At 72.1% G+C, this 55829-nt stretch carries 51 protein-coding genes and 1 pseudogene (1 of these 52 running past the window's edge); 20 read left to right on the forward strand and 32 right to left on the reverse strand.

Features of this window, described 5'->3' with window-relative positions; genetic code table 11:
• Window positions 1-556: 556 nt before the first annotated feature.
• Window positions 557-1558 (forward strand): tryptophan--tRNA ligase, encoded by a 1002-nt coding sequence (trpS, locus tag ACIQFZ_RS31480; RefSeq protein WP_365426102.1) that lies wholly within the window; start codon window positions 557-559, stop codon window positions 1556-1558.
• 47 nt (window positions 1559-1605) lie between these two features.
• Here the strand turns inward: trpS and proC are convergent, their stop codons facing one another.
• The 7 genes from proC to ACIQFZ_RS31515 all read right to left on the reverse strand — a co-directional run bounded on the left by proC (window position 1606) and on the right by ACIQFZ_RS31515 (window position 6220).
• Complete coding sequence (proC, locus tag ACIQFZ_RS31485) at window positions 1606-2415, reverse strand: pyrroline-5-carboxylate reductase (RefSeq protein WP_402692806.1); 810 nt, start codon at window positions 2413-2415, stop codon at window positions 1606-1608.
• 77 nt (window positions 2416-2492) lie between these two features.
• Window positions 2493-3266, reverse strand: a complete 774-nt coding sequence (locus tag ACIQFZ_RS31490; protein ID WP_361425211.1) for an ABC transporter permease — start codon at window positions 3264-3266, stop codon at window positions 2493-2495.
• Entirely contained in the window at window positions 3263-4060 is a 798-nt protein-coding gene (locus tag ACIQFZ_RS31495) for an ABC transporter ATP-binding protein (protein WP_383055912.1), read from the reverse strand. Before ACIQFZ_RS31495 ends, ACIQFZ_RS31490 begins: the two co-directional genes overlap by 4 nt.
• A 59-nt stretch (window positions 4061-4119) precedes the next feature.
• Window positions 4120-4896, reverse strand: coding sequence for a class I SAM-dependent methyltransferase (locus ACIQFZ_RS31500; protein ID WP_402692807.1), 777 nt, complete (start codon window positions 4894-4896; stop codon window positions 4120-4122).
• Window positions 4897-4981: 85 nt separating this feature from the next.
• On the reverse strand, window positions 4982-5485 hold the full coding sequence (locus ACIQFZ_RS31505; protein WP_402692808.1) for an EamA/RhaT family transporter: 504 nt from the start codon (window positions 5483-5485) through the stop codon (window positions 4982-4984).
• A gap of 43 nt (window positions 5486-5528) precedes the next feature.
• Window positions 5529-5813: an SH3 domain-containing protein gene (locus tag ACIQFZ_RS31510; RefSeq protein WP_365426105.1), complete on the reverse strand. Its 285-nt coding sequence runs from the start codon at window positions 5811-5813 to the stop codon at window positions 5529-5531.
• An 80-nt stretch (window positions 5814-5893) separates the two neighbouring features.
• The gene (locus ACIQFZ_RS31515; RefSeq protein WP_365426088.1) at window positions 5894-6220 is read right to left on the reverse strand and encodes an SH3 domain-containing protein; all 327 of its coding nucleotides are present in this window, start codon (window positions 6218-6220) and stop codon (window positions 5894-5896) included.
• A 180-nt stretch (window positions 6221-6400) separates the two neighbouring features.
• Between ACIQFZ_RS31515 and ACIQFZ_RS31520 the strand changes: the two genes are divergently transcribed.
• A complete protein-coding gene (locus ACIQFZ_RS31520; protein WP_402692809.1) occupies window positions 6401-8503 on the forward strand; it encodes a serine/threonine-protein kinase in 2103 nt (700 codons plus the stop codon).
• Window positions 8504-8552: 49 nt separating this feature from the next.
• On the opposite strand, the gene ilvD is transcribed toward ACIQFZ_RS31520, so the two are convergent.
• The 4 genes from ilvD to ACIQFZ_RS31540 form a co-directional block, all read right to left on the reverse strand.
• Window positions 8553-10406: a dihydroxy-acid dehydratase gene (gene ilvD / locus ACIQFZ_RS31525; protein WP_365426083.1), complete on the reverse strand. Its 1854-nt coding sequence runs from the start codon at window positions 10404-10406 to the stop codon at window positions 8553-8555.
• A 297-nt stretch (window positions 10407-10703) separates the two neighbouring features.
• A complete protein-coding gene (locus ACIQFZ_RS31530; protein WP_365426080.1) occupies window positions 10704-11309 on the reverse strand; it encodes a TetR family transcriptional regulator in 606 nt (201 codons plus the stop codon).
• Window positions 11306-12133: a sugar phosphate isomerase/epimerase family protein gene (locus ACIQFZ_RS31535; RefSeq protein ID WP_402692810.1), complete on the reverse strand. Its 828-nt coding sequence runs from the start codon at window positions 12131-12133 to the stop codon at window positions 11306-11308. Before ACIQFZ_RS31535 ends, ACIQFZ_RS31530 begins: the two co-directional genes overlap by 4 nt.
• Before the next feature lie 63 nt (window positions 12134-12196).
• On the reverse strand, window positions 12197-13123 hold the full coding sequence (locus ACIQFZ_RS31540; protein ID WP_402692811.1) for a Ppx/GppA family phosphatase: 927 nt from the start codon (window positions 13121-13123) through the stop codon (window positions 12197-12199).
• A 107-nt stretch (window positions 13124-13230) separates the two neighbouring features.
• On the opposite strand from ACIQFZ_RS31540, the gene ACIQFZ_RS31545 reads away from it, so the two are divergent.
• The gene (locus tag ACIQFZ_RS31545) at window positions 13231-14061 is read left to right on the forward strand and encodes a hypothetical protein (RefSeq protein WP_365426071.1); all 831 of its coding nucleotides are present in this window, start codon (window positions 13231-13233) and stop codon (window positions 14059-14061) included.
• 95 nt (window positions 14062-14156) lie between these two features.
• Here the strand turns inward: ACIQFZ_RS31545 and ACIQFZ_RS31550 are convergent, their stop codons facing one another.
• Window positions 14157-15980, reverse strand: coding sequence for a hypothetical protein (locus ACIQFZ_RS31550; RefSeq protein WP_402692812.1), 1824 nt, complete (start codon window positions 15978-15980; stop codon window positions 14157-14159).
• Between the two features lie 245 nt (window positions 15981-16225).
• Here ACIQFZ_RS31550 and radA point away from each other — a divergent pair, with 245 nt between their 5' ends.
• Both radA and disA read left to right on the forward strand, forming a co-directional pair.
• Window positions 16226-17635, forward strand: coding sequence for a DNA repair protein RadA (radA, locus tag ACIQFZ_RS31555; RefSeq protein WP_402692813.1), 1410 nt, complete (start codon window positions 16226-16228; stop codon window positions 17633-17635).
• Between the two features lie 82 nt (window positions 17636-17717).
• Window positions 17718-18842, forward strand: a complete 1125-nt coding sequence (disA, locus tag ACIQFZ_RS31560) for a DNA integrity scanning diadenylate cyclase DisA (RefSeq protein WP_141359566.1) — start codon at window positions 17718-17720, stop codon at window positions 18840-18842.
• A 114-nt stretch (window positions 18843-18956) separates the two neighbouring features.
• Here disA and ACIQFZ_RS31565 read toward each other — a convergent pair whose 3' ends face one another.
• Complete coding sequence (locus tag ACIQFZ_RS31565) at window positions 18957-19841, reverse strand: hypothetical protein (protein ID WP_383055901.1); 885 nt, start codon at window positions 19839-19841, stop codon at window positions 18957-18959.
• A 203-nt stretch (window positions 19842-20044) separates the two neighbouring features.
• Between ACIQFZ_RS31565 and ACIQFZ_RS31570 the strand changes: the two genes are divergently transcribed.
• The 6 genes and pseudogenes from ACIQFZ_RS31570 to ACIQFZ_RS31595 all read left to right on the forward strand — a co-directional run.
• Window positions 20045-21031, forward strand: coding sequence for an A/G-specific adenine glycosylase (locus ACIQFZ_RS31570; RefSeq protein WP_365430898.1), 987 nt, complete (start codon window positions 20045-20047; stop codon window positions 21029-21031).
• 398 nt (window positions 21032-21429) lie between these two features.
• On the forward strand, window positions 21430-21969 hold the full coding sequence (locus ACIQFZ_RS31575) for a SigE family RNA polymerase sigma factor (protein WP_365430896.1): 540 nt from the start codon (window positions 21430-21432) through the stop codon (window positions 21967-21969).
• Complete coding sequence (locus tag ACIQFZ_RS31580; RefSeq protein WP_365430894.1) at window positions 21957-22622, forward strand: hypothetical protein; 666 nt, start codon at window positions 21957-21959, stop codon at window positions 22620-22622. Before ACIQFZ_RS31575 ends, ACIQFZ_RS31580 begins: the two co-directional genes overlap by 13 nt.
• A gap of 190 nt (window positions 22623-22812) precedes the next feature.
• Window positions 22813-23514, forward strand: coding sequence for a two-component system response regulator CseB (gene cseB / locus ACIQFZ_RS31585; protein ID WP_365430904.1), 702 nt, complete (start codon window positions 22813-22815; stop codon window positions 23512-23514).
• A gap of 11 nt (window positions 23515-23525) precedes the next feature.
• Window positions 23526-24875 (forward strand): two-component system sensor histidine kinase CseC, encoded by a 1350-nt coding sequence (gene cseC, locus ACIQFZ_RS31590; RefSeq protein WP_383055897.1) that lies wholly within the window; start codon window positions 23526-23528, stop codon window positions 24873-24875.
• 118 nt (window positions 24876-24993) lie between these two features.
• Window positions 24994-25141: pseudogene (locus ACIQFZ_RS31595) on the forward strand (Bcr/CflA family drug resistance efflux transporter); the annotation flags it as partial.
• Window positions 25142-25298: 157 nt separating this feature from the next.
• Here ACIQFZ_RS31595 and ACIQFZ_RS31600 read toward each other — a convergent pair.
• A complete protein-coding gene (locus ACIQFZ_RS31600; protein WP_402692814.1) occupies window positions 25299-26891 on the reverse strand; it encodes an MDR family MFS transporter in 1593 nt (530 codons plus the stop codon).
• Window positions 26892-27041: 150 nt separating this feature from the next.
• Between ACIQFZ_RS31600 and ACIQFZ_RS31605 the strand changes: the two genes are divergently transcribed.
• On the forward strand, window positions 27042-27638 hold the full coding sequence (locus ACIQFZ_RS31605) for a TetR/AcrR family transcriptional regulator (protein WP_383055894.1): 597 nt from the start codon (window positions 27042-27044) through the stop codon (window positions 27636-27638).
• 58 nt (window positions 27639-27696) lie between these two features.
• On the opposite strand, the gene ACIQFZ_RS31610 is transcribed toward ACIQFZ_RS31605, so the two are convergent.
• Window positions 27697-28275: a M23 family metallopeptidase gene (locus tag ACIQFZ_RS31610; RefSeq protein ID WP_402692815.1), complete on the reverse strand. Its 579-nt coding sequence runs from the start codon at window positions 28273-28275 to the stop codon at window positions 27697-27699.
• 436 nt (window positions 28276-28711) lie between these two features.
• Window positions 28712-31237 (reverse strand): ATP-dependent Clp protease ATP-binding subunit, encoded by a 2526-nt coding sequence (locus ACIQFZ_RS31615; protein WP_365423660.1) that lies wholly within the window; start codon window positions 31235-31237, stop codon window positions 28712-28714.
• 452 nt (window positions 31238-31689) lie between these two features.
• On the opposite strand from ACIQFZ_RS31615, the gene ACIQFZ_RS31620 reads away from it, so the two are divergent.
• Window positions 31690-32376, forward strand: a complete 687-nt coding sequence (locus tag ACIQFZ_RS31620) for an SCO3374 family protein (protein ID WP_383055892.1) — start codon at window positions 31690-31692, stop codon at window positions 32374-32376.
• Here the strand turns inward: ACIQFZ_RS31620 and ACIQFZ_RS31625 are convergent.
• The 10 genes from ACIQFZ_RS31625 to ACIQFZ_RS31670 all read right to left on the reverse strand — a co-directional run bounded on the left by ACIQFZ_RS31625 (window position 32355) and on the right by ACIQFZ_RS31670 (window position 40643).
• The gene (locus tag ACIQFZ_RS31625) at window positions 32355-32690 is read right to left on the reverse strand and encodes an Lsr2 family protein (RefSeq protein ID WP_365423666.1); all 336 of its coding nucleotides are present in this window, start codon (window positions 32688-32690) and stop codon (window positions 32355-32357) included. The genes ACIQFZ_RS31620 and ACIQFZ_RS31625 overlap by 22 nt on opposite strands.
• Window positions 32691-32907: 217 nt before the next feature.
• A complete protein-coding gene (locus ACIQFZ_RS31630; RefSeq protein ID WP_365423669.1) occupies window positions 32908-33441 on the reverse strand; it encodes an amino-acid N-acetyltransferase in 534 nt (177 codons plus the stop codon).
• A gap of 9 nt (window positions 33442-33450) precedes the next feature.
• The gene (locus tag ACIQFZ_RS31635) at window positions 33451-33915 is read right to left on the reverse strand and encodes a BlaI/MecI/CopY family transcriptional regulator (protein ID WP_376652370.1); all 465 of its coding nucleotides are present in this window, start codon (window positions 33913-33915) and stop codon (window positions 33451-33453) included.
• A 162-nt stretch (window positions 33916-34077) separates the two neighbouring features.
• Entirely contained in the window at window positions 34078-34266 is a 189-nt protein-coding gene (locus tag ACIQFZ_RS31640; protein ID WP_376652371.1) for a hypothetical protein, read from the reverse strand.
• 53 nt (window positions 34267-34319) lie between these two features.
• The gene (locus ACIQFZ_RS31645; RefSeq protein WP_365423678.1) at window positions 34320-35102 is read right to left on the reverse strand and encodes a hypothetical protein; all 783 of its coding nucleotides are present in this window, start codon (window positions 35100-35102) and stop codon (window positions 34320-34322) included.
• A 76-nt stretch (window positions 35103-35178) separates the two neighbouring features.
• The gene (locus tag ACIQFZ_RS31650; RefSeq protein ID WP_361414308.1) at window positions 35179-35976 is read right to left on the reverse strand and encodes a type III pantothenate kinase; all 798 of its coding nucleotides are present in this window, start codon (window positions 35974-35976) and stop codon (window positions 35179-35181) included.
• 5 nt (window positions 35977-35981) lie between these two features.
• Window positions 35982-36959 carry a carboxylating nicotinate-nucleotide diphosphorylase gene (nadC, locus tag ACIQFZ_RS31655; RefSeq protein ID WP_402692816.1) on the reverse strand — a complete coding sequence of 326 codons (978 nt, stop codon included), beginning with the start codon at window positions 36957-36959 and terminating at the stop codon, window positions 35982-35984.
• A gap of 5 nt (window positions 36960-36964) precedes the next feature.
• Window positions 36965-38695 (reverse strand): L-aspartate oxidase, encoded by a 1731-nt coding sequence (locus ACIQFZ_RS31660; RefSeq protein WP_402692817.1) that lies wholly within the window; start codon window positions 38693-38695, stop codon window positions 36965-36967.
• Window positions 38692-39702: a pantoate--beta-alanine ligase gene (gene panC, locus ACIQFZ_RS31665; RefSeq protein WP_383055927.1), complete on the reverse strand. Its 1011-nt coding sequence runs from the start codon at window positions 39700-39702 to the stop codon at window positions 38692-38694. Before panC ends, ACIQFZ_RS31660 begins: the two co-directional genes overlap by 4 nt.
• An 8-nt stretch (window positions 39703-39710) precedes the next feature.
• A complete protein-coding gene (locus tag ACIQFZ_RS31670) occupies window positions 39711-40643 on the reverse strand; it encodes a DUF2520 domain-containing protein (protein ID WP_365423686.1) in 933 nt (310 codons plus the stop codon).
• A gap of 195 nt (window positions 40644-40838) precedes the next feature.
• On the opposite strand from ACIQFZ_RS31670, the gene ACIQFZ_RS31675 reads away from it, so the two are divergent.
• A complete protein-coding gene (locus ACIQFZ_RS31675; RefSeq protein ID WP_383055887.1) occupies window positions 40839-42044 on the forward strand; it encodes a threonine aldolase family protein in 1206 nt (401 codons plus the stop codon).
• Window positions 42045-42332: 288 nt separating this feature from the next.
• Window positions 42333-43439: a DUF5937 family protein gene (locus ACIQFZ_RS31680; RefSeq protein ID WP_383055886.1), complete on the forward strand. Its 1107-nt coding sequence runs from the start codon at window positions 42333-42335 to the stop codon at window positions 43437-43439.
• Window positions 43440-43502: 63 nt separating this feature from the next.
• Here ACIQFZ_RS31680 and ACIQFZ_RS31685 read toward each other — a convergent pair whose 3' ends face one another.
• The 3 genes from ACIQFZ_RS31685 to ACIQFZ_RS31695 form a co-directional block, all read right to left on the reverse strand.
• A complete protein-coding gene (locus ACIQFZ_RS31685) occupies window positions 43503-44135 on the reverse strand; it encodes an AAA family ATPase (RefSeq protein WP_383055884.1) in 633 nt (210 codons plus the stop codon).
• A gap of 32 nt (window positions 44136-44167) precedes the next feature.
• Window positions 44168-44839, reverse strand: coding sequence for a response regulator transcription factor (locus tag ACIQFZ_RS31690; RefSeq protein ID WP_365436305.1), 672 nt, complete (start codon window positions 44837-44839; stop codon window positions 44168-44170).
• Between the two features lie 73 nt (window positions 44840-44912).
• On the reverse strand, window positions 44913-46118 hold the full coding sequence (locus ACIQFZ_RS31695) for a sensor histidine kinase (RefSeq protein ID WP_402692818.1): 1206 nt from the start codon (window positions 46116-46118) through the stop codon (window positions 44913-44915).
• Window positions 46119-46385: 267 nt separating this feature from the next.
• On the opposite strand from ACIQFZ_RS31695, the gene ACIQFZ_RS31700 reads away from it, so the two are divergent.
• On the forward strand, window positions 46386-47366 hold the full coding sequence (locus tag ACIQFZ_RS31700) for an SAM-dependent methyltransferase (RefSeq protein WP_402692828.1): 981 nt from the start codon (window positions 46386-46388) through the stop codon (window positions 47364-47366).
• On the opposite strand, the gene ACIQFZ_RS31705 is transcribed toward ACIQFZ_RS31700, so the two are convergent.
• Complete coding sequence (locus ACIQFZ_RS31705; RefSeq protein WP_402692819.1) at window positions 47331-48482, reverse strand: NADH-quinone oxidoreductase subunit D; 1152 nt, start codon at window positions 48480-48482, stop codon at window positions 47331-47333. The genes ACIQFZ_RS31700 and ACIQFZ_RS31705 overlap by 36 nt on opposite strands.
• Window positions 48483-48513: 31 nt before the next feature.
• Between ACIQFZ_RS31705 and ACIQFZ_RS31710 the strand changes: the two genes are divergently transcribed.
• Window positions 48514-49020 carry a PH domain-containing protein gene (locus ACIQFZ_RS31710; protein WP_402692820.1) on the forward strand — a complete coding sequence of 169 codons (507 nt, stop codon included), beginning with the start codon at window positions 48514-48516 and terminating at the stop codon, window positions 49018-49020.
• Between the two features lie 98 nt (window positions 49021-49118).
• Window positions 49119-50456: a PH domain-containing protein gene (locus tag ACIQFZ_RS31715; RefSeq protein WP_365432712.1), complete on the forward strand. Its 1338-nt coding sequence runs from the start codon at window positions 49119-49121 to the stop codon at window positions 50454-50456.
• Between the two features lie 99 nt (window positions 50457-50555).
• On the opposite strand, the gene ACIQFZ_RS31720 is transcribed toward ACIQFZ_RS31715, so the two are convergent.
• Together ACIQFZ_RS31720 and ACIQFZ_RS31725 are read right to left on the reverse strand one after the other, a co-directional pair.
• Entirely contained in the window at window positions 50556-51905 is a 1350-nt protein-coding gene (locus tag ACIQFZ_RS31720; protein WP_402692821.1) for a hypothetical protein, read from the reverse strand.
• Window positions 51906-52089: 184 nt separating this feature from the next.
• Window positions 52090-53217, reverse strand: a complete 1128-nt coding sequence (locus tag ACIQFZ_RS31725; protein WP_365432703.1) for an alpha/beta hydrolase-fold protein — start codon at window positions 53215-53217, stop codon at window positions 52090-52092.
• A 227-nt stretch (window positions 53218-53444) separates the two neighbouring features.
• Between ACIQFZ_RS31725 and ACIQFZ_RS31730 the strand changes: the two genes are divergently transcribed.
• Together ACIQFZ_RS31730 and folP are read left to right on the forward strand one after the other, a co-directional pair.
• Window positions 53445-55256 (forward strand): phosphatidylglycerol lysyltransferase domain-containing protein, encoded by a 1812-nt coding sequence (locus ACIQFZ_RS31730; protein WP_383055881.1) that lies wholly within the window; start codon window positions 53445-53447, stop codon window positions 55254-55256.
• Window positions 55257-55357: 101 nt separating this feature from the next.
• Window positions 55358-55829: the start of a dihydropteroate synthase gene (gene folP, locus ACIQFZ_RS31735; RefSeq protein WP_402692822.1), read on the forward strand. It continues 485 nt past the right edge of the window; 472 of the gene's 957 nt are visible here — the first part of the coding sequence; the start codon lies at window positions 55358-55360; its stop codon lies beyond the right edge, outside the window.

Below are 55829 nucleotides of genomic sequence, written 5' to 3' on the forward strand. Positions count from 1 at the left end.
GTGCTTTCCAGGTTTCCGCTCTCGCGTTTCCCTTTCCGGCGGTTCCGACTCTATCAGATCCTTTTCTCGACCTGACCCCCAGTCAGCGGGGTTTGCCTTCCCGGCTGTTGGGCCGTTCCGACGAGTGAGACTTTAGCGGATTCCCTGCTCCCGTGCGAATCGGGGGCTGCGTCCTTTCGGGCGCGGATTCCTCATTCCATGAATACGCACGCCCATGACACGACAACAGACAGACTGCACGACTGCCGTCGAGTAAAGGGTGGTACTCAGGAAAGGTTGTCCGGGGACCGACCGGAGTCGGCTCTCACGTCGGGCAACTCGGAGAACACTACGTATCCCTACGAGGTGTGTCAACTCACGGGCGGGCAGCGCCCCGGAGTCCTATCCTGGGGCCATGACTACGCGTACGTGCACCCATCTGTGGTGGGCCGCCTGACGGCGGCCGTACTCACGTATGCATCCAACGGCCGCCGCCTCGGCGGCCGTTCTCGTATCTCCCTCCAGGACTCCGGGGGCCGGCCGACCGGGGACGGCGGCCTCGACCAGGAGGTGGAGTGTGGAGAGGACTCGGGTCTTCAGCGGGGTCAAGCCGACCGGACACCTGACGCTGGGGAACTACCTGGGCGCCATGCGGCGGTGGGCCGAGGTGGACCAGCACCGGTCGGAGGCGCTGTTCTGCGTCGTCGACCTGCATGCGCTGACCGTGGACCACGACCCGGCGCGGGTGCGCAGACTCAGCCGGCAGGCGGCGACGCTGCTGCTGGCGGCGGGGCTCGATCCGGAGCTGTGCACCCTGTTCGTACAGAGCCATGTGGACGAACACGCCCGGCTGTCGTATCTGCTGGAGTGCGTGGCCACGGACGGCGAGATGCGGCGGATGATCCAGTACAAGGAGAAGGCCGCGCGCGAGCAGCGGCGGGGCGGGAGCGTACGGCTGTCGCTGCTGACGTATCCGGTGCTGATGGCGGCGGACATCCTGGCGTACGGAACGGACGAGGTGCCGGTCGGTGACGACCAGACGCAGCACGTGGAGCTGACCCGTGATCTGGCGGTGCGGTTCAACCAGCGGTACGGGCACACGTTCGTGGTGCCGAAGGCGACGCCTCCGAAGGTGGCGGCGCGGGTGATGAACCTCCAGGACCCGGTGTCGAAGATGGGGAAGTCGGACGACTCCGGGCCGGGCATCGTCTATCTGCTCGACGAGCCGGAGGTCGTGGAGAAGAAGGTCATGCGGGCGGTGACCGACAGCGGGCGGGACGTCGTCTACGACCCGCAGGAGCGGCCCGGCCTGGCGAACCTGCTGGAGATCCTGGCCGCTTGTCAGGGCGGGAACCCGGAAGCCCTGGGCGGTGTATATGAGTCGTACGGCGCTTTGAAGAAGGACACCGCGGAGGCCGTGGTCGAGCTCCTCAGGCCGGTACAGGCAAGGCACAGGGAGCTGTGCGGGGATCCCGCGTATGTGGAAGGGGTGTTGCGCAGGGGCGCGGAGAAGGCCAGGGAGATGGCGCGGCCGAGAGTGGACGCGGCGTACCGGGCGATCGGGTTGCTGCCCGCCTGAGGGAAGGGCGGCGGGGCGGGCGGCCTGCGTGGGCCGCCCGGTGCCGGTCAGTTGTTGCCGGAGGCCAGCTCGCGGCTGCGGTCGCGGGCGGCTTCCAGCGCGGCGATGAGCGCGGCGCGCACACCGTGGTTCTCCAGTTCGCGGATGGCGTTGATCGTCGTGCCGGCCGGCGAGGTGACGTTCTCGCGGAGTTTCACGGGGGGCTCCCCGCTGTCGCGGAGCATCACCGCGGCGCCGATCGCGGACTGGACGATCAGGTCGTGGGCCTTGTCCCGGGGCAGGCCGAGGAGGATGCCGGCGTCGGTCATGGCCTCGACCAGGTAGAAGAAGTAGGCCGGGCCCGAGCCGGAGAGGGCGGTGCAGGCGTCCTGCTGGGACTCGGGGACGCGGAGCGTCTTGCCCACGGCGCCGAAGATCTCCTCGGCGTGGGCGAGGTGTTCGGCGGAGGCGTGGGTGCCGGCGGAGATGACGGACATGGCCTCGTCGACGAGGGCGGGTGTGTTCGTCATGACGCGGACGACCGGGGTGCCGGAGGCCAGGCGCTCCTCGAAGAAGGCGGTGGGGATGCCCGCGGCGCCACTGATGACCAGGCGGTCGGCGGGGACGTGCGGGGCGAGTTCGTCGAGGAGGGTGCCCATGTCCTGGGGCTTGACGGTGAGGATCAGGGTGTCGGCGGTCTTCGCCGCTTCCGCGTTGGTGACCGGGGTGACTCCGTGGCGGGCGCGGAGTTCTTCGGCCCGTTCCGGGCGGCGGGCGGTGACCAGCAGGTCGGCGGGGGTCCAGCCGGCTCGGATCATTCCGCTGAGCAGGGCTTCGCCGATCTTTCCGGTGCCGAGAACTGCGACTTTCTGGCTCATGGTGCTCATCCTCGCACCGGTGGTCCGGGGCGCGGGTGGACTGTCCGGCTGGCGGGACACCCTCCGGTGCCGTGGGGCTATGCGGTTCGCCGCCTGAGGGTGGCCGCTCCCAGACCGAGGACGAGCAGGGCGCAGCCCGCCACGATCAGCGCGTCGCGTACGAACGTCGTCGTCACGTCGGTGTGGCGCAGGACCTCGTTCATGGCGTCGACCGCGTAGGACATCGGGAGGACGTCGGAGACGGCCTCCAGGGCGGGGTGCATGTCGGACCGCGGGGTGAACAGGCCGCAGAGGAGGAGCTGGGGGAAGATCACCGCCGGCATGAACTGGACCGCCTGGAACTCGGAGGCGGCGAAGGCGGAGACGAAGAGGCCGAGGGCGGTGCCGAGCAGGGCGTCGAGCAGGGCGACCAGCAGGAGCAGCCAGGGCGAGCCGGTGACGTCCAGGCCGAGGAACCAGACGGCCAGTCCCGTGGCCAGCGCGGACTGGATGATCGCGAGGGCGCCGAAGGCGAGCGCGTAGCCGGCAATGAGGTCGCCCTTGCCGAGCGGCATGGCGAGGAGGCGTTCGAGGGTGCCGGAGGTGCGTTCGCGCAGGGTGGCGATCGAGGTCACCAGGAACATGGTGATCAGCGGGAAGATGCCGAGCAACGAGGCGCCGATGTTGTCGAAGGTGCGCGGGCTGCCGTCGAAGACGTAGCGCAGCAGGAGCAGCATCAGGCAGGGGACCAGCAGCATCAGCGCGATGGTCCGCGGGTCGTGGCGGAGCTGGCGCAGTACCCGGGCCGCGGTGGCGGTGGTGCGAGCGACGCTCAGGGCGCGGGGCGCGCGGGGTGCGGTGGTCGTGCTCATCGTGCTGTCTCCTTGGCGCGGCCTGCTGCGACCGCCTCGTCGACCAGGTGCAGGAAGGCCGCCTCGACGGTCTCGGTGCCGGTTCGGGCCCGGAGTGCTTCGGGGGTGTCGTCGGCGAGGATCCGGCCCTCGCGCATGAGGAGGAGGTGGTGGCAGCGCTCGGCCTCGTCCATGACGTGGGAGGAGACGAGGAGGGTGGCGCCTCGGGTGGCGGCGATGTCGTGGAAGAGGTTCCACAGGTCTCGGCGCAGCACGGGGTCGAGGCCGACGGTCGGTTCGTCGAGGACCAGCAGTTCGGGGGTGCCGAGGAGGGCGACCGCGAGGGAGACGCGGCTGCGCTGGCCGCCGGAGAGGTTGCCGGCGAGGGCGTCGGCGTGGCCGGTGAGGTCGACGTCGGCGATGGCGCGGCTGACGTTGTCCCGGCGGCGTTCGGCCGCCGCGCGGCCGGGGTCGAGGATCGCGGCGAAGTACTCGAGGTTCTGGCGGACGGTCAGGTCGTCGTAGACGGAGGGGGCCTGGGTGACGTAGCCGATGCGGTTGCGGAGGGTGGCGTGGCCGGCGGGCAGGCCGAGGATCTCCAGGGTGCCGTCGACCTTGGCCTGGGTGCCGGCGATGGCGCGCATGAGCGTGGACTTGCCGCAGCCGGAAGGGCCGAGGAGGCCGGTGATGCGGCCGCGCGGAACGGTGAAGCCGAGGCCTCGCAGGACGGTGCGGGGGCCTCGGACCACGGTCAGTGCTTCGGCGCGGACGGCATCCGTTTCGGGGCGGGGTGGCCCCGAAGAAATATTCATCATGCGATGATTAATGCGCGCGGAAGAGGGCTGCGTCAAGTGGGGTGAGGGGATGAGCCGCGTCAGGGTGTGGTGGCGACGAGGAGAAGGACGTCGTAGGTCTCCTCCACGAAGCCGTCCGGAAAGACTTCCAGCAGGTGGTCGCGCTCCTCGGCGAGGAAGGCGTCCTTGAGTTCCCCGGGGCAGACCAGGAGGCGTGAGTGGCTGCCGAGGTTGGCGAGGTGGGTGTCGAGCGGGACCCGGCGGCTCCAGCGGACCTCGCGACGGGTGAAGCGGAGTCGTTCCCGGTGGGTCCGGCTCGCGCGGACGGCGGCCGCCTCCCGCTCGGCGTAGCGGTCGATGCCGAAGAGGCGGCGGACGCGGTCGGTCTGCCGCGCGATCCACTCGATGCCGGCGGCGTCCCTGTTCCACCACAGCGCCAGGGCACCGCCCGGCCGCAGTACCCGCAGGGCCTCCGGGACGGCCCGGTCCGGGTCCGTCCAGTGCCAGGACTGGGCGTAGGTGAGGAGGTCGGCGCAGGAGTCGGCGAGCGGGAGGGCGTTGCCGTCGCCCCGCACGATCGGGATGCCGGGGCGGGTGAGGCAGAAGTGGGCCGCCATGCCGTCGCCGGGCTCGACGGCCAGCACGTCGGCGCCGCGCTCGTGCAGCAGGGCGGTCGAGATGCCGGTCCCGGCGCCGATGTCCGCGACGCGGGCGCCGGCGAGGGGCCGGCCGGCGAGTTCCTCCAGCGCGTCGAAGAGGGCGGGCGGATAGGAGGGGCGGTTCGCCGCGTACTGGGCCGCGGCGGCGTTGAAGGAGTGGGCTCGGTCCGTGTGAGCGGGCGGCGGAGATGAGGTCATACGGCCATCGTGCGACCGCATGACCACCTCGTGGCAGGGGGTTCGGGCGGCGCGGACCAGCTCGCGGACCGCGCACCCTCTGCGATCAGGAGCGGCGGCGCTTCCTGGAGGGGTTGCCCGAGCGTCGGGTGGTCCGGCGTTCGTACTGTTCGCGGGCCTGTTCGTACTCCTGGCGGTGCAGCTTCTCGCCGGGGGCCTCGACGAGCGAGCGGAAGAAGTAGGCGAGGAGGGAGCCGATGAATCCGACGGCGAGCAGGCCGCGCAGGGAGGCCTGGCGGTCGGGGTCGGGGCGCTTGCCGAAGCCGTCCCAGGCGTGGCGGAAGGCGAGCGCGCTGCACACCGCGAACATCACCACGACGAGGAGTTCCACGAAGGCGCCCGAGCCGGCGATCTGGAGTCCCTGGTAGGCGAAGCGGAGCACGAAGCAGGAGACGGCGGCCGCGGCGAGTGAGCCGGCGGCGACGCCGATACGGCGGGTCGTGTAGCCGTTGTCGTGGTTCACCCACGTGGTGCCGAAGAAGCGCAGGGGCTCGGGGCGGGGCCCTGCGGAGCCCGCGGGGGTGCCCGGGGTGCCGTTGTCGTCGCTCACGGGTCGATTATGGCTCCGGGATGGCCGCGGGCTCCGTCGGGGATCAGCCGCAGCGGCCGGCCACGTAGCCGTCGCTGCCCGTCTTCACATAGGTGTCCGAGACGTACTGGCCGCTTCCGATGTTGTTCCAGATGTTCGATGTGCCGTAGTAGCCCGACACCGTCGTACCCGGCGTCTGGCAGAAGATCGGAACCTGGGCGCCCATGCTCAGGGTCCGGACGACGCTGTAGCCGGTACCGGGGCCGCTGCGGACGTTGAGCTGGACACCCGGCGCGACCGGGTAGTACTCCACGGCCGCGGTAGCGGTCGTGGATGCGCCCAGGACCATGAGGCAGGCTCCGGCGGCGACGCCCGCGACAAGGGCGGATCTACGTCTCAGAAAACTCATGTGCGCCACTCCAGTAATGATCAGCCGCAGCGAGAGGCGACGTAGCCGTCGCTGCCGGTGTACACGTACGCGTCGGAGACGTACTGGCCGTTGCCGATGTTGTCCCAGATGCTCGAGGTGCCGTAGTAGCCCGACACCGTCGTACCCGGCGTCTGGCAGAAGATCGGAACCTGGGCACCCTCGGTCAGGGCACGGACGATGCTGTATCCAGTGCCGGGACCGCTGCGGACATTGAGGCGGACGCCAGGCGCCACCGAGTAGTACCGCGCCGCCGCTGCCGTTGCCTGGGTCCCGACTGCCTGTTCCTCGTCTCCGCCCCTTGCTTCTTCGACGCGGTCAACAGACATGAAAACTCCCCCCGCTGAACCCCATGACTGCCATGGAGTCCCGTTGATTCCCTGGAATCAAGCAACGAAACATCTGTGCGCGACTCGCACGCGAATGCTGGCAAGCTCCACCGATCCCGTTCGAGTCATCGACTAGGCTCCGAGCGTCGCGCGCGCAAACGAACAGCACGGGGGTGGTCCATGACGCCACAGCGCAATACCGGAGCGGGCGCGGAAGCGGAACTTCCGGAGTACGCCGGGCAGTACCGCCTCGAGTCGTGCCTGGGCTCCGGCGGCATGGGCGTCGTGCATCTGGCCCGCAGCACTTCGGGGCTGCGGCTCGCGGTGAAGGTCGTCCACGCGCAGTACGCCTGGGACCCCGAGTTCAGAGGCCGGTTCCGGCAGGAGGTGGCGGCGGCCCGAAGAGTCAGCGGCGCCTTCACCGCGCCCGTCGTCGACGCCGATCCGGAGGCCGAACGGCCCTGGATGGCCACGCTGTTCATTCCAGGGCCCACGCTGTCCGAGCATGTGAAGCAGAGCGGGCCCATGCCCCCCGCCAAGTTGCGCCGTCTGATGGCCGGGCTCGCCGAGGCTCTGCGCGACATCCACCGGGTGGGGGTCGTCCACCGGGATCTCAAGCCCAGCAACGTCCTGCTCGCCGAGGACGGGCCGAAGGTCATCGACTTCGGCATCTCCCGCCCGAAGGACAGCGAACTGCGCACCGAGACGGGGAAGTTGATCGGTACGCCGCCCTTCATGGCGCCCGAGCAGTTCCGCCGACCGCGGGAGGTCGGGCCGGCGGCCGACATCTTCGCTCTCGGGTCCGTGCTGGTGCACGCGGCCACCGGACGCGGGCCGTTCGATTCCGACAGCCCGTACATCGTGGCCTACCAGGTGGTGCACGATGAGCCCGACCTGACCGGCGTACCCGAGAACCTGGCACCGCTCGTGCTGCGCTGTCTGGCCAAGGAGCCCGAGGACCGGCCCACGCCCGACGAGCTGATGCGGGAACTGCGCTCGGTCGCGGCCTCGTACGACACGCAGACGTTCATACCGGAGCAGCGAACCAGTGATACGCCGGACGCGCCGCCGCCCAGGCCAGGTGCCAGGCAGGAGAAGGACGCGCCCGGAACGCCACCCCGTAAGCGGACGGCCCTGGTGGCCGGGGCATTCGGTCTGCTCATGGCCGGTGCCTTCGCCTCGATCGTGCTGCCCGCGGAGGACGACAGCTCCGCGCCTGTGAGCACCAGTTCGCAAACCCGTCCTGCCCAATTCGACGCGTGGGAGACGAAGCCGGTGCCCGCGGCGCCGTCCGCACCCCAGTGCACCTACGGAAGAGGCGCGTTGTACTGCGCGCAGTCCGGCGTGGTCTTCGCCCTCGACCCTTCCGGCGGCGCTGTGCTCTGGCGGCGGTCCATCACCGGAGCAGGCAGGCTTGTGCCAGCCCTCTCGGGCGGTCTGGTGCATGTGGCTGCGGCGGACGGGCGGCACCTGGAGGCGCTCTCACCCGCCTCGGGCCGGACGCATGCACGGCGCGAAGTTCCTGCGCAGGGCGGGTGGGCGTTCGTGGGCGACACGCTCCTGCTCACCCGTGCCGACGGGACGGTCACCGGCGTGGACAGCGCTTCCGGCGACACGCGGTGGAGCAAGCGGATTCCGGGCTATTCTCTGCCGTCCGTCGGCACGTTCACCGGGGACCCGCTGGCCTACGCGACGAGCACGTCCGACGACGGGGCGAGCACGCGGATCAACACTGTGGATCCCGGTACCGGCGCCGTCCGCTGGGAAGCAGAGTTGAAGGGCATGCTGAGTCTCGTAGGCGCCCAGGACGGGTTTGTCTTCTTGCTCGACCTCGACAGGACCAACGGGGATGCGAAGGCAGTCGTCCGGTACTCACCCGGGTCCGGGGCGGTGCGTCGGGTGGCGCTGCCCGTCCCGCGCCTGGCCCCGCAGGCCGAGGTGCGGGGAGGCGTCGTCCATCTGCTGGCGGCCGGGGGTGCGCTGGAAGCCGTCGACATGAAGGCGGGCAAGCGTCTGTGGCTTCTGGAAACGGCCGTGGCCCGCGGTTCGGTGCCGGTCTCCGACGGTCGCCATGTGTACGTCCTCGCCGCGGACGGACGGCTGCTCGCTGTGGACGCCCGTACGGGCCGGCTCGTCGGGCAGACGCGGCCACGACTCGGCGCCGGTTCGGACAGGGTCGCGGACAATCTGGCCGCGCCTGTGCTCACCGACGGCATCATCTACGCCGGCGCCCCGGACGGCACCGTCTTTGCCGCCGACGGAGGCGACCCCGCGGCCTGGTGACACGGGGCGGGGCCGCCCCCGAAGGAGCGGCCCCGCAGAGGTCGAAGGTTCAGCCCAGCTTCGACACGTCCCGCACGGCGCCCTTGTCGGCGCTGGTGGCCATCGCGGCGTACGCCCGCAGCGCCGCCGACACCTTCCGGTCGCGGTCCTTGGGGACGTACGCGCCGTTCAGGGCCTGCTCACGGCGGGACAGCTCCGCGTCGTCGACGAACAGGTCGATGGAGCGGTTCGGGATGTCGATACGGATGCGGTCGCCGTCCTCGACGAGCGCGATCGTGCCGCCGGAGGCCGCCTCGGGCGAGGCGTGGCCGATGGACAGGCCCGAGGTGCCGCCGGAGAAGCGGCCGTCCGTGATCAGCGCGCAGCTCTTGCCCAGGCCGCGGCCCTTCAGGTACGAGGTCGGGTAGAGCATCTCCTGCATGCCGGGGCCGCCCTTGGGACCCTCGTAGCGGATGACGACGACGTCGCCCTCCTTGACCTGCTGGGTGAGGATCTTCTGGACGGCCTCCTCCTGCGACTCGCAGACGACCGCCGGGCCCTCGAAGGTCCAGATCGACTCGTCGACGCCCGCGGTCTTCACCACGCAGCCGTCCACGGCCAGGTTGCCCTTCAGCACCGCCAGGCCGCCGTCCTTGGAGTAGGCGTGCTCGGCGGAGCGGATGCAGCCGTCGGCGGCGTCGGTGTCCAGGGCCTCCCAGCGCTCGGACTGGGAGAAGGCCTCCGCCGAGCGCACACAGCCCGGGGCCGCGTGCCACAGCTCGACCGCCTCCGGGGACGGGGAGCCGCCGCGCACGTCCCAGGTCTTGAGCCAGTCCGCGAGGGAGGGGCTGTGCACCGCGTGCACGTCCTCGTTCAGCAGGCCCGCGCGGTGCAGTTCGCCGAGCAGGGCGGGGATGCCGCCGGCGCGGTGCACGTCCTCCATGTAGTACGTGCGGTTCTTGGCGACGTTCGGGGCGACCTTCGCCAGGCACGGCACCCGGCGGGAGACCTGGTCGATCTCCTCCAGGCCGAAGGGGACGCCGGCCTCCTGGGCGGCGGCCAGCAGGTGCAGGATCGTGTTGGTCGAGCCGCCCATCGCGATGTCCAGGGCCATGGCGTTCTCGAAGGCCGCGAAGGTGGCGATGTTGCGGGGCAGGACCGTGTCGTCGTTCTGCTCGTAGTAACGGCGGGTGATGTCCATCACCGTGCGGGCCGCGTCCTCGTACAGCGCCTTGCGGGCCGTGTGGGTGGCGAGGACCGAACCGTTGCCGGGCAGGGACAGGCCGATCGCCTCGGTCAGGCAGTTCATCGAGTTGGCGGTGAACATGCCGGAACAGGAGCCGCAGGTCGGACAGGCGTTCTCCTCGATGCGGAGAATGTCCTCGTCGGAGACCTTGTCGTTGACGGCGTCGGAGATGGCGTCGACCAGGTCGAGGGTGCGGACGGTGCCGTCGACCAGGGTGGCCCGTCCGGACTCCATCGGGCCCCCGGAGACGAAGACCGTGGGGATGTTCAGGCGCAGGGCCGCCATCAGCATGCCCGGGGTGATCTTGTCGCAGTTGGAGATGCAGATCAGGGCGTCGGCGCAGTGCGCCTCGACCATGTACTCGACGCTGTCCGCGATCAGGTCGCGCGAGGGCAGCGAGTACAGCATGCCGCCGTGGCCCATCGCGATGCCGTCGTCGACCGCGATGGTGTTGAACTCGCGCGGGATGCCGCCCGCCTCCCGGACCGCGTCGCTGACGATCCGGCCGACCGGCTGGAGGTGGGTGTGACCGGGCACGAACTCCGTGAAGCTGTTGGCGACCGCGATGATCGGCTTCCGGCCGATGTCCGCACCGGGTACACCGGAGGCGCGCATAAGGGCGCGGGCGCCCGCCATGTTGCGGCCGTGGGTGACTGTGCGGGACCTCAGCTCGGGCATCGTCGCTCGCTCCTTCGGAAAGTTCTGCCGGGCACCAGGGAGTCGCCGGCAGAGTTCTGGCTCAGTCGAGCCTACGCCGGTCATCCAGGGGTCGGGACGCGCTGTCCGGAATACGGGACGCGTGTCTCGGGGCGGCGGGGCTGCGCGGGATGCGCGGATCGGGCGGCGGGACTACGTGTCCCGGGACAGCGGGGGCGCGCACATCGGGCGGCGCGACCACGTGTATCCGGGCGCGTGCGTCGGGCCCGCGGGGCTACGTGTCTCTGCGCTGCGGGACGCGCGGAGGCCGTCCCTGCGTCACGTCCCCGTGAGGTGCCGCTGCACCACGGGTGCCACCCGCGCGATGATCTGCTCCACGTCCGCCGTCGCCAGCGGCTCCACCTTGATCACGTACCGGAGGATCGCGCACCCCACCAGCTGCGCGGCCGCCAGCTCGGCGCGCAGTTCCGCGTCGGGCAGGTCGAACCGGCCGGCGATGCGGCGCAGCAGCTGCGAGACGATCAGCCGGCGGAAGACGGCCGCTGCGGTGTCGTTGCTCAGCGCGGAGCGGACGATCGCCAGCAGGGGCGTACGGGTGGCCGGTCTCTCCCAGATCCCGAAGAAGAACCGCGCGAACCGCTCCCCGACGCCGTCGAGCGGGCCGTCGACGAGCGCCTCCGGCGCGTTCAGCGCGGGCGCGAGGACGACCTCGATCGCCGCCTCGAACACCTGCTCCTTGGTGCCGAAGTAGTGGTGGACCAGGGCCGAGTCGACTCCGGCGGCCTTGGCGATGCCGCGTACCGAGGTCTTCTCGTAGCCGCGCTCGGAGAACTCCTCGCGGGCCACGGTCAGGATGCGGTCGCGGGTGTCGGCGGCCTCCTCGCGGCGGGGGCGGCCGCGGCGGCGGGCGGTGGCGCCGGTCATCGCCCGGACACCTTCACCTCGGAGGCCAGGTGCAGCCGGGTGAAGGCCAGGGCCTCGGCGAGGTCGGCCTCGCGCTCGGCGCTGGACATGGCCCGGCGGGTGTTGACCTCGATGACGACATGGCCGTCGAAATCGCTGGTGGCGAGTCGTTCCAGCAGTTCGGCGCAGGGCTGGGAGCCACGGCCGGGCACCAGGTGCTCGTCCTTCGCCGAGCCCCTGCCGTCGGCGAGGTGCACATGGCCGAGCCGGCCGCCCATGCGGTCGACCATCTGGAGCGCGTCGGTGCGGGCCGTCGCGGCATGGCTGAGATCGATCGTGAAGTGGCGGTAGTCGTCCTTCGTGACGTCCCAGCCGGGGGCGTAGGCGAGCATCTCGCGGTCGCGGTAGCGCCAGGGGTACATGTTCTCCACTGCGAAGCGCACATCCGTCTCGTTCGCCATCCGCCAGACACCGGCGACGAAGTCACGGGCGTACTGGCGCTGCCAGCGGAAGGGCGGGTGGACCACGACCGTGCTCGCGCCGAGCTTCTCCGCGGCCGCTCGGGCGCGCTGGAGCTTGGTCCAGGGGTCGGTGGACCACACCCGCTGCGTGATCAGCAGACAGGGGGCGTGCACTGCGAGGATCGGTATCCGGTGGTAGTCGCTGAGTCTGCGCAGCGCCTCGATGTCCTGGCTGACCGGGTCGGTCCACACCATGACCTCGACGCCGTCGTATCCGAGGCGTGCGGCGATCTCGAAGGCCGTCGCCGTCGACTCCGGGTAGACGGAGGCCGTCGAAAGCGCGACCTTCGCATCCGGAATGCGTACGGGTTCGGGTTCCACCACGAGGGACAGGTTACGGGGTGCGGTGGGTGGGGGCGGGGCCTGCGGCCGCCGTTGTGGCCTTCGTCATCCCATGTGGTCGAGACGCCGCAGGATCACGCCCTCCCTGAGGGCCCAGGGGCATATCTCCAGGCGTTCCACGCCGAAGAGGTCCATGGCGCCCTCGGCGACCAGGGCGCCCGCCAGGAGCTGTCCGGCCCGGCCGTCGGAGACACCGGGGAGTTCGGAGCGCTCGCCGGCCGTCATGCCGGACAGTCGCGGCACCCACGACTCCAGGGACTCCCGCTTCAGCTCGCGCTGGACGTAGAGCCCCTCGGTGGAGCGGGGGGTGCCGGCCAGCCGTGCGAGCTGCTTGAAGGTCTTCGAGGTGGCGACGACGTGGTCGGGGGCTCCGAAGCGGCTGAACTCGCCGACCGTCCGCGCGATCTCGGTGCGCACATGGCGGCGCAGCGCCCTGACGTCGTCCGTGGTGGGCGGGTCGCCGGGCAGCCAGCCGGCGGTGAGCCGGCCCGCACCGAGCGGCAGCGACACGGCCGCGTCGGGCTCCTCGTCGATGCCGTAGCCGATCTCCAGGGAGCCGCCGCCGATGTCCAGGACCAGCAGTTTCCCGGCCGACCAGCCGAACCAGCGGCGAGCGGCGAGAAAGGTGAGACGGGCCTCCTCCGCACCGCTGAGCACCTGGAGCCTGACTCCGGTCTCCTCCTGCACGCGCGCGAGGACGTCGTCGGCGTTGTCCGCCTCGCGCACGGCGGAGGTGGCGAACGGCAGCAGGTCCTCGACGCCCTTGTCCTCGGCGGCCTGGAGTGCTTCGCGGACCACGGCGACGAGTCTGTCGACGCCGTCGGAGCCGATCGCGCCGCTCGCGTCGAGGAGCTGTGCGAGCCGCAGTTCGGCCTTGTGCGAGTGCGCGGGCAGCGGGCGCGCGCCGGGGTGCGCGTCGACCACCAGCAGATGCACCGTGTTCGAGCCCACGTCGAGGACACCGAGTCTCATGTACGGAACGCTACTGCCACCTGGCACGTCATCCGTCCACGGCGCCCTGTGCGAGGCACTGCTCGGGAGGGTCCCGGCACGGCTGCCCGGAGACTTACCCTGGACGGGTGCCAAAGACGAAAAAGGCGAAGACCGATAAATCGGCGAACCCGGCGAAAGCAGTGAGGCCGAAGAAGCGGGGCGCGGAATCCGACGAGAAGGGGCTCGACTTCGCGCGCGCGTGGGTGGAGTTCCCGGATCCGGCGGACGACGAGCAGGTCTTCCGCTGTGATCTGACATGGCTGACCTCTCGTTGGACCTGCATCTTCGGAAGCGGTTGCCAGGGCATCCAGGCGGGCCGCGCGGACGACGGGTGCTGCACCCTGGGCGCCCACTTCTCCGACGAGGACGACGAGAAGCGGGTCGCCGAGCACGTGGCGAGGCTCACACCGGACATCTGGCAGAACCACGCCGAGGGCGTGGAGAACGGCTGGGTGTCCGAGGACGAAGAGGGCTCCCGGCAGACGCGCCCCTTCCAGGGCTCGTGCATCTTCCAGAACCGGCCCGGCTTTGCCGGCGGCATGGGCTGCTCGCTGCACATCCTGGCCCTGAGAGAGGGCCGCGAGCCGCTGGAGACGAAGCCGGACGTGTGCTGGCAGCTGCCGATCCGGCGGACCTTCGAGTGGATCGACCGGCCCGACGACACACGCGTGTTGCAGGTGTCGATCGGGGAGTACGACCGCAGGGGCTGGGGTCCGGGCGGCCACGACCTGCACTGGTGGTGCACCTCGGCGACGTCGGCGCACGGCGCGGGCGATCCGGTGTACGTCTCCTATCGGGCCGAGCTGACCGAGCTGATGGGCAAGGCCGGCTACGACCGCCTGGTCGAGCTGTGCGAGGAGCGTCTGGCCTCCGGGCTGCCGCTGGTGGCGCCGCATCCGGCGGACCCGGCCGTCTGACGGGCTGTCGGCCGCCGCATCGGTGGCTCGCCGGAAGGCTCCGCAGGTGTCCGGGCCCGATCGCCGGCGGCAAACGCGCCGGCGGTCGCGGCCCGCTACCGGCGGCCGCCCGCGGAGGCCGGAGCCGGACATCCGCGGTCGCGCTTGGCGTGCCGGCCCGAGCCGTCGCACGCCCTGCCCTCACGCCGTCCTCCCGGCCGGCCCTCGGACACACTGGGTGTGTCACCGCCCGCGGACGGCGGGGGCGGGCTCTCCGGGTCGGTCGGTGACGGCTCGGTGGGAGTGGGCGTGGGCGTGGGGTCGGTCGTCGGCGGCGGGTCGGTCGGGGTGGGTGTGGGCTCGGAGGGCGCCGGAGTGGTCGGCGTGGGGCGCGGACCGGATGTCGCGGGAGGGTCGGCCGGATGCTTGGGCCCGGCTCCGGAGGGGCTGGGTGCGGTGCCGTAGCCGTCGATGGAGACGACGGCACCGGCGGGCGCGATCGCCACGCGTGCGCTCCAGCGGCCGGAGGGTTCGCGCAGGTGGTCGACGTACACCTTGATCGTCAATGACGCGCCGGGCTGGAGGGTTCCCGACGAGCGGCTCGGGTAGAGCCAGGCCGCTGACGTGGACGCGGACCAGTGGACCGGGCCGGGTCCGGCGGCGGTGAGCGTGATCAGGGTGGTGTCACCGGTGTTGTCGGCGCTCACCGTCAGGCGGCCGTCCCTGTGGCCGGTGCCCGTGACGCTGATGACCTCCACGGAGACGTCCGGCCGGCCGCTCGTGCCGAAGCGGGTGTCGGGTCCGGGCCCCGCGTTGCCGGTGTTCTCGTAGCCCCTGCCGGCCCCCTCGCCGCCCAGGGCGCCGGGGCCGCGCCCCTCGTGCGCGCTGGCGGCGGAACCGTCGGGGCGCTCGCCGGCCGGACCGCCGCGGTAGGCGGCCCACAGGGCCAGCACCGGCGCGGCCACCACCGTGGCCACCACCGTGGTCGTGACGGCACGCGCGCGGAGCCGGTCCCTGCGGGCGGCGCGGTCCTTGGGGTCCATCGGGAAGCCGCGCCGGTCGAAGCGGGGAGCGGTGCTCCGCGCGCGCGGGTGGTGGGCCATGGCCTTGTGCAGGGCCGCGCGGGGCACGGACAGCACGGGCAGTTCGGCGGGGGTGACGGTGGCGCCGGGCCACTGACCGGGCAGGGCGCGCTCGGCGGTGCGGCGGCAGCGCGGGCAGTCGTCGACGTGCCGGACGAGTTCGCGCCGCAGTGCCGTGCCGAGTACGAGCCGACTGTCCCCGGTGAGGCGGGACACGCTCGGGCAGGTGCCGGTCTCCACCACGGCGAGCGCCGCTCGGGTGCGCTCCACCTCGCAGGCGGCCGAGGCGAGCAGTTCCCGCGTGGCGGCGAGGTCCATGCCGAGGACGGCGGCGACCTCGTGTGCGGCGAGGTGGTGACGTACGGCGAGTTCGAGCGCCTCGCGCTGCTCCGGGGTGGTGCCGGCGGCCTCCGGCCAGGCGAGCTGGGCGAGTTCGCGGCGCCGCTCCCGCTGGACCTCGTCGGGGACGGGCGGCGGCACGGCCCGTGCGGCGGCGTGCCGGTCGGCGCCGGTGCGGCCCGCGGCGTGCGTGCCCTGACGTTTCTGCTTGGCCTCGGCCAGCTTGCGCAGGCACGCCCAGCGGGCCAGCGCGTACAGCCAGGCCCGGCGCTCGCCCGCGGTCCCGGGTCCGCGCTGCCCGCGCCGCTCGGCGAAGGCCAGCGCGTCCCCGAGGGCGGCGGTCGCCGCCTCGTGGTCGCACAGCACGGACAGGCAGTAGGTGAACAGGCCGTCGAGATAAGGCTCGTAGCGCGCGGGCGGGCGGCGCGCCACGGCGTGCGCGGCAGCGCGGTCGCGCGCCTCGCGGTGCGCCCGGTGCGCACTGGTCGTGCGGGTCGAGGTGTCCGGACTGCTGCTCATCACCTGTGCGACCGTAGGCGGCCCGGGTTCGTCCCTCTGTGCACCTTGAGCACTTTTAATCCGTACGGGTGAAACGATCCCTCGTAAGGGGAACGGAACCTCGGATTCCATGACCCGTTCGAGTGCGCCCGCCCGGCGACGGCCGGGCGCGGGTCCTGCACGGGGTCCGGCACAGGGTCGGGCGCGGGGTCCGCACCGGGCCACCGACGGCCGGGCTGTCAGTGCCGGCGGTTACGGTTTTCTCCATGGCTGCCCGTACCAAGACCACCAAGGACCGCCCGTCCTACCGCTGCACGGAGTGCGGCTGGCAGACGGCCAAGTGGCTCGGCCGCTGCCCCGAGTGCCAGGCCTGGGGCACGGTCGAGGAGTACGGCACGCCCGCGGTCCGTACGACGACGCCGGGCCGGGTCACCACCTCCGCCGTGCCCATCGGCCAGGTCGACGGCCGCCAGGCCACCGCCCGCTCCACCGGCGTGCCCGAACTCGACCGGGTCCTGGGCGGCGGGCTGGTCCCCGGTGCCGTCGTCCTCCTCGCGGGCGAGCCCGGCGTCGGCAAGTCCACGCTGCTGCTGGACGTGGCGGCCAAGTCCGCCAGCGACGAGCACCGCACGCTCTACGTCACGGGCGAGGAGTCCGCGAGCCAGGTCCGCCTGCGCGCCGACCGCATCGGCGCCATCGACGACCACCTGTATCTGGCCGCCGAGACCGATCTGGCCGCCGTCCTCGGCCACTTGGACGCGGTCAAGCCCTCCCTGCTGATCCTGGACTCGGTGCAGACGGTCGCCTCGCCCGAGATCGACGGCGCGCCCGGCGGCATGGCGCAGGTCCGCGAGGTCGCGGGCGCGCTGATCCGCGCCTCCAAGGAACGGGGCATGTCCACGCTCCTGGTGGGCCACGTCACCAAGGACGGCGCCATCGCGGGCCCGCGCCTGCTGGAGCACCTGGTCGACGTGGTGCTGCACTTCGAGGGCGACCGGCACGCGCGCCTGCGCCTGGTCCGCGGCGTCAAGAACCGCTACGGCGCGACGGACGAGGTCGGCTGCTTCGAACTGCACGACGAGGGCATCACGGGCCTGGCCGACCCGAGCGGCCTGTTCCTGACCCACCGGGCGGAGCCCGTCCCCGGCACCTGCCTGACCGTCACCCTGGAGGGCCGCCGCCCCCTGGTCGCGGAAGTGCAGGCGCTCACCGTCGACTCCCAGATCCCCTCCCCGCGCCGTACGACGTCGGGCCTGGAGACCTCCCGGGTCTCGATGATGCTGGCCGTGCTGGAGCAGCGGGGCCGGATCAGCGCGCTGGGCAAGCGGGACATCTACTCGGCGACGGTCGGCGGGGTGAAGCTCTCCGAGCCGGCCGCCGACCTCGCGGTCGCCCTCGCGCTGGCCTCGGCGGCGAGCGACACCCCGCTGCCGAAGAACCTGGTCGCGATCGGCGAGGTGGGTCTGGCGGGCGAGGTCAGACGTGTCACCGGCGTGCAGCGCCGGCTCGCCGAAGCCCACCGCCTGGGCTTCACGCACGCCCTCGTGCCGGGCGACCCGGGCAAGGTCCCGGCGGGGATGAAGGTCCTGGAAGTGGCCGACATAGGCGACGCGCTGCGGGTCCTGCCCCGCTCGCGTCGCCGGGACGCCCCACGGGAGCAGGAGGAGCGCCGGTAGACTTTGCCCTGGTCTCGCCCGTCCGTACGAACCGAGTGTGCGAAACGGCAGCGCCTGAAGAACCTGCGACCGGAGGAGTGCAGTGGCAGCCAACGACCGGGCAGCAGCTCCCGGAAAGTCCGGCGGGAGTTCCGGCGCCGATGGCCTGATGCGCGCCTCCCTGAGCGCCGTGGCACCTGGCACGGCCCTGCGGGACGGCCTCGAACGGGTGCTTCGCGGCAATACCGGCGGGCTCATCGTGCTCGGCGCCGACAAGACCGTGGAGTCGATGTGCACGGGCGGTTTCGTCCTGGACGTCGAGTTCACGGCGACCCGGCTGCGGGAGCTGTGCAAGCTGGACGGCGGCATCGTGATCTCGTCAGACCTGTCGAAGATCCTGCGCGCGGGCGTGCAGCTGGTCCCGGACCCGACGATCCCGACCGAGGAGACCGGCACCCGGCACCGTACGGCGGACCGGGTGAGCAAGCAGGTCGGCTTCCCCGTGGTCTCGGTCTCGCAGTCCATGCGGCTGATCGCCCTCTACGTCGACGGCCAGCGGCGTGTCCTGGAGGACTCCGCGGCGATCCTCTCCCGCGCCAACCAGGCCCTGGCGACCCTGGAGCGCTACAAGCTCCGCCTGGACGAGGTGGCAGGCACGCTGTCGGCGCTGGAGATCGAGGACCTGGTGACGGTCCGGGACGTCTCGGCGGTCGCGCAGCGCTTGGAGATGGTGCGCCGTATCGCCACCGAGATCGCCGAGTACGTGGTGGAGCTGGGCACCGACGGCCGCCTCCTGGCCCTCCAGCTCGACGAGTTGATCGCGGGCGTGGAGCCGGAGCGCGAACTGGTGGTGCGGGACTACGTCCCGGAGCCCACCGCCAAGCGCTCCCGCACGGTCGAGGAGGCCCTGGCCGAGCTGGACAAGCTCTCCCACGCCGAGCTGCTCGAACTGTCCACCGTTGCCCGCGCCCTGGGCTACACCGGCTCCCCGGAGACCCTCGACTCCGCGGTCTCCCCGCGGGGTTTCCGCCTGCTGGCCAAGGTGCCCCGGCTGCCCGGCGCCATCATCGACCGCCTGGTCGAGCACTTCGGCGGCCTGCAGAAGCTGCTCGCCGCGAGCGTCGACGACCTCCAGACGGTGGACGGTGTGGGCGAGGCGCGGGCGCGGAGCGTCCGCGAGGGCCTGTCGCGGCTGGCGGAGTCGTCGATCCTGGAGCGCTACGTCTGACCGGCGCCGGCCGCGGCCGACCCGCCTCAGGCCTCTTCGGCGGCCGTTGGCCCTCCTGGCCCTCTTCGGTCACCCCGAGGCCGGTCGCGCTCAGCCCGGTCGGCCTCGGTCCGCTCAGTCCTCCGACAGCACGAACGACGTCCGCTGCTTCGCGTACCCCGGCGCCTTCGCCTCGACCAGGTAGGTGCCCGCCCCGGCCGACCCGGCCGGAGGCGTCGCGCACTGCGGGACGCTCGGCTTGCGGTCCCAGCGGACGGTGTAGGTGATCTCGCTGCCCGCCGGCACCCGGTACAGCCGGCTCCCGGCCGTCGTGGGGCAGTCGGCCGAGGACCAGTAGCCGGAGCTGCTCTCGGCCTGGCTGATCGTCACCACCGCGGACTTCGGACCGAGGTCGACCTTGCAGTCGCTGCCGGAGGAGTTCGCGGCGGTCAGCTCGAACACCGGCGTCTGGCCGGGCCCGTAGGAGTTGTGCACACTGCGCAGCGTCAACTTGACCGCGTTCGGGGTGCAGTTGGGCAGCGCGCTGCCGGCCGGCAGTACCGCACCCGGACCGCCGCCGCCCTTGGCGCCGTCGTCCCCGCCGCCGGCGGACCCGCCACCGCTCGACCCGCCGGAACCGGCGCCGTCTCCGCTCCCGCCCCCGCCGGCGCTGTCGGAGCCGGCACTGCCGGAACCGGCGGTGTCACCGGTGCCGCCGGTCCCGGACCCCGATCCACCGGAGTCACCGCCGCCGGACTCGTCCCGGCCGCCGGGGTGTTGGCTGATCGCGGGACCGGAGTCTGAGGGTCCCGGCACGATGGTCGAGGTCGAGGTCGAGGTCGAGGGCGCCGGATGCTTGCCGTCCGGCCCCTCGCCGTTGGTCTTGCGGCCCCCGCCCCCCAGGGGGACGATCCAGGCGATCAGCAGCGCCAGCAGGGCGACCGCGGACAGCATGACGAGCCGCCGTCGCCAGTAGATGGAGGCGGGAAGCGGACCGACCGGATTGCGCAGAGATCCCACGGGCCAAACTGTACGAGAGATCGTCGGCTTCCCCGGGCCCCACCCGCCGGGTGACGACATCTTTTCCGGATCATCATCACGGCAACGCCCATATTCGCAGGCCTCTTTGGCCTCGCCGTGATCGCCCGGGCACCGTTCGTGACGACACCGCCACGCGCCGGATCACACGGCCGTCCACCCCCACGTGGCAGGATCGGAAGGCCATGACTGCGCCCACACTGCCCCCGCACAGCAGCCCCGACACCCCGGCCAACGCCGCTGGTGCCCGTCCGGGCGCCGGCACGCCCGCCGACGCCGAGGCCTCCGGCACCTCCCTCGGCCCGACTCTGCACACCCAGGTCATCACCTGGTTCGACGACCACGCCCGCGACCTGCCCTGGCGACGCCCCGATGCCGGCGCCTGGGGCGTGATGGTCAGCGAGTTCATGCTCCAGCAGACGCCGGTGAGCCGCGTGCTGCCGGTCTACGAGCAGTGGCTCGACCGCTGGCCCCGGCCCGCCGACCTCGCCAAGGAGGCACCGGGCGAGGCCGTCCGCGCCTGGGGCCGGCTCGGCTACCCGCGCCGCGCCCTGCGCCTGCACGGCGCCGCGGTCGCCATAACGGAACGGCACGGCGGCGACGTGCCGACCGAGCACGCGCAACTGCTCGCCCTGCCGGGCATCGGCGAGTACACGGCCGCCGCGGTCGCGTCCTTCGCCTACGGGCAGCGGCACGCCGTCCTGGACACCAACGTCCGCCGGGTGCTGGCCCGCGCGGTCACCGGTGTGCAGTACCCGCCGAACGCCACCACCGCCGCCGAGCGGCGTCTGGCGCGCGCCCTGCTGCCCGAGGACGAGGGGACCGCGGCCCGCTGGGCGGCCGCCTCCATGGAGCTCGGCGCGCTGGTGTGCACGGCGAAGAACGAGTCGTGCCCGCGCTGCCCGATCGCCGCGCACTGCGCCTGGCGGCTCGCGGGCAAGCCCGCGCACGACGGGCCGCCGCGCCGCGGGCAGACGTACGCCGGCACGGACCGGCAGGTCCGCGGCAAGCTGCTCGCCGTGCTCCGCGACGCGCACGCGCCCGTCCCGCAGCCGGTGCTCGACCGGGTCTGGCACGAGCCGGTCCAGCGGGCCCGAGCCCTGGACGGTCTCGTCGCGGACGGCCTGGTGGAGCCGCTGCCGGGCGGGCTGTACCGGCTTCCGCTGACCTGACTCGACCTGACCTCCCGTCACCCGACATCTGAGCTCCGGCACCTGACACCCGACACCCGATCCCAGGCACCTGATCCACAGTCACCTCACAGGCCCGCCACACCTTCAGGCCGTGTCGCGGCTGTTCGTGTCACACACCCGTACGTCACCCGACCCCCCAAATCACCCTCAAAGGGGATGAATCGGGACACCGCTTTACCCCGTTCCTACTTCCGTTACACAACCGACGCACAGCCGAGGGCTGGCCGCAGGCTGCCTCGGACAGCGCCGTGACAACGCCTCCGTACCTTCAATTGAGTGCCTGACAGGCACCGGACGGCTGCCGACCACAGCCCGTCCGCTCACGGCTTGGAGACCGGCGGCAGGCGGGTCGGGACGGGGATCGGAGGCGGTCGTACATGGCGCAGGGTGAGGTGCTCGAGTTCGAGGAGTACGTGCGTACCCGGCAGGACGCGCTGCTGCGCAGTGCGCGCCGGCTGGTCCCGGACCCGGTCGAAGCCCAGGACCTGCTCCAGACGGCACTCGCGCGGACCTACGGACGCTGGGAGGGCATCGCCGACAAGCGGCTCGCGGACGCCTATCTGCGCCGCGTGATGATCAATACGCGTACCGAATGGTGGCGGGCCCGGAAGCTGGAGGAGGTCCCCACCGAGCAGCTCCCGGACGCCCGCGTCGAGGACTCCACCGAGCAGCACGCCGCCCGCGCGCTCCTCATGGACATCCTGAAGGTGCTCGCTCCCAAACAACGCAGTGTCGTGGTGCTGCGACACTGGGAGCAGATGTCCACGGAGGAGACGGCCGCCGCCCTCGGTATGTCGGCGGGTACGGTCAAGAGCACGCTGCACCGGGCGCTCGCCCGGCTCCGCGAGGAGCTGGAGGCGCGCGATCTGGACGCACGCGCGCTGGAGCGTGAGGAGCGGGAGCGTTGCGCGGCCTGACCGGCAGGGGTACAGGCTCGGGGCCCGGACGGGCCCGGGACACCTTCCAGGCGGCGATCACGGCGGCGGCCGTGCTCGCCGCCCTCGCCCTTTCCGCGTCCGCCTGCGGTACCGGGGGGACCGGCGCGCGCGACGAGGGACCGGCCCGTGCCGGCTCGGTGGCGGGCAGCGTCCCGGCCCCCTCCCCCGACCCCACCGGCCGGGCCCAGCAGGTGGACGCGGTCCGGCTGATCAAGGACGACCCGCAGGTCTCGGCCGCGGTCAAGCGCGGTCTCAAGCCGTGTGTGGCCGACGACTACCCCGTCGACGTGTCGTACGGCGACCTGACCTCAGGACCGGCCGAGGACATCGTCGTCAACGTGCTGACCTGCGGAGACGCGGTGGGTGTGGGCGCCTATGTGTACCGCGAGCAGGGGGGCCGGTACGACAACGTCTTCAAGGCCGAGGAGCCCCCGGTCTACGCCGAGATCGACCGCGGCGACCTCGTGGTGACCAAGCAGGTGTACGCGCGGGGGGACCCGGTGTCGAGTCCGTCCGGCGAGGACGTGATCACGTACCGCTGGTCGACGGGCCGGTTCACCAAGGAGTTCAGCACGCGCAACGAGTACAGCAAGACCGTCGGGGGCGTCGCGACGCCGGTCCCGGGCCACTGACGGCAGCGTGGGGGAGTTCAGGCGGCGGCCGCGCGACAATGGCGAGGGCGTGAGACGACCAGGGCCGCGGGTCAGGTCTCATGGTGAACCGATGAACGCGTCCGGCCGCGGACATGCCCGCACGGTGGGCCAGGAGCGCACGACGACCAGAGCACACGACGAGAAGCACACGAGGACTGAGAGCACCCGGATGGCAGAACAGACCCACGTCCTGTTCGTCGAGGACGACGACGTCATCCGCGAGGCCACACAGCTCGCCCTGGAGCGGGTCGGCTTCGCGGTCACGGCGATGCCCGACGGGCTGTCCGGCCTGGAGGCGTTCCGGGCCAGGCGGCCCGACATCGCGCTGCTGGACGTCATGGTCCCCGGCCTCGACGGGGTCAGCCTGTGCCGCCGCATCCGCGACGAGTCGACCGTTCCGGTGATCATGCTCTCCGCGCGGGCGGACTCCATCGACGTGGTGCTGGGGCTTGAGGCGGGCGCCGACGACTACGTGACCAAGCCGTTCGACGGCGCCGTCCTGGTCGCCCGCATCCGCGCGGTGCTGCGCCGCTTCGGGCACGCCGGCGGCGTCCGGGCCGACGTGGACGCGGCCGCGGTGGACGGCGGGGTGCTGAGCTTCGGCGACCTGGAGGTCGACACCGAGGGGATGGAGGTGCGCCGCGCCGGGCAGCCGGTGGCGCTCACGCCCACGGAGATGCGGCTGCTGCTCGAGTTCTCCTCGGCTCCGGGCACGGTGCTCTCCCGGGACAAGCTCCTGGAGCGGGTGTGGGACTACGGCTGGGGCGGCGACACCCGCGTGGTCGACGTCCATGTGCAGCGGCTGCGTACGAAGATCGGCCAGGACCGCATCGAGACGGTGCGCGGCTTCGGCTACAAGCTGAAGGCCTGAGCGGGGCGGTCATGCCCGGGATCACACGGCGCCTGCTCCCCGAGCGCCTGGAACGCGCGGACATCCGCACGGGGCTGAGGTGGAAGCTCAGCGCGGCCATCGCGCTGGTCGGCGCGCTGGTGGCGGTCGCGCTCAGCCTGGTCGTGCACAACGCCGCCCGGGTGTCGATGATGGACAACGCGCGCGACCTGGCGGACGAGCGGGTCCAGATCGCCCAGCGCAACTTCGAACTGTCGGGGCGGCCGAACTTCCCCGGCATCAGGATCGACGACCCGGCGCTGCCCTCCGAGCTACGGGAGAAGGTCGAGCAGGGCCGGCGCGCGACATACGTCACCGACCGCGCGGGCAAGCTGCCCGACATCTGGGCGGCCGTACCGGTCAAGGACGGCCACGTGCTGTCCCTGCACACGCACTTCACCGACCGCAGCACGAACATCCTCAACGACCTCGACCAGGCCCTGGTCATCGGCTCCATCACGGTCGTCCTCGGCGGCAGCGCGCTGGGCGTGCTCATAGGGGGTCAGCTCTCACGCCGGCTGCGCAAGGCGGCGACCGCGGCCAACCAGGTCGCCAAGGGAGAGACGGACGTACGGGTCCGGGACGCCATCGGGGGTGTCGTACGCGACGAGACCGACGACCTCGCGCGCGCGGTGGACGCGATGGCGGACGCGCTCCAGCAGCGGCTGGAGGCGGAACGCCGGGTCACGGCGGACATCGCGCACGAGCTGCGCACCCCGGTGACCGGGCTGCTGACGGCGGCCGAGCTGCTGCCGCCCGGCCGGCCGACGGAACTGGTCCTGGACCGCGCGAAGGCCATGCGCACGCTGGTGGAGGACGTGCTGGAGGTGGCCCGGCTCGACGGCGCCTCGGAGCGGGCCGAACTCCAGGACATCGTGCTGGGCGAGTTCGTCGCCCGGCGGGTGGCCGCGAAGGACCCGGACATCGAGGTGCGTGTGGTGCACGAGTCGGAGGTCACCACCGACCCGCGGCGTCTGGAGCGGGTGCTGTTCAACCTGCTCGCCAACGCCGCCCGGCACGGCAGGCCGCCGATCGAGGTGACCGTCGAGGGCCGGGTCATCCGGGTGCGCGACCACGGCCCCGGCTTCCCCGAGGACCTGCTCGCCGAGGGCCCGAGCCGGTTCCGCACCGGCAGCAGGGACCGCGCCGGGCACGGCCACGGCCTCGGCCTGACCATCGCCGCGGGGCAGGCCCGTGTCCTCGGCGCCCGTCTGACCTTCCGCAACGTGCGTCCCCCGGGCGCCCCGGAGCGCATCCCGGCCGAGGGCGCCGTCGCCGTCCTGTGGCTGCCCGAACACGCCCCGACGAACACGGGCAGCCATCCCCTGCTTCCGGGGCAGTGAGCCCGGTAGCCGACGTACGAGGGCCGCGCCCGGGCACCTGCCTCCGGGCCCCGGAGCGGGCGGCCTGTGGCCGCCGCGGTGCCGGCCAGGACGCCGCGGCCGCCCACCGGGCGCCGGCCTGGACCGGGTGCCGGCCGTCGGCCTCGCCGTGGTCATCCTGGCCGCGACCGGCCTGCTGCTGATGGCCGCGAGGGTCTTCGGGGACGTGGGCCTGGTGCCGGTGGCCGCCGCACTGTTCGTGCTCATGTCCGCAATGGGCGTCCGGCCGGGCGTGGCGGACGGGGCCGCCCCCGCCGCGGTCCTGCCCGCAGCAGGGGGAGGGCGGACGGCTGCGGGCCGCGGCGGACATGCCGAGGGGCCCGTGGACATCCGCTCTCGGCGGACTTCCACGGGCCCCTCGCTACCCACGTTCGGCTCGGGCGGTCAGACGGCTTCGGCCACGTCCTGACGTGTCTGCGCCTCGCCCGCGTCGGCCCGGTCCCCCGTGGCCGGTCCCGCTCCCCTCAGCGGGACCTCCTTGACGAACACCGCCGCGACGAGCGCGACCACCGCCACCACGGCGCCCAGCAGGAACGCCGAGTGCGTGCCGGCGGACACCGCGTGCTGGTAGGCCTCACGGGCCTGGGCCGGCAGCTTGGCGAGGCTCGCGGCGTCCAGCTGCGCGGACTGCTCGGTGATCCCGCGGCCCAGCGCGCCGGCCCGCTCGGCCATCTCGTGCTGGACGCGGTTGTTGAACAGCGCGCCCATGATCGCGACGCCGAAGGAGGAGCCGAGCGTACGGAAGAGGGTGGTGGACGAGGAGGCCACGCCCATGTCCTTCAGCTCCACGCTGTTCTGCGCGACCAGCATGGTGATCTGCATCAGGCAGCCCATGCCCGCGCCCAGGACGGCCATGTAGAGGCCGGAGGTGAGGCGGGTGGTGCCGGTGTCCATGAGGGACAGCAGGTACAGCCCGGCGATCATCAGGACGCTGCCGACGATCGGGAAGACCTTGTACCGGCCGCTGTTGGTGGTGACCCGGCCCGCGATCAGCGACACGACCATCATCGCGGCCAGCATCGGCAGGAGCAGCAGACCGGAGTTGGTGGCGGAGGCACCCTGCACCGACTGCTGGTACAGCGGCAGGAACAGCACCGCGCCGAACATCACGAAGCCGGTGATGAAGCCGATCAGCGACATCAGGCTGAAGTTCAGGCTGCGGAAGATGTGCAGCGGCACGATCGGCTCGGCGGCCTTGGTCTGCCAGAGCACGAACCCGACGAGCGCGACGACACCGATCGCCATGAGCTCCATGATCCGCGCGGAGGTCCAGGCGTACTCCGAGCCGCCCCAGGTGGTGACGAGCACGATGGAGCTGATGCCGACGGTCAGCAGCACGGCACCCAGGTAGTCGATCCGCGCCTGGGAGCGCTTCTTCGGCAGGTGCAGTACGGCGCTGACCGCGACGAGTGCCACCGCGCCGAGGGGGAGGTTGATGTAGAAGGACCAGCGCCAGCCCCAGTTGTCGGTGATCGTGCCGCCGACCAGGGGGCCGCCGATCATCGCGAGCGCCATGACGCCGGCCATCATGCCCTGGTACTTGCCGCGCTCCCGCGGCGGGATCAGGTCGCCGATGATGGCCATCACACCGACCATCAGACCGCCCGCGCCGAGGCCCTGGACGGCGCGGAAGCCGATCAGCTCGCCCATGTTCTGGGCCATGCCGCTCAGCGCGGACCCGAGCAGGAAGATGACGATCGAGGACATGAAGGCGCCCTTGCGCCCGTACATGTCGCCGAGCTTGCCCCACAGCGGGGTGGACGCCGCGGTGGCGAGGGTGTAGGCGGTGACCACCCAGGAAAGGTGCTGAAGGCCGCCCAGCTCACCGACGATCGTCGGCATCGCGGTGCCCACGATCATGTTGTCGAGCATCGCGAGCATCATCGCGATCATGAGGGCGAGCAGGACGACCCGCACGCTCCTGGGTTGTTTGCCGGCTTGAGCCGTCTCCGGCCCGGCTTTCGCGCTGTCCGCCATCCGTCCTACTCCCCCAGTCGATTGGGACTTACTTGCCGCCCGGCAAGTTGACTACACTCTGGAAAGTAGACCTCCAGCTAGCCGGTCGTCAAGTAAGTTTCGCCGACCGGCCGGCAGGCAAGGTGTCCAGGGAGCTCGAGGAGTACGAGGATGGACGTCACGATGGACGGCACCAGGCAGCAGCGCCGCGGAAACACCCGCCAGCGCATCCAGGACGTGGCGCTCGAACTCTTCGCCGAGCAAGGCTACGAGAAGACCTCCCTGCGCGAGATCGCCGAGCGCCTCGACGTCACCAAGGCGGCGCTGTACTACCACTTCAAGACGAAGGAAGAGATCCTCGTCAGCCTGTTCGAAAGCCTCACGCGGCCGATGGAGGAGCTGATCGAGTGGGGCCGGCGGCAGCCGCACACGCTGGAGACCAAGCAGGAGATCGTCCGCCGTTACGACCAGGCGCTCGCCGACGCTGCGCCGCTGTTCCGCTTCATGCAGGAGAACCAGGCGACCGTGCGGGAGCTGCGCATCGGGGACGCGTTCAAGGACCGGATGCGCGGCCTGCGGGACATCATCATCGACCCGGGCGCGAGCATGGCCGACCAGGTCCGCTGCGTCAGCGCCATCTTCACGCTGCACGCCGGGATGTTCGTCATGCAGGACATCGAAGGCGACCCCGAGGAGCGGCGCAAGGCCGTGCTCGAGGTCGCCATCGACCTGGTGACTCAGGCGCACCGGGGCGCGCGGGAGCCCTGACGCGTCCGCCGCCCGCCGTTGGTCGGCAGGGCGGCGGTGCGGTGCGGCGTTCGGCCGGTCAGACGGCCACGCCGTGCGAGCGCAGGAAGGCGAGCGGGTTGAGCGCGGAGCCGTAGTTCGGGGTGGTGCGGATCTCGAAGTGCAGGTGCGGGCCGGTGGAGTTGCCGGTGTTGCCGGACAGGGCTATGTGCTGACCGGTGGCGACGACCTGGCCGATCCTCACGTCGACGCGCGAGAGGTGGGCGTACTGGGAGTACGTGCCGTTGGCGTGCTGGATGACGACGGCGTTGCCGTAGGCGGGGCCGTCACCGGCGCCGTTGGGACCGGCCTTGACGACGGTGCCGCCGTTCGCGGCGACGACCTTGGTGCCGATCGGCACGGCGAAGTCCTGGCCGCTGTGCTTGTGCACCCAGTGGCCGCCGGCCTGGTCGAAGCCGGCGCTGAGCGCGAACTGCTTCACCGGCGCCGTCCAGGCCGCGGCCTGCGCGACGGCGGCGGTGGGGGCCGCCGTGGTCTCGGCGGCGGACGCTACTCCCGCACCCATGGCGACGGAGACCCCCAGACCGGCGGCCAGGACGGCGGCGCGGGTACGGAGCTTGGTCGCACGGGCGGAACGGGACGTGGCGCGCTGGAACATCGAAACCTCTGGGGGTCGGGGACGTGAGAACCACCCGGACGCGTGTGCCTTCGCCGGGCGGGCCATCCCTTGGTAACCCCGCCGGTCACCGCCGCTCAAACACCCCCACTACGACGGAAAGTAGTAAGAGGGGGCAGTGTCGTACGTCTCTTGACGTCTCCCCCATTCAGGACAAATGCCCCGTAGAGGAACCATTCCGTAATATTTCACTGTCTTAAATGTCCGTTTTTTCAACCCGTGTCCCCCACTAAGCGCCGTAGTACGGGTCTCGGGGCTTGTGCGCCATGTCACCAGTGAACGGGAGTGGGCCCCTTTCCCCTGTGACGAAGGCCATGTGGCCCGCGTCTCACGGGCGGCCTCCTCGACCGCGGGCGCACGGGCACGCGAGAGGGGCCGGTGCCCGAAGGCGCCGGCCCCTCTCGGTTGCCGCTGAGGCTTACGCCTCCTTGCTCAGGTTCGGCCCGGGTCCGCCGGCCGCCTGCTCGATCGGCGGGACGTCCGGCAGCGCGGACTTCTCCTCACCGCGGAAGGTGAAGGTCTGGGACTCGCCCTCGCCCTCGGTGTCCACGACCACGATGTGACCGGGGCGCAGCTCGCCGAAGAGGATCTTCTCCGAGAGCGTGTCCTCGATCTCGCGCTGGATGGTCCGGCGCAGCGGCCGGGCGCCCAGAACGGGGTCGTAGCCCTTCTTGGACAGCAGCTCCTTGGCCGACTGGGAGAGCTCGATGCCCATGTCCCGGTCCTTCAGGCGCTCGTCCACCTTGCCGATCATCAGGTCGACGATCCGCAGGATGTCGTTCGGCGTCAGCTGCGGGAAGACCACCACGTCGTCGACGCGGTTGAGGAACTCGGGCCGGAAGTGCTGCTTGAGCTCGTCCGACACCTTGTTCTTCATGCGCTCGTAGTTGGACTTCGTGTCGCCCGCGGCCGCGAAGCCCAGGTTGAAGCCCTTGGAGATGTCCCGGGTGCCGAGGTTGGTCGTCATGATGATGACCGTGTTCTTGAAGTCCACGACCCGGCCCTGGGAGTCGGTCAGGCGACCGTCCTCCAGGATCTGCAGCAGCGAGTTGAAGATGTCCGGGTGGGCCTTCTCGACCTCGTCGAACAGGACGACCGAGAACGGCTTGCGGCGCACCTTCTCGGTGAGCTGGCCGCCCTCCTCGTAGCCCACGTAGCCGGGGGGCGAACCGAAGAGGCGGGAGACCGTGTGCTTCTCGCTGAACTCCGACATGTCGAGGGAGATCAGCGCGTCCTCGTCACCGAAGAGGAACTCGGCGAGCGCCTTGGACAGCTCGGTCTTACCGACACCGGACGGGCCCGCGAAGATGAACGAGCCACCCGGACGCTTCGGGTCCTTCAGACCCGCACGCGTACGGCGGATCGCCTTGGAGAGCGCCTTGACGGCGTCCACCTGGCCGATGACCCGCTTGTGGAGCTCGTCCTCCATGCGGAGCAGGCGGCTGGACTCCTCCTCGGTCAGCTTGAAGACCGGGATGCCGGTGGCCGTGGCGAGGACCTCGGCGATCAGCTCGCCGTCGACCTCGGCGACGACGTCCATGTCGCCGGCCTTCCACTCCTTCTCCCGCTTGGCCTTGGCGGCCAGGAGCTGCTTCTCCTTGTCGCGCAGGGAGGCGGCCTTCTCGAAGTCCTGCGAGTCGATCGCGGACTCCTTGTCCCGGCGGACGGCGGCGATCTTCTCGTCGAACTCGCGCAGGTCCGGCGGCGCGGTCATCCGGCGGATGCGCATCCGGGAACCGGCCTCGTCGATCAGGTCGATCGCCTTGTCCGGCAGGAAGCGGTCCGAGATGTACCGGTCGGCCAGGGTGGCGGCCTGGACCAGCGCCTCGTCGGTGATGGAGACGCGGTGGTGCGCCTCGTACCGGTCGCGCAGGCCCTTGAGGATCTCGATCGTGTGCGGCAGGGACGGCTCGGCGACCTGGATGGGCTGGAAGCGGCGCTCCAGGGCCGCGTCCTTCTCCAGGTGCTTGCGGTACTCGTCCAGGGTGGTGGCACCGATGGTCTGCAGTTCACCGCGGGCCAGCATCGGCTTGAGGATGCTCGCCGCGTCGATGGCGCCCTCGGCGGCACCCGCACCGACCAGCGTGTGCAGCTCGTCGATGAACAGGATGATGTCGCCGCGGGTGCGGATCTCCTTGAGCACCTTCTTCAGGCGCTCCTCGAAGTCACCGCGGTAGCGGGAGCCGGCGACCAGGGCACCGAGGTCCAGGGTGTAGAGGTGCTTGTCCTTGAGGGTCTCGGGCACCTCGCCCTTGACGATGGCCTGGGCGAGGCCCTCGACGACGGCGGTCTTGCCGACGCCGGGCTCACCGATCAGCACCGGGTTGTTCTTGGTACGGCGGGACAGCACCTGCATGACCCGCTCGATCTCCTTCTCGCGCCCGATGACCGGGTCGAGCTTGGACTCGCGAGCGGCCTGCGTGAGGTTCCGGCCGAACTGGTCGAGGACCAGGGACGTCGAGGGGGTGCCCTCGGCAGGGCCGCCGGCGGTGGCGGTCTCCTTGCCCTGGTAACCGGAGAGCAGCTGGATCACCTGCTGCCGCACCCGGTTGAGGTCTGCGCCCAGCTTGACCAGGACCTGGGCGGCGACGCCCTCGCCCTCGCGGATCAGGCCGAGCAGGATGTGCTCCGTGCCGATGTAGTTGTGGCCCAGCTGAAGGGCCTCCCGGAGCGACAGCTCCAGGACCTTCTTGGCACGGGGGGTGAAGGGGATGTGGCCGGAGGGCGCCTGCTGGCCCTGGCCGATGATCTCCTCCACCTGCTGGCGGACCGCCTCGAGCGAAATCCCGAGGCTCTCAAGGGCCTTGGCGGCGACACCCTCACCCTCGTGGATCAGGCCCAGGAGGATGTGCTCAGTGCCGATGTAGTTGTGGTTGAGCATCCGGGCTTCTTCCTGAGCCAGGACGACAACCCGCCGCGCGCGGTCGGTGAACCTCTCGAACATCGTTAATCGCTCCTCAGAGCGGTCAGGCAGTGGGGGGAACTTCCCCTCCCTGTCCTTCCGCAGCTTAGTCCCGCAAGCGGGGACCGCTCATTCCAACTGCCGACACCGGACCGAGAACCAACACTGCCTCCTGACCCCGAACGCCGACATCTGCTCCAACCCGATGGTGCGAGACGATGTTCCCGCAGGCCAGGCAGTTACCCCAGTCGCCAGTACGCCGATGGCGAACGTGAGACTCCGCTGCCCGGGTGCCGCCTGCGTGTCGCCCCCTCCCACTAGGCATCTCTTACCCGCCCTAACCGACCATGCATGCCGAGTGACCGGGTTCCCTCAGCTATGGGCGAACAACCTTGCGCCCTTTCCCGCCCCCGTACGCCCCTCTCGCCCACGACATTTCGCACACACACTGATACCGAGCGTAACTCCAGCGCGTTTCGGGCGGTTTCTCAGGCATGGTCGGCAGCCCTTCCACGGTCCCCGTTCCGGTCCCCGCTCCCCGTCGGCCGCCGGTCCCCGGCGACGGGGGGCGGCAGTCGCGGCACCGGCGGTACTGGCGCCACTGGTACGAGAACGAACTGGGCTGGGCCACGGTGCCCGGGGCACCGGTACGACTTGTGGTGGGCCGCCGCTTCGACGTCCTGGACGTGCCCGCCGAGGCCGGGCATGCGGCGCTGCGCCATCTGGGGCCCGGCTCTCCGGTGGCCCTGCGGGGGGACCGGATGCGGCTGCTGATGGCGGCGGGCAGCGCGGAGGAGCTGCCGGGGCTGCTGGAGTGGCTGGAGTGGGGCCCGTCGGCGCTGGGCCTGGACCTGGTGGCCCTGGGCGCGGGCGCGCTGATGGACGCGCCGCCGCCTCCGGGCGCCGGTCCACTCGGGCCGCGGCCGGTCAACCCCGGCCGCTCCGGTTCACAGGGGGCCGCCGTGTGGCTGCGGCCCCCCGGGTCTGGGTGCGAGGTCGAGGCCTCGCTGCCGACACTGTCGGCCGTGGGGGGCGGTGGGGGCACCCCCGATCTCGTACGCCTGGTGGACACGGTGGCGACACACGTCCACCGGATCCGGCTGCGGCGCGCGTGCGCCCAGCCGTTCCCGTTCCACGAGGGCCCGGTACAGGCCCCTGATCAGCCGTTGGCCTTCTCGTAGGCCTCGCGAATGGACGCGGGGACCCGGCCGCGGTCGTTGACCTCGTAGCCGTTCTCCTTCGCCCAGGCGCGGATCTGCGCGGTGTCCTGGCTGCCGCCGGAAGCGGCACGCGCCTTTCCGCGTCCGCCCGAAGCGCGGCCCCCGGTACGCCGGCCGCTCTTGAGGTACGGCTCGAGAACACCACGGAGCTTGTCCGCATTGGCGGTGGTGAGATCGATCTCGTACGTCTTGCCGTCCAGCGCGAACGTCACGGTCTCGTCCGCCTCGCCGCCGTCGAGGTCGTCGACAAGAAGGACCTGAACCTTCTGTGCCACCGGATTTCCTTTCATCGATAACGTGAGGACCGGGGATGGTCGGTGTCCGCCGATTCGCCGTCCCCTGTTATATGCAGTGCAGCAGTACGTCGGAAAGCAAACCGCTTTTGCGGGAAAAACACAAACCCCTGGGAGAGACCAGGCACTCACCCCGTCCGGAAACATGCGCGTTTCGGACATAGGGAACGCGGGCATGCCCGGCCGGGCGGAATGTCGATCACAGATGCAGAAGCATCCGGCTGTTGCCCAGGGTGTTCGGTTTCACTCGTTCGAGACCGAGGAACTCCGCGACGCCCTCGTCATAGGAACGCAGCAGCTCCGCGTAGACATCGGCGTCGACCGGCGTCTCGCCGATCTCCACGAAGCCGTGCTTGGTGAAGAAGTCCACTTCGAAGGTCAGGCAGAATACGCGGCGAACGCCGAGCGTGCGTGCCGTCTCGACCAACTTCTCCAGCAGCCGATGTCCGACGCCGGCGCCCTTCAGACCGGGCTTCACCGCGAGAGTGCGCACTTCCGCCAGGTCTTCCCACATCACGTGCAGTGCACCGCAGCCGACGACCTCGGCGTTGTCGTCCCGTTCGGCGACCCAGAACTCCTGGATGTCCTCGTAAAGCGTCACCGTGGCTTTGTCGAGCAGGATGCGCCCGCGAACGTAGGCGTCCAGCAGTCGGCGCACTGCGGGGACATCGCCGGTCCGGGCCCGTCGGACGGTGATGGCTTTTGCGGTCTCTTCGGGGCGTTCTGCGGACATGAGCGGACGCTATCGCCCGTGGCCGTCCCGTGCCGAGCCGGGGTTCTCGTCACGGGTTTCCGGTGCTCGGTCGGTATCCGGGGCTTGGACGGTATCCGGGACTTCACCGGCGACTTCGGGGGTGCCGGATCCCCCGATGGCGCCTTCGGCGGTGCCTTCGACGATGCGCACGGCATCCCGTAGGGCCTGCCGCTGTTCGTCGCTCATCATCCCGAAGAAGGCGACGAGAGCGGCGGCGGCGTTGTCGCTCTGGGACCAGGCGTCGTTCATCAGTGCGGCGGCGTAGGCGGCACGGGTGGAGACGGCCTCATATCGATAGGCCCGCCCCTCGGCTTCGCGGCGCACCCAGCCCTTGTGATGGAGATTGTCCAAAACGGTCATCACCGTGGTGTACGCGATGGACCTCTCGCGCTGAAGGTCTTCCAGGACCTCTCGAACGGTCACCGGGCGGTTCCACTTCCACACCCGCGTCATGACCGCGTCTTCGAGTTCTCCCAGGGGCCGAGGCACAACTCAGCACCCTAGTGGGAGAAACCGGCAATGGCGTGCCGAACATACGCCTTCGGCGTGAAACGCGAACAAAAAGGACGTACGGCCCCATGGTGAGGTGTCCTCACGCGGGGGCCGTACGTCGCTTCAGGCGTCGGTGGGCGCGCCGGCTCCGGAGGCCTGGGGGCCGCTCTGTGCGCGCGCGATGGCGGCGTCCACGGCCGCGTCCTCCTTGGCCTTGGCGGCCCCGCCCTGGGTCTTCACGATCACCCTGACCAGAGCGATGAAGAACGCGGCCATGACGACCGGCGGAACGAGTGCGGAGACGTAGTCCATGGATCCAGAGTAGCCACGGCGGCGGGACAAACAGGGGCGGGGTGGCCCGAGCGTCACACCGCCGCGAGGCACTGCTGCGGCTTCCCGGAGGGCGGGCCCGGCTTCCGTCGCGGGAAGACCTCGCCCGGCGTGGGCACGGGCCGCCGAACGGGCTTCGGCGCGGGCGCCGTGCCGGGCTGCGCGGGGGCGGGCCGCTCCCCCGGCTTCGCGGCGGGCTTCTGGGCGGGCTTCTCGTCCCCGCCGTCCTCTTGCTGCGCCCCCCGGCCGTCCGGCAGACCGCCCATGAGCGCCTGAAGCGCGCTGCGGGAGGCGGTGACGGCCATCGGGGCGCCTCCGCCGGGGCAGAGGGGGCCGATCGGGTGCACGGGGGCGGTCCGGGCAGCCGGGGCCGGCGGTTCGACGGGGGCCGGGCGGGCGGCCGGGACCGGGTGCGCGGAGGCCGACTCGCCAGGGGGCGCCACGGGCGGGGTGAGCGTCCGGCAGCGGTGCAGGAGGGCCGCTGCGGCCGGGGCGCCGCGCAGGGCACCCAGGGCGGCCAGGTCGTCGGCCGTGGGCCGGTGGCCCGCGTCGAGGCAGTCGGCGAGGAGCGCGAGGTAGCCGGCGGCCGCGCCGGGGAGGGCGGCGCGGTACCGGGCGAGGTCGGCCACCAGGAACGCGCGCAGCCGGACACCCTCGTGCATCGCCTCGTCGAGTGACTCGGCGAGCCGGCGGCACTCCTGCACGTCTTCGGCGCTGGCGGGACGGGGCTGAAGGGCGAGGGCGAGGGCGCGGCGGAGCACAGGCAGCTCCTCCGCGCCGAACGCCATGCCGCCGCGGGTTCCGTATGGCGTAGGCATAGGCCGACGATACGCGCTAATCAGACAAATTCGACATAAGGCGCGAGTGTGGCGTGTGGGGGTGTCGCCGTCCCGGTCAGAGGCGCGAGACGTTCCGCTCGTAGACCAGCCGCAGCCCGATGAGGGTCAGCCACGGCTCGTGCTCGTCGATCAGCGAGGACTCGCCGAGCACCATCGGCGCCAGCCCGCCCGTCGCGATCACCGTCACGTCGTCCGGATCGTCGGCCAGCTCCCGGGCCATCCGGCTGACCACGCCGTCGACCTGCCCTGCGAACCCGTAGATGATGCCGGCCTGCATCGCCTCGACCGTGTTCTTGCCGATCACGCTGCGCGGCCGGGCCACCTCGATCTTCCGCAGCTGCGCCGCCCTGACGCCCAGCGCCTCGACGGAGATCTCGATACCGGGCGCGATGACCCCGCCGACGTACTCCCCGCGCGCGCTGATGGCGTCGAAGGTCGTCGCCGTACCGAAGTCGACGACGATCGCCGGACCGCCGTACAGCTCGTTCGCCGCCACCGCGTTGATGATGCGGTCGGCGCCGACCTCCTTGGGGTTGTCGAAGAGGATCGGCACGCCCGTCTTGACGCCGGGCTCGACGAGCACGGCGGGCACGTCGCCGTAGTGGCGCCGCGTCACCTCGCGCAGTTCCTGGAGCACCGACGGCACGGTCGCGCAGATCGCGATGCCGTCGATGCCCTCGCCCAGTTCGTCGCCGAGCAGCGGGTGCATGCCCATCAGGCCCTGAAGCAGCACCGCCAGCTCGTCGGCCGTGCGGCGCGCGTCGGTGGAGATGCGCCAGTGCTCGACGATGTCCTCCCCGTCGAACAGGCCCAGCACGGTGTGCGTGTTGCCGACGTCGATCGTCAGGAGCATGGCCGTCACTCCGCCTCGCGCAGGTCCAGGCCGATGTCCAGGATCGGCGAGGAGTGGGTCAGGGCCCCGACGGCCAGGAAGTCGACGCCGGTCTCGGCGTACGCCCCGGCGTTCCCCAGGGTCAGCCGGCCGGACGCCTCCAGCAGGGCCCGGCCGTCGACGATGGCCACGGCCTCCTCGCACTCGCCGGGCGTGAAGTTGTCCAGCAGGATCAGATCGGCGCCGGCGTCCACGACCTCGCGCAGCTGGTGCAGGGTGTCGACCTCGACCTCGATCGGCACGTCCGGGAAGGCCTCCCGTACGGCCTTGAAGGCCTGCCCCACGCCGCCGGCCGCCACCACGTGGTTGTCCTTGACCAGGGCCGCGTCCGACAGCGACATGCGGTGGTTCACGCCGCCGCCGCACCGGACGGCGAACTTCTCCAGCGACCTGAGGCCCGGCGTGGTCTTGCGGGTGTCGCGCACGCGCGCCTTGGTGCCCTCCAGGGCGTCCGCCCAGGCGCGCGTGGCGGTCGCGATGCCGGACAGGCGGCACAGCAGGTTGAGCGCGCTGCGCTCGCCGGTCAGCAGGTCACGCGTGCGCGTGGTGACCGACAGCAGCTTCTGCCCGGCCTCGACGCGGTCGCCGTCCTCGACGTGCCGCTCGACCTCGAACTCGTCCGTGCAGACCACCGAGAGCACCGCCTCGGCGACCCTGAGGCCGGCCACCACGCCCGCCTCGCGCGCGGTGAAGTCGCCCGTGGCCACGGCGTCCTCGGGGATGGTCGCGACCGTCGTCACGTCCACTCCGTGGTCCAGGTCCTCCTGGATCGCGACGTTGGCGATGTCCTCGACCTCCAGGGGGTCGAGTCCGGCGTCCGTCAGGAGCTGGGCGAGCGCGGGGTCGAGCCCGCACTCCAGGTACTCCTCGTCGGCGTCCGCGCCGCAGGCACAGCCGTCGCCGCAGCCGTCGCTCGGGGCGAGGGGAAGGTCTTCGCTGCTCACTTGTGTCACTGCTCCAGAGGACGCGGGGCCGGGGCCCCGGGGCGGGTCGGGGGGAACTCTGCGGTGTCCGTGGTGTGCACGGCAGGTGTGCCGTCGGGGTTCAGCCGTACGACGATGTGGCGGCGCCAGTGGGTGTCGTCCCGCTCGGCGCGGTCCTCGCGCCAGTGGCAGCCGCGGGTCTCCTCGCGCAGCCGGGCGGCGGCGACCAGGACGCCGGACACGCACATGAGGTTCGTGGCCTCCCAGGTGTCGACGCCCGGCTCGGCGGTCTTGCCGTTCTCCTCCAGGGCCGAGCGGGCCTCGGCGTGCAGCCGCTCCAGCTGGTCGGCGGCCCGGGCCAGCGACCCGGCGGACCGCAGCACGCCCGCTCCCTCGGTCATGATCCGCTGGATCGCGAACCGGGTCTCGGGGGCGAGCAGGGGGCGGGAGGGCCGCTCGGCGTACGGGACGGGTTCCGGCACGCGCGCGTGCAGGCCGTTCTCCGACCGCTCCCGAGCGATGTCGGCGGCGATGCGCTCGGCGTAGACCAGGCCCTCCAGGAGGGAGTTGGAGGCGAGGCGGTTGGCGCCGTGCACGCCGGTGCAGGCCACCTCACCGCACGCGTACAGGCCCGGCACGGTCGTCCGGCCGCGGGAGTCGGTGCGCACGCCTCCGGAGGCGTAGTGGGCGGCCGGCGCGACCGGGACGGGCTCGGTGACCGGGTCGATGCCGTGGGCGCGGCAGGCGGCGAGGATCGTCGGGAAGCGGTGCTCCCACATGTCGGCGCCGAAGTGCCGGGCGTCGAGGAGCATGTGCTCGGTGCCCTGCTCCCGCATCCGCCGCATGATGCCCTTGGCGACGATGTCCCGGGGCGCGAGTTCGGCCAGTTCGTGCTGCCCGGTCATGAAGCGCACTCCGTCGCCGTCGACCAGGTGGGCGCCCTCGCCGCGCACCGCCTCGGAGACGAGGGGCTGCTGGCCCTCGGCGTCCGCGCCGAGGAAGAGCACCGTCGGGTGGAACTGCACGAACTCCAGGTCGGAGACCTCGGCGCCCGCGCGCAGGGCGAGCGCCACGCCGTCGCCGGTGGAGACGGACGGGTTCGTGGTCGCGGAGAAGACCTGGCCCATGCCGCCGGTCGCGAGGACCACCGCGGGCGCGTGCACGGCGCCCACGCCGTCGTGCTGGCCCTCGCCCATGACGTGCAGGGTCACGCCCGCGGCGCGGCCCTCGGCGTCCGTGAGCAGGTCCAGGACGAGCGCGTTCTCGACGGTGTGCACGCCACGCGCGCGTACCGCCTCGACGAGGGCGCGGGAGATCTCCGCGCCGGTCGCGTCGCCGCCCGCGTGCGCGATGCGGCGGCGGTGGTGGCCACCCTCGCGGGTGAGCTCGATGCCGCCCTCGCCGTCGGTGTCGAAGTGCGCGCCGGTGGAGATCAGCCGGCGTACGGCGTCGGGGCCCTCGGTGACGAGGATCCGTACGGCCTCCTCGTCGCACAGGCCGGCGCCTGCCACCAGGGTGTCGTCCAGGTGCTGCTCGGGGGTGTCGCCCTCGCCGAGGGCCGCGGCGATGCCGCCCTGGGCCCAGCGGGTGGAGCCGTCGTCGAGGCGGGCCTTGGTGACGACGACGGTCCTCAGGCCGGCCGCCTCGCAGCGCAGGGCGGCGGTGAGGCCGGCGACGCCGGAGCCGACGACCACGACGTCCGCCGCGATGGACCAGCCGGGCGCGGGCGCGTGCAGTCGTATGCCGGTGCTGGTCACGAGGCGGCTCCCAGGGTTCCGAAGGTGAGCGGGAGGTTGTCGATCAGCCGGGTCGCCCCGACCCGTGCGGCGACGGCGAGGACGGCCTCGCCGGTGAAGTCGTCGCCGATCTCGGTGAAGTCGGACGGGTCGACCAGGGCCAGGTAGTCGAGTTGCAGCGGCGGGTCGAAGCGCGCGGCCTCGTCCAGGACCAGCTGGGCAGCCGCGCGGACGGCCGCTGCGGCGCCCGGGGAGGCCTTGGCGACGGCAGCGGCGTCGGCCGCCGCGCGGGACTCCCCGAGGGCGCTCAGGGCCTCGGCACGCGCACGCGTGGAGGGCACCTCACGGGCCCGCGCGCGCAGCGCCTCCTGGGCGGCGTGCCGGTCGCGGCCCGCGAACAGGGCCTGGGAGAGGGCCAGGGCGGTGTACCGCTCCTGCGGGGAGAGGTAGCGGTTGCGGCTGGACAGGGCCAGTCCGTCGTTCTCGCGCACGGTCGGTACGGCGACGATCTCCACCCCTATGTCGAGGTCGCGCACCATGCGGCGGATCAGGGCGAGCTGCTGGGCGTCCTTCTGCCCGTACAGGGCCACGTCGGGGCGGGTGAGGTGCAGCAGCTTGGCGACGACGGTGAGCATGCCGTCGAAGTGCCCGGGCCGGCTGGCGCCCTCCAGGCGCTCGCCCATGGGGCCTGCGGTGATCCTGACCTGCGGCTCGCCGCCCGGGTAGATCTCTTCGGCGGACGGCGCGAACACAGCGTCGGCGCCCGCCTGCTCGGCCACCTTGAGGTCGGCCTCCAGGGTGCGCGGGTAGCGGTCGAGGTCCTCGCCCGCGCCGAACTGGAGCGGGTTGACGAAGACGGTGACGATCACGAAGCCCTTGCGGCCGACGCGCTCGCGGGCCGCGCGGATCAGGGCGGCGTGGCCCTCGTGCAGGGCGCCCATGGTCATGACGACGGCGGTGCGTCCCTGGACCGCGTAGTGGTCGCGCACGTACTCCAGATCGTCCACCGTGGGGGCGAGTTCGAACATGCGACGGCTCATCGGTCTTCCCCGTTCTCGGGCAGGTTCGTGCCACCGGCGAGTACCCCCAGCAGGTCCTCGGCCAGCTCGGGCTTGAGCAGGCCGTGGGCGAGCGCGCGGTCGGCGGTGGCGCGGGCCATCGCCAGGTAGCCGGCGAGGGTCTGCGGGGCGTGCCGGCGCAGTTCGGCGACGTGGGCGGCGACCGTGCCGGCGTCCCCTCGCGCGACCGGTCCGGTCAGGGCCGCGTCGCCGGAGCGCAGGGCGTTGTCCAGGGCGGCGCCGAGCAGCGGGCCGAGCATCCGGTCGGGGGCCTCGACGCCGGCCTCGCGCAGCAGTTCCATGGACTGGGCGACCAGCGTGACCAGGTGGTTGGCGCCGAGCGCGAGCGCCGCGTGGTACAGCGGGCGCATCTCCTCGGCGATCCACTCCGGCTCGCCGCCCATCTCGATGACCAGGGCCTCGGCAGCCAGCCGCAGCTCCTCGGGGGCGGTGACGCCGAAGGAGCAGCCGGCCAGCCGCTGCACGTCCACGGGTGTGCCGGTGAAGGTCATCGCGGGGTGCAGGGCCAGCGGCAGCGCGCCCGCGCGCAGGGCGGGGTCCAGCACCTTCGCGCCGTACCGCCCGGAGGTGTGCACGAGCAGCTGCCCGGGCCGTACGGCGCCGGTCTCGGCGAGGCCCGCGACCAGTCCGGGCAGGGTGTCGTCGGGGACGGTCAGCAGCACCAGGTCGGACCGCTCGAGCACGTCGGCGGGCGGCACCACGGGCACGTCGGGGAGCATCAGCCCGGCACGCCGCCTGGAGGTGTCGGAGACCGCGGAGACGGCCACCGGACGGTGCCCGGCCAGCTGGAGGGACGCGGCGAGGGCGGGGCCCACCCGGCCGGCGCCGACGACGCCGACGGTGAGCCGCGCGGGGCGGTCCCTGGGGTCTGGTTGTTGGCTACTACTCACGCGACGGTGACCTTCCCGTTCCAGTCCGCTCGGGGTACCGGACGATTTCTCGTCATGTTAACGCGATAGGTTCCGGGGGCGGCCGGTCGTCCACAGGCTGTGGGTCGGCCCACAGTGCCGCGGGGCGGGAAAGGACGGGCCGCGGGGCGGGAATGCGGGTACCCGCCGCCTCCCGGACGCGCGATGATCCGGGACATGAGTGATACGGCGGAGCAGGACGCAGTGGACGTACGGCTCGAAGAGCGGGTCCCGGACGGGGAGCGGCACAAGCGGCTCCGGGAGCGGCGCGCGGCCGCGTGCCGGAGCGCGGAGCGCGTGCTGGCGCGCCCCGGGTTCCTGGGGACGCTCCGGGAACGGCTGGCGCTGCTGGACGGTGCGCGGGAGGTGTACGACCTCGACGAGGCATCGGACATGTACGGCAACGGCGTCGTCGAGGCCCTGGAGGAGAAGGTCGCCGGCCTGCTCGGCAAGGAGGCCGCCGCCTTCTTCCCGACCGGGACGATGGCCCAGCAGGTGGCCCTGCGCTGCTGGGCGGGCCGCACCGGCAACCCGGCGGTCGCGCTGCACGCGCTGGCCCATCCCGAGGTGCACGAGCGGCACGCCTTCAGCCAGCTCGCCGGGCTGCGGCCGGTACGGGTGACGAGCGAGCCCCGCCAGCCGACCGCCGAGGAGGTGCGCACCCTCGACGAGTCCTTCGGGACGCTGATGCTCGAACTGCCCCTCAGGGACGCCGGGTTCCTGCTGCCCACGTGGGAGGAGCTCCTCGAGCTCGTGGACGCGGCACGCGAGCGGGACGCGGTGGTGCACTTCGACGGCGCGCGCCTGTGGGAGTCCACCGTGCACTTCGGCCGGCCGCTGGAGGAGATCGCGGACCTGGCCGACAGCGTGTACGTGTCGTTCTACAAGTCCCTCGCCGGTTACGGCGGCGCCGCGCTCGCCGGACCGCGGGAGCTGGTGGAGGAGGCCAAGGCCTGGCGGCACCGGTACGGCGGCAACGTCTTCCAGCAGTTCCCGACGGCGCTGTCGGCACTGGCCGGACTGGAGCGGGAGCTGCCCCGGCTGCCGGAGTACGTGCGGCACGCGCGCGTGGTGGCCGCCGCGCTGCGCGAGGGGTTCGCCGCGGCGGGGCTGCCCTGGAGCCACGTCCACCCGGCCGAGCCGCACACGCACGAGTTCCAGGTCTGGCTGCCGTACGAGGCCGAGGCGGTCGCCCGGGCCGCGATCCAAACCGCGGAGGAAACGGGCACGATGCTCTTCACCAGCGGCTGGGACGCCCCGGCCCCCCGCTTGGCCCGCACCGAGGTCTCCGTCCGGGCCGAGGGCCTGGCCTGGACCGAGGCCGACGTACGGGCAGCGGTCGCCGACTTCACCGCCCGCCTCCCCAAGGAGCCCAACGAGTAACCCACCGCCCCCACCGAGCCACGTCCCCCCACGGTCCGGACGACCACCCGGGCCACCACGGGGAACGCTGCCGGTCCCTCGGCTCGCGCACCACTTGCCGCTCGCGGACCCCGGCCGCGGGCATCGGGCGCGGGCATCGGGCGCGGGCATCGGGCGCGGCACGGGCGGCGGGACTGGGCGCGGCACGGGCGGCGGGACTGGGCGGGTTGTTGTGCTCGCCGGTTGGGCCCGGGCCGGTTCTGGGTGGTGGGCGGTGGTCTTGTCAGTGGGGGCGGGCACCATGGGGGCATGAGCGTGCGGATCGATATCGCGGGGCTGCGGCCGGAGAAGGTCGCCGTCGTGCCCGCGCCCCTGGCCGAGCTCTGCATGGCGCTGCACGCGCTGTCGGAGCCGGGGCACCACCCCGGTCTGCAGGGCTGGGTCACCGGCGTCACCGCCCGGCTCGACTCGCACCTGGCCGACCGGATGTGCGAGGCGGACTTCCTGTGGCGGACGACGTTCTCCGACCTCTTCCTGCCGTCCGCGGGCGTGCCCGGCGGCTCCACGCTCCCCGGCGCGACGCTCGCCGACGAGCTGGACATCCTCGACAAGCTGTCCGACGAGCAGTTCGTGGACGCCGCCCTGGAGTTCACCTGCGCCCTGCCGTACGGCCTGCCGGGCCCGGGACCGCTCGCCGACGCCGGTCTTCGCCGCCGCGCGGTGGAGCTGGCCGCCGCGCGCGGGCCGCAGCAGGTGCGCTTCACCGAGCGGCTGCTGGCCGACCCGCCGCGCATCAGGGCCTGGCTGCGGCAGTTCCTCGAGGACTGCGACGAGGCGTTCTTCGCGCAGACCTGGTCCCGGCTGCGCCACCAGCTCGCGGCCGACACCCGGCACAAGACGGAGCTGCTGCGCCGCAAGGGCCTGGCCGAGGCCCTTGCGGCGGTGTCCCCGGCAGTGACGCTCGACGAGGCGGCCGGCCGGATCACCGTCGACAAACTGGGCGAGGGCCGCACGGCCACGGCGGAGGGCGGCCTGCTCCTCGTGCCGACGAGCCTGGGCTGGCCCCACCTCATGGTGCTGCACCGGTACAGCTGGCAGCCGGTGCTGCACTACCCGGTCGGCTCCCCTGAGCTCGCCGCCCCGCCCTCGGTGGAGCAGCTGACCCTGCGGATGACCGCCCTGTCCCACCCGGTGCGGATGCGGCTGTGCCGCAGCCTGGCCCGCAGCGCGTTCACCACCAGCGAGCTGGCCCAGGTGCACGGCATGACCGCGCCGGAGATATCCCGGCACCTGAGCCTGCTGAAGAAGGCGGGCCTGGTCACCACCCGGCGCCGGGGGCGGTACGTGCTGCACCAGCTGGACGTCGCGACGGTCGCCCGGCTGGGCAGCGACTTCCTCGAAGGCGTGCTCCGCTAGTGACGGTGAACCTTTCCGGTCGCAGCACTGGTCACCGGATCCGGGGTCGGGCGTGCGGCGGGGTCAGTCGAACCGGATGTGCCGGACGCCGACCCTCGCCTGCCGCAGCCGTGTCCGCAGCGGGCCCTCGGTGTTGGGCCGCAGCGTGAGGCCGGCCAGGACGGCGATCCGGTCCGCGGTCTTCGGCACGGTCGAGTGGTCGGTCCACAGGTGCTCGGCGAACTCCGGCTCGCGCAACCGCTCGAGGCAGCCGTCGAGCTGCTGAACGGCCCAGCTCTCCCGGCCCAGAGCGGAGTTCTTCCCGGCTACATACCCGACGAGGTGCCCGAACCCGCGCTCCCGCAGCCGCTTCAGAACGGTCTCGCGATCCGCGAGGAGTGCGAAGTGCCGTACCTCGTGCCCCAGTTCGCGCAGCCGCCCGACGGTCTCGGCGAACTGGCCGGAGTCCGTGACGGTCATGGGGGCGATCACGACCCCCTCGTGCCGGGTGAGGGCCAGGTCCAGGACTTCCACCACCCCTTGCCGCCAGGCCGCCAAGTCCCTGAAGTCCGCGCGCAGTTCGGGTGGCAGCATGCGGCGCAGGCCGAACCCGGCGTGCTCGGGATCGCAGACGACGCTGCCGGGCAGACGGCGCTGGATCTCGTGTGCGGTCTGTGTCTTGCCGCCCCCGAAGGGGCCGTTGATCCACAGGAGCATGCGCAGACCCTACCGACGGCCGCGTACGCCGTTCAGCCGTGTCCGCCGGCCCGGACGAGTCCCGTCTCGTAGGCCAGGACCACCACCTGCACCCGGTCCCTCAGCCCCAGCTTGGTCAGGATGCGCCCCACGTGGGTCTTCACCGTCGCCTCGGACAGCACCAGCCGGGCGGCGATCTCGCCGTTCGACATGCCCTGCGCGACCAGGACCATGACCTCGCGCTCGCGCTCGGTGAGCCGCTGGAGCTCCTTGTGCTGGGGCTCCTTGCCGGCCGTGGGCAGCATCGGGGCGAACCGGTCGAGCAGTCGGCGGGTGGTGGAGGGCGCGACGACGGCGTCGCCGCTGTGCACGGAGCGGATCGCGGCGAGCAGGTCGCCGGGCGGCACATCCTTGAGCATGAACCCGGAGGCGCCCGCCTTCAGTCCGGAGAAGGCGTACTCGTCGAGGTCGAAGGTGGTCAGGATGAGCACCTTCGGCGGGTCGGGCTCGGAGCAGATGCGGCGGGTGGCCTCCACACCGTCCAGCTTCGGCATGCGCACGTCCATCAGCACCACGTCGACAGCGGTGGCGCGCAGCACCTGGAGGGCCTCGACGCCGTCGCCCGCCTCCGCGACGACCTCCATGTCCGGCTGGGCGGCGAGCACCATCCGGAATCCGGTGCGCAGCAGCACCTGGTCGTCCACGAGCATCACGCGGATCGTCATCGGGGTCCTCTTCCGTTCGTCATCGGCGGGTCGGGCGGGTGTGTGACAGGTGCCGGCGGGGTGTGCGCCGGCGTCAGTGCACCGGTTTGAGCGGCAGCAGGGCGCTGATGCGGAAGCCTCCGCCGGGGCGCGGACCCGCGTCCAGGGTGCCGCCCACCATGCCGACGCGTTCGCGCATGCCGATCAGGCCGTGCCCCTCGCCGTCGGCGCCGCCCTCCTCGTACAGCTCGTGCGGCGCGCCCTTGCCGTCGTCCTCGACAAGCAGTCCGAGGCCGTCGTCGAAGTAGACCAGGCGCACGCTCGCGCCCGTGTTGGGCCCGCCGTGCTTGCGGGTGTTGGTGAGGGCCTCCTGCACGATGCGGTACGCGGTGAGCTCGACCCCGCTGGGCAGCGGGCGCGGGGTGCCCTCGATCCTGAAGTCGACGGGCAGTCCGGAGCCCCGGCACTGCTCGACAAGGTCCTCGATCTGGTCGACGTCGGGCTGCGGCACGTACTCGCCGCTCTCCTGGTGCTCGCCGGTGCGCAGCACGCCCAGCAGGCGGCGCATCTCGGCGAGGGCCTGGCGGCCGGTGGAGGAGATCGTCTCCAAGGCCTTCTTGGCCTGGTCGGGCGCGGCGTCCAGGACGTAGGCGGCGCCGTCTGCCTGCACCACCATCACCGACACGTTGTGCGCGACCACATCGTGCAGCTCGCGCGCGATCCGGGCGCGCTCGGCGGCGACCGCGACCTTGGACTGCGCCTCGCGTTCCTTCTCCAGACGGGCGGCGCGCTCCTCCAGCTGCGCGAAGTAGGCGCGGCGGGTGCGCATGGAGTCGCCGAGCACCCAGGCGAGGGCGAACGGCACCGTCTGGAAGACGGTTATCGCGACGTTGCCCAGGGCGCTCGCGTCGTGCTGCGGCCAGCGCATCTGCGCGAGGGTCGCCGCGCACAGCCCGCCGGCCAGGGCGAACCGGGAGGCCCAGCGGGCGCCTATCGCGGCGACCGTGTAGATGATCACCAGCATGGCGAAGTTGGCGACCATCGTCTCGACGTCCAGGACGAGCTGCGCCACACCCGCCGCGCCCGCCAGCACCAGCATCTTCTCCGGCATCCGGCGGCGCAGTGCGACGACCACGCACAGCACGAAGGACAGCGCGAGGGCCGCGCCGACCGAACCGTGGTGGCCGGGCGCCCCGTTGATGCGCGACACGCTCACGCCGGAAAGCCCGAGGAGGATGAGGGCCCAGGAGCCGTCCACCCACATCGGGTGCCTGCGGAGGAAGTCATAGAGGCGCTGCACGTAACCCAGAGTAGGGAAGCGGCACAGGTGCGGGGGTCAACCGAAGGGCCGATCCGCACGGGCCCCTCGTACTCCCCAAGGTGGAGGCAGTGATCACTTGTGCGCCTCGCTCCGCCGGGCGGACCCTAGTCTGTCGGGGTGGCGGACGACACGGCGGACAGCACCGCGCGCACCACGGCCGACAGCACCCGGCGCACCACGGCGCAGAGCGCGGCGGAGGGCCGGGCCGAGGAGTGGCGCGGCTGGCGGGCGGCGACCGAGGAGGCCCTGTACGGGCCGGACGGCTTCTACCGGCGGCCCGAGGGCCCGGCCGGTCACTTCCGTACGTCCGTGCACGCCTCGCCGCTGTTCGCGGTGGCCGTGGCGCGGCTGCTGTGCCGGGTCGACCGGGCACTGGGCCGCCCGGCGACGCTCGACTTCGTCGACATGGCGGCCGGGCGGGGCGAGCTGGCCACGGGCGTGCTCGCCGCGCTGCCTGCGGACGTGGCGGCACGCACGCGCGTGCACGCGGTCGAGATCGCCGCCCGGCCGGAGGGACTGGACGACCGGATCGCATGGTCGGGGCAGGCCCCGCGGGGGATCACCGGGCTGCTGTTCGCCAACGAGTGGCTGGACAACGTGCCGCTGGAGGTCGCGGAGGTGGACTCCGCGGGCGTGCCCCGGCGGGTCCTGGTCCGGCGGGACGGCGCGGAACGGCTCGGGGAGCCGGTGTCGCAGGCGCAGGCGCGGTGGCTGGCCCGGTGGTGGCCGCTGCCCGCCGAGCAGGGCCTGCGCGCGGAGATCGGGCTGCCCCGCGACGCCGCCTGGGCCGACGCGGTCTCGCACGTCGAACGGGGCCTCGCGGTCGCCGTCGACTACGCGCACACGGCCGGCGCGCGACCGCCCTTCGGAACGCTCACCGGCTTCCGGGAGGGCCGGGAGACGGCGCCGGTGCCGGACGGGTCGTGCGACATCACGGCGCATGTGGCGCTGGACGCGTGCGCCGCGTGCGCGCCTCCGGGCGCCCGGCTGCTGACCCAGCGCGAGGCCCTGCACGCCCTGGGAGTCACCGGCGTACGGCCCCCGCTCGCTCTCGCCTCCACGCGCCCCTCGGAGTACGTACGCGCCCTCGCGCGCGCCGGGGAGGCCTCCGAACTCACCGCGGCGGGTGGGCTCGGCGAATTCGGCTGGCTGGTGCAGCCCGTCGGCCTCGCGGAGGCGGACGCGGCGGCCCTACTTGTCGATGTCCCCGACCACGAAGAACATTGACCCCAGGATGGCCACCATGTCCGCCACGAGCGTGCCCGGCAGCAGTTCGGTGAGCACCTGGATGTTGTTGTACGACGCCGAGCGCAGCTTCAGCCGGTACGGGGTCTTCTCCCCCTTGCTGACCAGGTAGTAGCCGTTGATCCCGAGCGGGTTCTCGGTCCACGCGTACGTGTGCCCCTCGGGTGCCTTGAGGACCTTCGGCAGCCGCTGGTTGATCGGGCCGGGCGGCAGCTCGGCCAGCCGGTCCAGACAGGCGTCGGCGAGGTCCAGCGCGTTGTGGGTCTGCTCCAGCAGGCACTCGAAGCGGGCCAGGCAGTCGCCCTCCTGCCGGGTGACCACCTTCAGGGTGTCCTGCACCTCACCGTACGCCAGGTACGGCTCGTCGCGGCGCAGGTCGAAGTCGACGCCCGAGGCGCGCGCGATGGGACCGCTCACGCCGTAGGCGTGCACGGCCCGCGGCGAGAGGACGCCCACGCCCCGGGTGCGGCCCCGGAAGATCTCGTTGCCGAGCACCAGGTCGTCGAAGACGTCCATGCGCGAGCGCACGGCGGCCACCGCGGCACGCGCGCGCGCGGCCCAGCCGGCCGGCAGGTCCTCCTTCAGGCCGCCGACCCGGTTGAACATGTAGTGCATCCGGCCGCCGGAGACCTCCTCCATGACGTTCTGGAGGACCTCGCGTTCCCGGAACGCGTAGAAGACCGGGGTGATGCCGCCCAGTTCCAGCGGGTAGGAGCCGAGGAACATCAGGTGGTTGAGCACCCGGTTCAGCTCGGCGAGCAGGGTGCGCGTCCACACCGCGCGCGCGGGCACCTCCATGCCGAGCATCCGCTCCACGGCGAGGACCACGCCCAGCTCGTTCGAGAAGGCCGACAGCCAGTCGTGGCGGTTGGCCAGCATGACGATCTGGCGGTAGTCCCGTGCCTCGAACAGCTTCTCCGCGCCGCGGTGCATATAGCCGATCACCGGCTCGGCGCGCAGGATGCGCTCGCCGTCCAGCACCAGCTTCAGCCGCAGAACACCGTGCGTGGACGGGTGCTGGGGCCCGATGTTGAGCACCATGTCGGTGCTCTCCGCGGCGCCGCCGATCCCGACCGTGGTCTCCGTCGTGGGAGTCATGGACACAGTCTCTCGTACGTACGCTTGCCTCATGGAAACGGGGATCCCGGAGGACGAACGGGCGGCGGCCGAGGGCGGGCCGGCGTGGAGGGCGCTGCCGCGCGGCCTGCTGCGGATGCGCCGGCTGCTGCTGGTGGTGTGGATGGGCCTGTTCGCCCTGGCCGCGGGGCTGCTGCCGGGCCTGCTGGCCGGTCCCGCCTGGTCGGCGTTCGCACTGCTGCCGCTGGCGGTGATGGCGTGGGGCTGGGTGCTGCTCGGCCGCAACTGGCGCTCGTGGCGCTACACCGAGCGCGCCGACGACCTGCTGATCAGCCGGGGCGTGCTGTGGCGCGGGGAGACCGTCGTGCCCTACGGGCGGATGCAGCTGGTCGAGGTCACCTCCGGACCCGTCGAGCGGCACTTCGGGCTGGCCACCGTGCAGCTGCACACGGCCGCCGCCGCGACCGACGCGACCATCCCCGGCCTCGACCCGGCCGAGGCCGAACGGCTGCGCGACCGGCTCACCGAACTCGGCGAGGCACGATCGGCGGGGCTGTGACGGCGGCGGAGGACGAAGAGGCCATACGCGAAGAGGCCGTACACGGAGAAGCCCAGCGCGGAGAAGCCGTACCCGAAGAGGCCGTGAGCGACGGGGACATGTCCGAGAAAGCCGCGAGCGACGCGGCCGTGCGCGACGGGCGGCCCGTGACCGAGCGGCGGCTGCATCCCGTCACGCCCCTGAGACGGGCGTGGGCGCCGGTCGCCGTGCTCGCGGGCTGGGCCGTACACGACCCCGACCAGACGCAGCGGCACCTGACGCGGCTGACGACCACCACGCTGCTGATCGGGCTCGCGGTCGTCATACCCGCAGCCGCCCTCTACGGCTTCCTGTCGTGGTGGTTCACGCACTTCGCGGTGACCGGCTCCGAACTGCGCATCCGTACCGGGCTGTTCTTCCGCCGCACCGCGCACATCCGGCTGGAGCGGATCCAGGCCGTCGACGTCACCCGGCCGCTGCTCGCACGGGTCGCGGGCGTGGCCAAGCTGAAAATCGACGTCATAGGGACGGACAAGAAGGACGAACTCGCCTTCCTCGGCGAGGAGGAGGCCCGGGCGCTGCGCGCCGAACTGCTCGCGCGCGCGGCCGGGTTCGCGCCCGAGACGGCACACGAGGTCGGCGAGGCACCCGCGCGGGAGGTGGTCCGCGTACCCGGGCGCGTGATCGCCGTCTCGCTGCTGCTGACCGGCGCGACCTGGGGATCGCTGGTCGCCGCGGTCGTCGTACCGCCGCTGCTGTGGCTGGCCACCCACAGCCTGTGGACGGTGCTCGCCGCCGTCCTGCCGCTGCTCGGCAGCGCCGTGGCGAACAGCGCGGGGCGCTTCGCCGCCGAGTACGACTGGCTGGTGAGCGAATCGCCCGACGGGCTGCGGATCGACCGGGGACTGCTGGACCGCACGCACGAGACGGTGCCGCCGGGGCGGGTGCAGACCGTTCGGATCGTGGAACCGCTGCTGTGGCGGTGGCGCGGCTGGGTGCGGGTCGAGCTGGACGTCGCCGGGTCGTCGAACTCCGTGCTGCTGCCGGTCGCTCCGCGGGAGGTCGCCGAGTCGGTGATCGCCCGGGTCCTGCCCGGGGTGACGGTGCCGCAGGCCGCCGACCTGCTCCGGCCGCCGCGGCGCGCCCGGTGGTGCGCGCCGGTGTGGTGGCGCGGGCACGGGATCGCCGTCACCGACGCGGTGTTCGCCGCGCGGCACGGACTGCTGCGGCGCCGGCTCGCGCTGGTGCCGCACGCGAAGGTGCAGAGCGTACGGCTGCGGCAGGGGCCCTGGCAGCGTGTGTGGGGCCTCGCCGGCGTGCACGTGGACAACGGGGCCGACAAGACCGTGACGGCCCGCCTGCGGGACGCTCAGGAGGCGGCCCGGCTGCTCCGGGCCCAGGCGGAGAGGTCGCGCACGGGACGCCGGAGCGCACGACCGGACCGGTGGATGACCTGACCGGCGGACGACGGGCCCGGTGGATGACATGAGTGCGACGCCGGGCGGGCGCCCGGCGTCGCGGTGTGGCGTGGTGTGGCGTGACGGGGGAAGCGGCCGTCAGGAGGCCGCGGTGCGCAGCCCCGGAAGGTCGATCCGCTCCGTCTCGTCGTGGGCCGTCAGGTCGATGATCTGACGGCCGGCGGCCGGCGCGTCGGCGTCGGCCGGCTTGTACTGGGACTCGGCCTCGGCCTTGTGCAGGGCGAGCGCCTCCTGGCCCACGACGTCGGCGAAGTCGTCGTTCCGGACAGTGCCCGGCTCGGTGTCCGCCGCGTCCTTCTTCGTGCCGAAGAAGTCGAATCCGCCCTCGACCAGCGGGCGCCGCGTGGGCGCGGCCGGTACGACGGCCACCGCGGTCGGCACGGTGAAGTGCCCGGAGGGCAGTTGCGGCGCGGCCTTCGCCGGCTCGATCGCCGCGGCGGAGGGGGCCGATGCGGCCTGCTCGCCCGGATCGGCGGCGGTGGACCGGTCGGCGGGTCCGGCGGGTTCGACGGGTTCGACGGCTTCGGCCACCCCGGTCGCCTCGGCAGGGTCACTCGGGCCGGCCGTCTCGGTCGCCTCGGTCGTCTCGGTCGTCTCGGTCGTGGCGGCCGCGTGCTCGGGCGTCTCGCCCGTCCCGGCCTCCCGCGCGGGATCCGGGTCGGCGTCGCCGTCCGCCGTCACGGCCGATTCCCGCACCGGGTCGGTCTCCGACGCCGTGTCAGCTTCCTCGGAGGAGCCCGCCTTCGCGGCCTCGTCCGTCCGCGCCGCCCGGGCGCCGCCCTTGCCCAACCGCGACAGCGCGGCCTCGGCACGCAGGTACAGCTCGGACCCCTCCGGGGAGAACACGGCGGCGGCCGCGGACCCCGGCTTCTTCTCGATGGGCCCGGTCGCGGGGGCCGCGGACTCGTGCGTCTCCGTGACCGCGGTGTCCGGGGCGGCCGTCGGCGCGGCGGGCAGCGCGAGCATCTCGGAGCCGGACTCGATCTCCAGCAGGCGACGGCCCTCCAGCGCGCTCGCGCGCTCGGTCTCCGCCGTGGCGTACCGCCGAAGCAGCGACGCGTGCTCGTTGCGCAGTCCCGCGAGCTCCGTGCGCTTGGCGCGCAGCTTCTGCTCGAGGCGGCCGCGCAGTTCGCGCGACTCCTCGAGGTCGGTCTCGAGTTCGGCGACCCGTTCCTCGAATCGCCACTCGTCGCTCGCACGCGCGCGCGTGAGGTCGGCCACCCGCCGTCCGGCCTGCGCGTCCCAGCGACGCATGACGAACGCGCCGAGAACAGCGGTCACCGCGGCGGTCCCGGCGAGCAACCGCAGCACCACCGCGTCCGTGAACGCCCAGGGACCAAGGGCGCAGACGACAGCGACGCCGGCGATCGCCGAGGAAGGCAACAGCCTGTGCAGGGGTGGGGAATGGCGGTGACGTCCACGTGGCATGGCCAGAAACTTACCGCGCGTACGCGAATCATGCCGGGCCGCCCCGCAAAAAGACAGCCATAACGAAACCTTCATGCGTCACAGGGAGTTCCGGCCGCGTTTTCCTCCACCTCTTCCCTCGCCTTCCGTTGCTCCGGCCCGCTCGTCTTCCCGCACTTCCGCCGCCGTTTCAACAAGATCATTTTCAGCGGTCGCCGAGCAGGCCGCTCATCCACTGCAGCGTCGCCGGGATCTCGCGCCGCCAGGTGTTGAAGTTGTGGCCACCGCTGTCGAGGATGATGGACGCGATACGCGTCTTGTTCGTCGCCTTCACGGCGTCGATGAACCTGAGCGTCGACTTGTAGTTGGTCTCGCCGAGCTTGCTGCTGGTGACGAGCAGCGAAGTGTCGGGCGCCTTCAGGTGCTTGATGCTCCACATCAGATCGGCACGGTTCCGCAGATTCCTGTCCCCTTGAAAAAGATCACCTGTGGTCGGGTCGGTGGGCGCCTTGTAGTACGGGGACAGGCCCGCGCCCGCGGCATACACCTCGGGATGGTGCAGGGCGAGTTTCAGCGCGCAGTAACCGCCCGTGGAGTCGCCGACGATGCCCCAACTGCCCGGTTTCTTTCCGACCCGGTAGTGCGCGAGAACCGCGTCCGGCAGATCCTTGGCGAAGAACGACTCGGTCTGCGGGCCGCCCGGGACGTCCACGCACTCCGTGTCACGCGGCGGCGCCACCGAGGGCCGCAGCATCACCAGGATCATCGGCTGCATCCGCCCGGTCCTGGCGAGTTCCTGTGCGGTGTGCGGGTAGCGCAGCTTGCTGACCAGCGCCTGCGCGGTGCCCGGGTAGCCGGTGAGGACCACGGCCGCCGGGAAGGTACGGGTCCGGTACTGCGGCTGGAAGTACTCCGGGGGCAGGTAGACGAACGCGGGCGCGGCGAGGTGCGTCGTACGGCCCACGATGCTGACCTTCTGGATCTGACCGGAGACGTCCGGCCGGTCGCCGTTGCCCAGCCGCACCTGCTGGGTGCCGATCACCTGGAGGGGTCCGCCGGTGCGGCCGTGTGCCGTGTTGTCCATGACAACTCCGGGCGCGTTCTCCTGCCCGAACAGATCCGCCCAGCTGGCGTAGAAGCCGAATGCCTGGTTGGCGGCGAGTCCGACGCAGGCGAAGATCGCCACCTGCGTGGCCAGCAGCATGCCGACGCGTCCGGTCACCGCGCGCCAGGTACCGCGGGCCAGACTCGGCCAGAACCACACCGTGCCGACGAACAGCAGCACGGCGCAGAGGATCGCCAGTGCCAGCACTTTGTTGCTCATGAGACCCATGGGCTTTTCCCGCCTGCGCTTCCCGCCCAGGGCCCGCCGACGCTTCCTTGCGAGGGCTTGCCCTGGGCTTTCCCTGCCCTTTGACCCGACTTTCCGTTGGGGAGTGAACCTTCTCCCCCGAGACACCGTCCTAGAGGGCGCAATGTCGCCGGATGCCCGGATCGGCACCGGATTCAAGGTTTCTCGCAGAACTATGGGATGCGATGTCTGTCAGGGTAGATGGGGAAATGTCGGACGGGGTTCCGGACCGATCGAGCAGGATGCGGCGCATACTCCGCGGCCCGCGCCCCGAGGCGGTCCCCGTACTGGTCGGCAGGGCCTGCGCGGTCGTCGGTCTCCTGGACATCGCCGCGGGCGTCTTCCCGCGCTTCCGGCACAGCCGCATGCACGCCCTGGCCGAGGTGCTGCCGGGCTCGTTCGGCCCGTTCGCCGCGGCGCTCTCGCTCAGCGTGGGCGTGCTGTTGCTGCTGCTCGCGCACGGCCTGAGACGGCGCAAGCGCCGGGCCTGGCGCTCGGCCGTGGTCCTGCTGCCGGCCGGTGCGGCGGCGGAGTTCGTCTACCGGCACTCGATCGTCGGGGTGGTCATCTCGCTGGCGCTGCTCGCGCCGCTGCTGATCCACCGCGGCGAGTTCGCCGCGCTGCCGGACCCGCGCAGCCGCTGGCGGGCACTGGCCAACTTCGTCCTGATGAGCGCCGGCTCACTGGCCCTGGGCATGATCATCGTCAGCGTGCACACGCACCGCATGGTCGGCGACCCCAGCGTGGCGGACCGGCTGACCCATGTCGTCTACGGCCTGATCGGCTTCGAGGGCCCGGTGGACTACCGGGGCAACACCTCCTGGACGGTCGCCTTCTCCCTCGGCGCCCTCGGCTGGCTCACCGCCGTCACCACCGCCTACCTGGCCTTCCGGCCCGAGCACCCGGCGGCGCGTCTGACCGAGGAGGACGAGACCCGGCTGCGCGAGCTGCTGGCCCGGCACGGCGGCCGCGACTCCCTCGGCCACTTCGCGCTGCGCCGCGACAAGGCGGTCGTGTTCTCCCCCAGCGGCAAGGCGGCGGTGACGTACCGCGTCGTCTCCGGCGTGATGCTCGCCAGCGGCGACCCCATCGGCGACGTCGAGGCCTGGCCGGGCGCCATCGAGCGCTTCATGGACGAGGCCAAGGCCCACTCGTGGACGCCCGCCGTGATGGGCTGCTCCGAGACCGGCGGCGAGGTGTGGACCCGGGAGACCGGTCTGGACGCCCTGGAACTGGGCGACGAGGCGGTGGTCGACGTCTCGGATTTCTCGCTCGCCGGACGCGCGATGCGCAACGTCCGCCAGATGGTCAAGCGCATCGAGCGAGCCGGCTACGAAACCCGGGTGCGGCGCATCCGTGACCTCGGCGGCACCGAGCTGGAGCGCGTCCGGCGGGCCGCCGAGGACTGGCGCGGCACCGACACCGAACGCGGCTTCTCCATGGCGCTCGGCCGGATCGGCGACCCGGCCGACGGCGAGTGCCTCATCGCCACCGCCCACAAGCAGGACGCGGAGCCGGGCGAGTACGGCGACCTGAAGGCGATCCTGCACTTCGTGCCGTGGGGCGGGGACGGCGTGTCCCTGGACCTGATGCGGCGCGACCGCTCGGCCGACCCCGGCATGAACGAACTGCTGATCGTGGCGGCGCTCCAGGCCGCCCCCAAGCTCGGCATCACCCGCATATCCCTGAACTTCGCGATGTTCCGCTCGGCGCTGGCGCGGGGCGAGAAGATCGGCGCGGGCCCGGTGCTGCGCGCCTGGCGCGGGCTGCTGGTCTTCCTCTCCCGCTGGTTCCAGATCGAGTCGCTGTACAAGTTCAACGCCAAGTTCCAGCCCCGCTGGGAGCCGCGGTTCGTCGTCTACCGCGCCTCCTCGGACCTGCCCCGCATCGGCTTCGCCGCCATGCAGGCCGAGGGCTTCGTCGACCTCGCCCTGCCGCTGCCGCGCTTCCTGCGCCGCCGCTCCGCCGCCCAGAGCCCCTGCGCGCACTCGGTGGCGGAAGGGGACATGCGCGCAGCATGACCCCGGACCGGCCCGGGCGGACCTCCCACCCCCTCCAGTACAGGGAGGTTCCGTCCGGGCCACAGCACGAGGGGGCCAGGGACGGGGCCTACGCTGAGCGTATGAGCAACTTCAGCGGGCGCGGCCGCGTGGCGGGCCTTCCGACGTGGGGCCGGTGCGCGGTGATGGGGGTCGTGAACGTGACCCCCGACTCCTTCTCCGACGGAGGCCGCTGGTTCGACACGACCACCGCCGTCAAGCACGGCCTGGACCTGGTCGCCCAGGGCGCGGACCTGATCGACGTCGGCGGCGAGTCCACCCGGCCCGGCGCCACCCGCGTCGACGAGGACGAGGAACTGCGGCGGGTCATCCCCGTGGTGCGCGGCCTCGCCGCCGAGGGCGTCACGATCTCCGTCGACACCATGCGCGCCCGCGTCGCCGAGCAGGCCCTCGCGGCCGGCGCCGCTCTCGTCAACGACGTCAGCGGCGGTCTCGCGGACCCCGCCATGATTCCCGTGGTCGCGGACGCGGACGCCCCCTTCGTCGTGATGCACTGGCGCGGCTTCCTGGAGGGCGGCAACGTCCGCGGGGTGT

The organism is Streptomyces sp. NPDC093064 (assembly GCF_044754605.1).
Taxonomy (GTDB): domain Bacteria; phylum Actinomycetota; class Actinomycetes; order Streptomycetales; family Streptomycetaceae; genus Streptomyces.

Coding starts and splice junctions, on each gene's coding strand:
- proC (WP_402692806.1), bottom strand. CDS start 2,415: ATGAGCCAGAAAGTCGCAGTTCTCGGCACCGGAAAGATCGGCGAAGCC.
- ACIQFZ_RS31490 (WP_361425211.1), bottom strand. CDS start 3,266: ATGAGCACGACCACCGCACCCCGCGCGCCCCGCGCCCTGAGCGTCGCT.
- ACIQFZ_RS31495 (WP_383055912.1), bottom strand. CDS start 4,060: ATGATGAATATTTCTTCGGGGCCACCCCGCCCCGAAACGGATGCCGTC.
- ACIQFZ_RS31500 (WP_402692807.1), bottom strand. CDS start 4,896: ATGACCTCATCTCCGCCGCCCGCTCACACGGACCGAGCCCACTCCTTC.
- ACIQFZ_RS31510 (WP_365426105.1), bottom strand. CDS start 5,813: ATGGTCCTGGGCGCATCCACGACCGCTACCGCGGCCGTGGAGTACTAC.
- ACIQFZ_RS31515 (WP_365426088.1), bottom strand. CDS start 6,220: ATGTCTGTTGACCGCGTCGAAGAAGCAAGGGGCGGAGACGAGGAACAG.
- ACIQFZ_RS31520 (WP_402692809.1), top strand. CDS start 6,401: ATGACGCCACAGCGCAATACCGGAGCGGGCGCGGAAGCGGAACTTCCG.
- ilvD (WP_365426083.1), bottom strand. CDS start 10,406: ATGCCCGAGCTGAGGTCCCGCACAGTCACCCACGGCCGCAACATGGCG.
- ACIQFZ_RS31530 (WP_365426080.1), bottom strand. CDS start 11,309: ATGACCGGCGCCACCGCCCGCCGCCGCGGCCGCCCCCGCCGCGAGGAG.
- ACIQFZ_RS31540 (WP_402692811.1), bottom strand. CDS start 13,123: ATGAGACTCGGTGTCCTCGACGTGGGCTCGAACACGGTGCATCTGCTG.
- ACIQFZ_RS31550 (WP_402692812.1), bottom strand. CDS start 15,980: ATGAGCAGCAGTCCGGACACCTCGACCCGCACGACCAGTGCGCACCGG.
- radA (WP_402692813.1), top strand. CDS start 16,226: ATGGCTGCCCGTACCAAGACCACCAAGGACCGCCCGTCCTACCGCTGC.
- ACIQFZ_RS31570 (WP_365430898.1), top strand. CDS start 20,045: ATGACTGCGCCCACACTGCCCCCGCACAGCAGCCCCGACACCCCGGCC.
- ACIQFZ_RS31575 (WP_365430896.1), top strand. CDS start 21,430: ATGGCGCAGGGTGAGGTGCTCGAGTTCGAGGAGTACGTGCGTACCCGG.
- cseB (WP_365430904.1), top strand. CDS start 22,813: ATGGCAGAACAGACCCACGTCCTGTTCGTCGAGGACGACGACGTCATC.
- cseC (WP_383055897.1), top strand. CDS start 23,526: ATGCCCGGGATCACACGGCGCCTGCTCCCCGAGCGCCTGGAACGCGCG.
- ACIQFZ_RS31600 (WP_402692814.1), bottom strand. CDS start 26,891: ATGGCGGACAGCGCGAAAGCCGGGCCGGAGACGGCTCAAGCCGGCAAA.
- ACIQFZ_RS31605 (WP_383055894.1), top strand. CDS start 27,042: ATGGACGTCACGATGGACGGCACCAGGCAGCAGCGCCGCGGAAACACC.
- ACIQFZ_RS31610 (WP_402692815.1), bottom strand. CDS start 28,275: ATGTTCCAGCGCGCCACGTCCCGTTCCGCCCGTGCGACCAAGCTCCGT.
- ACIQFZ_RS31615 (WP_365423660.1), bottom strand. CDS start 31,237: ATGTTCGAGAGGTTCACCGACCGCGCGCGGCGGGTTGTCGTCCTGGCT.
- ACIQFZ_RS31620 (WP_383055892.1), top strand. CDS start 31,690: ATGGTCGGCAGCCCTTCCACGGTCCCCGTTCCGGTCCCCGCTCCCCGT.
- ACIQFZ_RS31630 (WP_365423669.1), bottom strand. CDS start 33,441: ATGTCCGCAGAACGCCCCGAAGAGACCGCAAAAGCCATCACCGTCCGA.
- ACIQFZ_RS31635 (WP_376652370.1), bottom strand. CDS start 33,915: ATGACGCGGGTGTGGAAGTGGAACCGCCCGGTGACCGTTCGAGAGGTC.
- ACIQFZ_RS31640 (WP_376652371.1), bottom strand. CDS start 34,266: ATGGACTACGTCTCCGCACTCGTTCCGCCGGTCGTCATGGCCGCGTTC.
- ACIQFZ_RS31645 (WP_365423678.1), bottom strand. CDS start 35,102: ATGCCTACGCCATACGGAACCCGCGGCGGCATGGCGTTCGGCGCGGAG.
- ACIQFZ_RS31650 (WP_361414308.1), bottom strand. CDS start 35,976: ATGCTCCTGACGATCGACGTCGGCAACACGCACACCGTGCTGGGCCTG.
- panC (WP_383055927.1), bottom strand. CDS start 39,702: ATGTTCGAACTCGCCCCCACGGTGGACGATCTGGAGTACGTGCGCGAC.
- ACIQFZ_RS31675 (WP_383055887.1), top strand. CDS start 40,839: ATGAGTGATACGGCGGAGCAGGACGCAGTGGACGTACGGCTCGAAGAG.
- ACIQFZ_RS31680 (WP_383055886.1), top strand. CDS start 42,333: ATGAGCGTGCGGATCGATATCGCGGGGCTGCGGCCGGAGAAGGTCGCC.
- ACIQFZ_RS31685 (WP_383055884.1), bottom strand. CDS start 44,135: ATGCTCCTGTGGATCAACGGCCCCTTCGGGGGCGGCAAGACACAGACC.
- ACIQFZ_RS31690 (WP_365436305.1), bottom strand. CDS start 44,839: ATGACGATCCGCGTGATGCTCGTGGACGACCAGGTGCTGCTGCGCACC.
- ACIQFZ_RS31705 (WP_402692819.1), bottom strand. CDS start 48,482: ATGACTCCCACGACGGAGACCACGGTCGGGATCGGCGGCGCCGCGGAG.
- ACIQFZ_RS31710 (WP_402692820.1), top strand. CDS start 48,514: ATGGAAACGGGGATCCCGGAGGACGAACGGGCGGCGGCCGAGGGCGGG.
- ACIQFZ_RS31715 (WP_365432712.1), top strand. CDS start 49,119: ATGTCCGAGAAAGCCGCGAGCGACGCGGCCGTGCGCGACGGGCGGCCC.
- ACIQFZ_RS31720 (WP_402692821.1), bottom strand. CDS start 51,905: ATGCCACGTGGACGTCACCGCCATTCCCCACCCCTGCACAGGCTGTTG.
- ACIQFZ_RS31725 (WP_365432703.1), bottom strand. CDS start 53,217: ATGGGTCTCATGAGCAACAAAGTGCTGGCACTGGCGATCCTCTGCGCC.
- ACIQFZ_RS31730 (WP_383055881.1), top strand. CDS start 53,445: ATGTCGGACGGGGTTCCGGACCGATCGAGCAGGATGCGGCGCATACTC.